The organism is Streptomyces sp. NPDC018610 (assembly GCF_044391765.1).
Lineage (GTDB): Bacteria > Actinomycetota > Actinomycetes > Streptomycetales > Streptomycetaceae > Streptomyces.
The window spans coordinates 1-57,356 of the sequence record NZ_JBISAL010000004.1 but is presented as its reverse complement, the minus strand read 5'-3'; the positions used below and the strand labels follow the sequence as shown (position 1 = coordinate 57,356).

General features: G+C 73.9%; 47 protein-coding genes, 1 tRNA gene and 3 pseudogenes (1 of these 51 running past the window's edge). 28 read left to right on the top strand and 23 right to left on the bottom strand.

What is annotated here, in order from left to right; all coding sequences use genetic code 11:
* Window positions 1-6: the 5' end (the start) of an SRPBCC family protein gene (locus ACH5A8_RS12110; RefSeq protein ID WP_399000761.1), read on the bottom strand. It extends 504 nt beyond the left edge of the window; the window shows 6 of its 510 coding nt (coding positions 1-6); its start codon is at window positions 4-6; its stop codon lies beyond the left edge, outside the window.
* 214 nt (window positions 7-220) lie between these two features.
* On the bottom strand, window positions 221-634 hold the full coding sequence (locus tag ACH5A8_RS12105; protein ID WP_399000760.1) for a cytidine deaminase: 414 nt from the start codon (window positions 632-634) through the stop codon (window positions 221-223).
* Between the two features lie 224 nt (window positions 635-858).
* Between ACH5A8_RS12105 and ACH5A8_RS12100 the strand changes: the two genes are divergently transcribed.
* The 9 genes and pseudogenes from ACH5A8_RS12100 to ACH5A8_RS12060 all read left to right on the top strand — a co-directional run bounded on the left by ACH5A8_RS12100 (window position 859) and on the right by ACH5A8_RS12060 (window position 12,103).
* The gene (locus tag ACH5A8_RS12100; protein ID WP_399000758.1) at window positions 859-2,667 is read left to right on the top strand and encodes a methylmalonyl-CoA mutase family protein; all 1,809 of its coding nucleotides are present in this window, start codon (window positions 859-861) and stop codon (window positions 2,665-2,667) included.
* Entirely contained in the window at window positions 2,667-4,841 is a 2,175-nt protein-coding gene (gene scpA / locus ACH5A8_RS12095; protein WP_399000756.1) for a methylmalonyl-CoA mutase, read from the top strand. Before ACH5A8_RS12100 ends, scpA begins: the two co-directional genes overlap by 1 nt.
* Window positions 4,838-5,842, top strand: coding sequence for a methylmalonyl Co-A mutase-associated GTPase MeaB (gene meaB, locus ACH5A8_RS12090; protein WP_399000754.1), 1,005 nt, complete (start codon window positions 4,838-4,840; stop codon window positions 5,840-5,842). Before scpA ends, meaB begins: the two co-directional genes overlap by 4 nt.
* Window positions 5,843-5,873: 31 nt before the next feature.
* Window positions 5,874-6,174 (top strand): annotated as a pseudogene (locus ACH5A8_RS12085) (iron chelate uptake ABC transporter family permease subunit); the annotation flags it as partial.
* Window positions 6,175-6,339: 165 nt separating this feature from the next.
* Window positions 6,340-7,857, top strand: coding sequence for an SDR family oxidoreductase (locus ACH5A8_RS12080; RefSeq protein WP_399001472.1), 1,518 nt, complete (start codon window positions 6,340-6,342; stop codon window positions 7,855-7,857).
* Window positions 7,858-8,074: 217 nt separating this feature from the next.
* Window positions 8,075-8,311, top strand: a pseudogene (locus tag ACH5A8_RS12075) (FAD-binding domain-containing protein); the annotation flags it as partial.
* Between the two features lie 225 nt (window positions 8,312-8,536).
* A complete protein-coding gene (crtI, locus tag ACH5A8_RS12070; protein WP_399000752.1) occupies window positions 8,537-10,108 on the top strand; it encodes a phytoene desaturase family protein in 1,572 nt (523 codons plus the stop codon).
* A complete protein-coding gene (locus ACH5A8_RS12065) occupies window positions 10,095-11,093 on the top strand; it encodes a phytoene/squalene synthase family protein (protein WP_399000750.1) in 999 nt (332 codons plus the stop codon). The genes crtI and ACH5A8_RS12065 overlap by 14 nt, the downstream gene beginning before the upstream one ends.
* Window positions 11,090-12,103: a DUF5914 domain-containing protein gene (locus tag ACH5A8_RS12060; RefSeq protein ID WP_399000747.1), complete on the top strand. Its 1,014-nt coding sequence runs from the start codon at window positions 11,090-11,092 to the stop codon at window positions 12,101-12,103. The genes ACH5A8_RS12065 and ACH5A8_RS12060 overlap by 4 nt, the downstream gene beginning before the upstream one ends.
* 29 nt (window positions 12,104-12,132) lie before the next feature.
* Here ACH5A8_RS12060 and ACH5A8_RS12055 read toward each other — a convergent pair whose 3' ends face one another.
* The 9 genes from ACH5A8_RS12055 to ACH5A8_RS12015 all read right to left on the bottom strand — a co-directional run bounded on the left by ACH5A8_RS12055 (window position 12,133) and on the right by ACH5A8_RS12015 (window position 25,762).
* Entirely contained in the window at window positions 12,133-13,686 is a 1,554-nt protein-coding gene (locus ACH5A8_RS12055; protein WP_399000745.1) for an FAD-dependent oxidoreductase, read from the bottom strand.
* Window positions 13,683-14,450 (bottom strand): methyltransferase domain-containing protein, encoded by a 768-nt coding sequence (locus ACH5A8_RS12050; protein WP_399000742.1) that lies wholly within the window; start codon window positions 14,448-14,450, stop codon window positions 13,683-13,685. The genes ACH5A8_RS12055 and ACH5A8_RS12050 overlap by 4 nt, the downstream gene beginning before the upstream one ends.
* Window positions 14,447-15,685, bottom strand: a complete 1,239-nt coding sequence (locus ACH5A8_RS12045) for an FAD-dependent oxidoreductase (protein WP_399000740.1) — start codon at window positions 15,683-15,685, stop codon at window positions 14,447-14,449. Before ACH5A8_RS12045 ends, ACH5A8_RS12050 begins: the two co-directional genes overlap by 4 nt.
* A gap of 493 nt (window positions 15,686-16,178) precedes the next feature.
* Window positions 16,179-19,199: an alpha-mannosidase gene (locus tag ACH5A8_RS12040; RefSeq protein WP_399000738.1), complete on the bottom strand. Its 3,021-nt coding sequence runs from the start codon at window positions 19,197-19,199 to the stop codon at window positions 16,179-16,181.
* A 47-nt stretch (window positions 19,200-19,246) separates the two neighbouring features.
* Window positions 19,247-21,262: an endo-beta-N-acetylglucosaminidase gene (locus ACH5A8_RS12035; protein WP_399000737.1), complete on the bottom strand. Its 2,016-nt coding sequence runs from the start codon at window positions 21,260-21,262 to the stop codon at window positions 19,247-19,249.
* Window positions 21,259-22,515 (bottom strand): glycosyl hydrolase, encoded by a 1,257-nt coding sequence (locus tag ACH5A8_RS12030; RefSeq protein WP_399000735.1) that lies wholly within the window; start codon window positions 22,513-22,515, stop codon window positions 21,259-21,261. Before ACH5A8_RS12030 ends, ACH5A8_RS12035 begins: the two co-directional genes overlap by 4 nt.
* An 80-nt stretch (window positions 22,516-22,595) precedes the next feature.
* Window positions 22,596-23,507, bottom strand: coding sequence for a carbohydrate ABC transporter permease (locus ACH5A8_RS12025; protein ID WP_399000733.1), 912 nt, complete (start codon window positions 23,505-23,507; stop codon window positions 22,596-22,598).
* Window positions 23,504-24,463, bottom strand: a complete 960-nt coding sequence (locus ACH5A8_RS12020; protein ID WP_399000731.1) for a carbohydrate ABC transporter permease — start codon at window positions 24,461-24,463, stop codon at window positions 23,504-23,506. The genes ACH5A8_RS12025 and ACH5A8_RS12020 overlap by 4 nt, the downstream gene beginning before the upstream one ends.
* A 6-nt stretch (window positions 24,464-24,469) precedes the next feature.
* On the bottom strand, window positions 24,470-25,762 hold the full coding sequence (locus ACH5A8_RS12015) for an ABC transporter substrate-binding protein (RefSeq protein WP_399000729.1): 1,293 nt from the start codon (window positions 25,760-25,762) through the stop codon (window positions 24,470-24,472).
* 220 nt (window positions 25,763-25,982) lie between these two features.
* On the opposite strand from ACH5A8_RS12015, the gene ACH5A8_RS12010 reads away from it, so the two are divergent.
* From ACH5A8_RS12010 to ACH5A8_RS12000, 3 genes are all read left to right on the top strand, one after another.
* Complete coding sequence (locus ACH5A8_RS12010; protein WP_399000727.1) at window positions 25,983-27,029, top strand: LacI family DNA-binding transcriptional regulator; 1,047 nt, start codon at window positions 25,983-25,985, stop codon at window positions 27,027-27,029.
* Between the two features lie 69 nt (window positions 27,030-27,098).
* Window positions 27,099-28,112, top strand: coding sequence for an amidohydrolase family protein (locus ACH5A8_RS12005; protein ID WP_399000725.1), 1,014 nt, complete (start codon window positions 27,099-27,101; stop codon window positions 28,110-28,112).
* Window positions 28,113-28,372: 260 nt separating this feature from the next.
* A complete protein-coding gene (locus ACH5A8_RS12000; RefSeq protein ID WP_399000723.1) occupies window positions 28,373-29,242 on the top strand; it encodes a 4Fe-4S domain-containing protein in 870 nt (289 codons plus the stop codon).
* Between the two features lie 165 nt (window positions 29,243-29,407).
* Here the strand turns inward: ACH5A8_RS12000 and ACH5A8_RS11995 are convergent, their stop codons facing one another.
* On the bottom strand, window positions 29,408-30,478 hold the full coding sequence (locus ACH5A8_RS11995) for an enoyl-CoA hydratase/isomerase family protein (RefSeq protein ID WP_399000722.1): 1,071 nt from the start codon (window positions 30,476-30,478) through the stop codon (window positions 29,408-29,410).
* A gap of 626 nt (window positions 30,479-31,104) precedes the next feature.
* Between ACH5A8_RS11995 and ACH5A8_RS11990 the strand changes: the two genes are divergently transcribed.
* The 3 genes from ACH5A8_RS11990 (at window position 31,105) to ACH5A8_RS11980 (ending at window position 33,966) form a co-directional block, all read left to right on the top strand.
* Window positions 31,105-32,448, top strand: a complete 1,344-nt coding sequence (locus ACH5A8_RS11990) for a phosphatase PAP2 family protein (protein ID WP_399001470.1) — start codon at window positions 31,105-31,107, stop codon at window positions 32,446-32,448.
* A gap of 407 nt (window positions 32,449-32,855) precedes the next feature.
* On the top strand, window positions 32,856-33,317 hold the full coding sequence (locus ACH5A8_RS11985) for a pyridoxamine 5'-phosphate oxidase family protein (protein WP_399000720.1): 462 nt from the start codon (window positions 32,856-32,858) through the stop codon (window positions 33,315-33,317).
* Between the two features lie 58 nt (window positions 33,318-33,375).
* The gene (locus ACH5A8_RS11980) at window positions 33,376-33,966 is read left to right on the top strand and encodes an NADPH-dependent FMN reductase (protein WP_399000718.1); all 591 of its coding nucleotides are present in this window, start codon (window positions 33,376-33,378) and stop codon (window positions 33,964-33,966) included.
* Here the strand turns inward: ACH5A8_RS11980 and ACH5A8_RS11975 are convergent.
* Genes ACH5A8_RS11975 through ACH5A8_RS11965 form a run of 3 tightly spaced genes read right to left on the bottom strand, consistent with a single transcriptional unit; the run spans window position 33,889 to window position 36,242 of the window.
* The gene (locus ACH5A8_RS11975; RefSeq protein WP_399000717.1) at window positions 33,889-34,692 is read right to left on the bottom strand and encodes a lysoplasmalogenase family protein; all 804 of its coding nucleotides are present in this window, start codon (window positions 34,690-34,692) and stop codon (window positions 33,889-33,891) included. The two genes, ACH5A8_RS11980 and ACH5A8_RS11975, sit on opposite strands and share 78 nt — an antisense overlap.
* Window position 34,693: 1 nt before the next feature.
* A complete protein-coding gene (locus ACH5A8_RS11970) occupies window positions 34,694-35,527 on the bottom strand; it encodes a sterol desaturase family protein (protein WP_399000715.1) in 834 nt (277 codons plus the stop codon).
* Window position 35,528: 1 nt separating this feature from the next.
* Complete coding sequence (locus ACH5A8_RS11965) at window positions 35,529-36,242, bottom strand: FadR/GntR family transcriptional regulator (RefSeq protein ID WP_399000713.1); 714 nt, start codon at window positions 36,240-36,242, stop codon at window positions 35,529-35,531.
* 276 nt (window positions 36,243-36,518) lie between these two features.
* Between ACH5A8_RS11965 and ACH5A8_RS11960 the strand changes: the two genes are divergently transcribed.
* The 4 genes from ACH5A8_RS11960 (at window position 36,519) to ACH5A8_RS11945 (ending at window position 39,766) form a co-directional block, all read left to right on the top strand.
* Entirely contained in the window at window positions 36,519-36,995 is a 477-nt protein-coding gene (locus tag ACH5A8_RS11960; RefSeq protein WP_399000711.1) for a hypothetical protein, read from the top strand.
* A gap of 240 nt (window positions 36,996-37,235) precedes the next feature.
* The gene (locus ACH5A8_RS11955; RefSeq protein ID WP_399001468.1) at window positions 37,236-38,552 is read left to right on the top strand and encodes a Cmx/CmrA family chloramphenicol efflux MFS transporter; all 1,317 of its coding nucleotides are present in this window, start codon (window positions 37,236-37,238) and stop codon (window positions 38,550-38,552) included.
* Window positions 38,553-38,754: 202 nt separating this feature from the next.
* The gene (locus tag ACH5A8_RS11950) at window positions 38,755-39,171 is read left to right on the top strand and encodes a hypothetical protein (protein WP_399000710.1); all 417 of its coding nucleotides are present in this window, start codon (window positions 38,755-38,757) and stop codon (window positions 39,169-39,171) included.
* Between the two features lie 463 nt (window positions 39,172-39,634).
* Window positions 39,635-39,766, top strand: a complete 132-nt coding sequence (locus ACH5A8_RS11945; protein WP_399000708.1) for a hypothetical protein — start codon at window positions 39,635-39,637, stop codon at window positions 39,764-39,766.
* 59 nt (window positions 39,767-39,825) lie between these two features.
* Here ACH5A8_RS11945 and ACH5A8_RS11940 read toward each other — a convergent pair whose 3' ends face one another.
* The gene (locus ACH5A8_RS11940) at window positions 39,826-40,701 is read right to left on the bottom strand and encodes a universal stress protein (protein WP_399000706.1); all 876 of its coding nucleotides are present in this window, start codon (window positions 40,699-40,701) and stop codon (window positions 39,826-39,828) included.
* A 441-nt stretch (window positions 40,702-41,142) separates the two neighbouring features.
* Here ACH5A8_RS11940 and ACH5A8_RS11935 point away from each other — a divergent pair, with 441 nt between their 5' ends.
* Window positions 41,143-41,775 (top strand): CBS domain-containing protein, encoded by a 633-nt coding sequence (locus ACH5A8_RS11935; protein ID WP_399001466.1) that lies wholly within the window; start codon window positions 41,143-41,145, stop codon window positions 41,773-41,775.
* A gap of 256 nt (window positions 41,776-42,031) precedes the next feature.
* On the opposite strand, the pseudogene ACH5A8_RS11930 reads toward ACH5A8_RS11935, so the two are convergent.
* A pseudogene (locus tag ACH5A8_RS11930) lies at window positions 42,032-42,742 on the bottom strand (CBS domain-containing protein); the annotation flags it as partial.
* 94 nt (window positions 42,743-42,836) lie between these two features.
* Window positions 42,837-43,529 (bottom strand): HdeD family acid-resistance protein, encoded by a 693-nt coding sequence (locus ACH5A8_RS11925; protein WP_399000704.1) that lies wholly within the window; start codon window positions 43,527-43,529, stop codon window positions 42,837-42,839.
* Between the two features lie 596 nt (window positions 43,530-44,125).
* On the opposite strand from ACH5A8_RS11925, the gene ACH5A8_RS11920 reads away from it, so the two are divergent.
* The 4 genes from ACH5A8_RS11920 to ACH5A8_RS11905 all read left to right on the top strand — a co-directional run bounded on the left by ACH5A8_RS11920 (window position 44,126) and on the right by ACH5A8_RS11905 (window position 50,147).
* The gene (locus ACH5A8_RS11920; RefSeq protein ID WP_399000702.1) at window positions 44,126-48,388 is read left to right on the top strand and encodes a molybdopterin-dependent oxidoreductase; all 4,263 of its coding nucleotides are present in this window, start codon (window positions 44,126-44,128) and stop codon (window positions 48,386-48,388) included.
* A 166-nt stretch (window positions 48,389-48,554) separates the two neighbouring features.
* Complete coding sequence (locus ACH5A8_RS11915; protein WP_399000700.1) at window positions 48,555-48,779, top strand: helix-turn-helix domain-containing protein; 225 nt, start codon at window positions 48,555-48,557, stop codon at window positions 48,777-48,779.
* 172 nt (window positions 48,780-48,951) lie between these two features.
* Window positions 48,952-49,266, top strand: coding sequence for a hypothetical protein (locus tag ACH5A8_RS11910; RefSeq protein WP_399000698.1), 315 nt, complete (start codon window positions 48,952-48,954; stop codon window positions 49,264-49,266).
* Between the two features lie 161 nt (window positions 49,267-49,427).
* Window positions 49,428-50,147 carry a DUF899 domain-containing protein gene (locus tag ACH5A8_RS11905; protein ID WP_399000696.1) on the top strand — a complete coding sequence of 240 codons (720 nt, stop codon included), beginning with the start codon at window positions 49,428-49,430 and terminating at the stop codon, window positions 50,145-50,147.
* Between the two features lie 230 nt (window positions 50,148-50,377).
* On the opposite strand, the gene ACH5A8_RS11900 is transcribed toward ACH5A8_RS11905, so the two are convergent.
* Both ACH5A8_RS11900 and ACH5A8_RS11895 read right to left on the bottom strand, forming a co-directional pair.
* The gene (locus ACH5A8_RS11900) at window positions 50,378-51,058 is read right to left on the bottom strand and encodes a TetR/AcrR family transcriptional regulator (RefSeq protein ID WP_399000694.1); all 681 of its coding nucleotides are present in this window, start codon (window positions 51,056-51,058) and stop codon (window positions 50,378-50,380) included.
* Window positions 51,059-51,440: 382 nt separating this feature from the next.
* Window positions 51,441-52,076, bottom strand: coding sequence for an ATP-binding protein (locus tag ACH5A8_RS11895; protein WP_399000692.1), 636 nt, complete (start codon window positions 52,074-52,076; stop codon window positions 51,441-51,443).
* Between the two features lie 456 nt (window positions 52,077-52,532).
* Between ACH5A8_RS11895 and ACH5A8_RS11890 the strand changes: the two genes are divergently transcribed.
* Both ACH5A8_RS11890 and ACH5A8_RS11885 read left to right on the top strand, forming a co-directional pair.
* On the top strand, window positions 52,533-53,444 hold the full coding sequence (locus tag ACH5A8_RS11890; RefSeq protein ID WP_399000691.1) for a diiron oxygenase: 912 nt from the start codon (window positions 52,533-52,535) through the stop codon (window positions 53,442-53,444).
* 15 nt (window positions 53,445-53,459) lie between these two features.
* Window positions 53,460-55,115 carry an FAD-dependent oxidoreductase gene (locus ACH5A8_RS11885; protein ID WP_399000689.1) on the top strand — a complete coding sequence of 552 codons (1,656 nt, stop codon included), beginning with the start codon at window positions 53,460-53,462 and terminating at the stop codon, window positions 55,113-55,115.
* A gap of 77 nt (window positions 55,116-55,192) precedes the next feature.
* Here the strand turns inward: ACH5A8_RS11885 and ACH5A8_RS11880 are convergent.
* From ACH5A8_RS11880 to ACH5A8_RS11870, 3 genes are all read right to left on the bottom strand, one after another.
* Window positions 55,193-55,266 (bottom strand) — tRNA-Met (locus ACH5A8_RS11880).
* A gap of 270 nt (window positions 55,267-55,536) precedes the next feature.
* Entirely contained in the window at window positions 55,537-55,665 is a 129-nt protein-coding gene (locus tag ACH5A8_RS11875; protein WP_399000687.1) for a hypothetical protein, read from the bottom strand.
* Window positions 55,666-55,889: 224 nt separating this feature from the next.
* Complete coding sequence (locus ACH5A8_RS11870) at window positions 55,890-56,576, bottom strand: TetR/AcrR family transcriptional regulator (protein ID WP_399000685.1); 687 nt, start codon at window positions 56,574-56,576, stop codon at window positions 55,890-55,892.
* A gap of 101 nt (window positions 56,577-56,677) precedes the next feature.
* Here ACH5A8_RS11870 and ACH5A8_RS11865 point away from each other — a divergent pair, with 101 nt between their 5' ends.
* Together ACH5A8_RS11865 and ACH5A8_RS11860 are read left to right on the top strand one after the other, a co-directional pair.
* A complete protein-coding gene (locus ACH5A8_RS11865) occupies window positions 56,678-56,917 on the top strand; it encodes a hypothetical protein (protein ID WP_399000683.1) in 240 nt (79 codons plus the stop codon).
* A partial coding sequence (locus ACH5A8_RS11860; protein ID WP_399000681.1) for a carboxyl transferase domain-containing protein occupies window positions 56,905-57,356 on the top strand: 452 nt, incomplete at its 3' end. The genes ACH5A8_RS11865 and ACH5A8_RS11860, both read left to right, overlap by 13 nt.

The following is a 57,356-nucleotide window of genomic DNA, read 5'->3' as shown; positions in this document are numbered from 1 at the left end:
GGTCACGGTGGCTCCCTTCCCAAGAGGACGGACAGGAGTGCTACTGACGAGTAGCAATCATGGCACGGGAGAGCCCCGACCGGGGGCCGATGAGGTCGCGGAGGGCTTTGAGCGCGGTGACAGCTCGCGGCTCTGGACGCGGACCACCGGCTGCCCTGGCCGCCGGCCCGTTCCGCACGGCCCGGCCGTCCCGCCGCCGTACGGGGCGGCCGGGTTCCGGTCACCCGGCGTCGAGCTGGTGGTCTGCCCAGACGTAGGTCTCGGGCAGCAGGTCGGCGACGGGGACGGCGCGGAGACGGTCGCCCGTGCCGACGACGACCGACAGGTCGGGGAAGTAGTCGAGGAGGGCCTGACGGCACCGGCCGCACGGAGGAATGACCCCCCGGTCGCGATCCCCCACGGCGACGATGGTCTCCAGGTCGTAGGCGCCCTGGGCGGCCGCCGCGCCGATGACGACCAGCTCGGCGCAGGGGCCGCCGGTGAAGTGGTAGGCGTTCACGGCCGTGACGATGCGGCCGTCGCGGGCGCGGGCCGCGGCCGCCACCGTGTGGTTGTCGCCCCGGCAGCGGGTGCGCGCCACGTCCGCCGCGGCCTGGACGAGTTCGTGGTCGACGGGAGGGGTCTGCGTGCTCATTCCGCCGATCGTGCCACGCGCCCCGCACGCGCGTCGCGGCACCGGACGTCGGCCCGGTGCGGGCGGGGACGACCATCCGGTGCGGGCGGGGACGACCATCCGGGGGCGGACCCGCCCGGGACCTGTAAAAGGGCAGGTGAGGCCGGGGTCACAGTCACGGGGAGGGAAAGGTCACAGCCACGCCCTCTGCTGCGTCTCCCGATCTTTGCCCTAGCATCCCGAGCATGACGGTCCTGCCTGACGACGGGCTTGAACTGGCCGGTGAGTTCCCTGACGTGACCCATGAGCAGTGGCAGCGCCTTGTGGCGGGTGTCCTGCGCAAATCGGGCAAGGACGTCGAGGGCGCCGCGGCCGAGGAAGCCCTGTCCACCGAAGTGGAGGACGGGTTGCGCACCCGGCCTCTCTACACCGCGCGCGACACCGCGCCGGAACCGGGTCTCCCCGGGTTCGCGCCCTTCGTCCGCTCGGGCCGGGCAGAGGGGAACACCGCGGGCGGCTGGGACATCCGGCAACGGCACACGGTGGCCGACCGCGACACGGTGCTCACGGACCTGGAGAACGGCGTCACCTCCCTCTGGCTGGCCGTCGGCGACGGCGGCATCGAGGTGTCTCGACTCGGCACGGTCCTCGACGGCGTCTATCTCGACCTGGCGCCCGTGGTCCTCGACGCGGGCCGGGAGACGGAGCCCGCGGCGCGGGAGCTGCTGCGGCTGTACGAGGAGCGGGGCGTCGCCCGGGACGCGGCGCGCGGCAACCTGGGCGCGGACCCGCTCGGCCACGAGGCACGCACCGGGCACCGAGGCGACTTCTCCGCCGCGGCGGAGCTGGCGCGCACCTGCTCCGCGGAGTACGCCGGGCTGCGGGCGCTGACCGTGGACGCGCTGCCGTACCACGAGGCCGGCGGTTCGGCCGCTCAGGAGCTCGGCGCCTCGCTGGCCACCGCGGTCGCGTATCTGCGGGAGCTCACCGAGGCCGGGCTCGGCGTCGAACAGGCCTGCGCGCAGCTGGAGTTCCGGTACGCGGCGACCGCGGACCAGTTCCTGACCATCGCCAAGCTTCGGGCCGCGCGCCGGCTGTGGGCGAAGGTCGCCGAGGTGTGCGGCGCGCCCCGCGCGGGGGCGCAGCTCCAGCACGTGGTGACCTCGCCGGTGATGATGACGCGCCGCGACCCGTGGGTGAACATGCTGCGCACCACCGTGGCCACCCTGGCCGCCGGGGCGGGCGGCGCCGACTCGGTGACCGTGCTCCCCTTCGACCACGCGCTCGGTCTGCCGGACGCCTTCGCGCGCCGTATCGCCCGCAACACCTCCACCATCCTCATCGAGGAGTCGCACCTGTCCCGGGTGATCGACCCGGCGGGCGGCTCCTGGTACGTGGAGCGGCTCACCGACGAACTCGCGCAGGCCGGCTGGGAGTTCTTCCGCCGGATCGAGCGGGCCGGCGGCCAGGCGGCCGCGCTGCGCTCGGGCGACCTGGAGCGGGAGCTGGCCGAGACCTGGCGGGAGCGCTCGCAGCGGCTGGCGAAGCGGCGCGAACCCATCACCGGCGTCAGCGAGTTCCCGCACCTCGCGGAGAAGCCCGTGGTGCGCGAGAGCGCGCCCGAGACGCGGTCCGGCGGTCTGCCGCGGGTGCGCCGCGACGAGGCGTACGAGGCGCTGCGCGCCCGCTCCGACGCCCATCTGGCCGCGACGGGCGCCCGCCCGCGGGTCTTCCTGGTCCCGATCGGCCCGGCCGCCGCGCACACGGCGCGTCTCACCTTCGCCTCGAACCTCTTCCAGGCGGGCGGCGTCGAGCCGGTCACCGAGGGCTCCTTCGAGGACAGCGGAGCGACCGAGGTGTGCCTGTGCTCCAGTGACGCCCTGTACGAGGAGCAGGCGGAGACCGTGGCCGCCGAACTGAGGGCGGCCGGCGCCTCGCATGTGTTCCTCGCCGGGCGGCCCGGGCAGTACAGCGGTGTCGACTCCTACGTCTTCGCGGGCTGCGACGCCGTGGCCGTGCTCTCCGCCACCCTCGACCGCATGGAGGTGTCCTGATGGGAATCCCCGACTTCACCGGGATCGAGCTGGGCAGCCCGTCCGTCGACGGCGACGCCGACCAGTGGCGTGCCGCCGTCGGGAAGGCGGCCGGCGGCGAGGGCGTGGACTGGGAGACCCCGGAGGGCATCCCGGTCAAGCCGCTGTACACAGGGCGGGACCTGGAGGGCCTGGACTTCCTGGACACCCGGCCGGGCATGGCGCCGTATCTGCGCGGCCCCTACCCGACGATGTACGTGAACCAGCCGTGGACGATCCGCCAGTACGCGGGCTTCTCCACGGCCGAGGAGTCCAACGCCTTCTACCGGCGCAACCTGGCGGCCGGCCAGAAGGGCCTGTCGGTCGCCTTCGACCTGCCCACGCACCGCGGCTACGACAGCGACCACCCGCGGGTGACCGGTGACGTCGGCATGGCGGGCGTGGCGATCGACTCGATCTACGACATGCGGCAGCTGTTCGACGGCATCCCGCTGGACCGGATGACGGTGTCGATGACGATGAACGGCGCCGTGCTGCCGGTGCTGGCGCTGTACATCGTGGCGGCGGAGGAGCAGGGCGTACCGCCGGAGAAGCTGGCGGGGACCATCCAGAACGACATCCTCAAGGAGTTCATGGTCCGCAACACCTACATCTATCCGCCGAAGCCGTCGATGCGGATCATCTCCGACATCTTCGCCTTCACCTCGCAGCGGATGCCCCGCTACAACTCCATCTCCATCTCCGGGTACCACATCCAGGAGGCGGGGGCGACGGCCGACCTGGAGCTGGCGTACACGCTCGCGGACGGTGTGGAGTACATCCGCGCGGGCCGCGAGGCCGGCCTGGACGTCGACGCGTTCGCGCCCCGGCTGTCGTTCTTCTGGGCGATCGGCATGAACTTCTTCATGGAGGTCGCCAAGCTGCGCGCCGCGCGCCTGCTGTGGGCGAAGCTGGTCAGGCAGTTCGACCCGAAGAACGCCAAGTCGCTCTCGCTGCGCACCCATTCGCAGACCTCCGGCTGGTCGCTGACCGCGCAGGACGTGTTCAACAACGTGACGCGCACCTGCGTGGAGGCGATGGCGGCGACCCAGGGGCACACCCAGTCGCTGCACACCAACGCCCTGGACGAGGCGCTGGCGCTGCCCACCGACTTCTCGGCGCGCATCGCCCGCAACACCCAGCTGCTGATCCAGCAGGAGTCGGGCACCACCCGGGTCATCGACCCGTGGGGCGGCAGCGCGTACGTGGAGAAGCTGACGTACGACCTCGCGCGCCGGGCCTGGCAGCACATCCAGGAGGTCGAGGCCGCCGGCGGCATGGCGCAGGCCATCGACGCGGGCATCCCGAAGCTGCGGGTGGAGGAGGCGGCGGCGCGCACCCAGGCGCGCATCGACTCCGGCCGCCAGCCGGTCATCGGCGTCAACAAGTACCGCGTGGACAGCGACGAGCAGATCGAGGTCCTCAAGGTCGACAACTCCTCGGTGCGCGCCCAGCAGATCGAGAAGCTGCGGCGGCTGCGCGCGGAGCGCGACGAGGCTGCCTGCCGGGACGCGCTGGACGCGCTGACCCGGGCCGCCGACGGCGAGGGCAACCTGCTGGAGCTGGCGGTGCGCGCGGCCCGCGCGAAGGCGACCGTGGGCGAGATCTCGGACGCCCTGGAGAAGGTGTACGGGCGCCACGCCGGGCAGATCCGTACGATCTCCGGTGTGTACCGCAACGAGACCGGCGAGTCCCCGTCCGTGGACCGCACCCGCACGCTGGTGTCCGCCTTCGAGGAGGCCGAGGGGCGCCGGCCGCGCATCCTGGTCGCCAAGATGGGCCAGGACGGCCACGACCGCGGCCAGAAGGTGATCGCCACCGCCTTCGCCGACCTCGGTTTCGACGTCGACGTCGGCCCGCTGTTCCAGACCCCGGCGGAGGTGGCCCGCCAGGCCGTCGAGGCGGACGTGCACATCGTGGGCGTCTCCTCGCTGGCCGCCGGCCATCTCACCCTGGTGCCGGCGCTGCGCGAGGCGCTGGCCGAGGAGGGCCGGGAGGACATCATGGTCGTGGTCGGCGGGGTGATCCCGCCGCAGGACGTGCCGGAGCTGCTCCGGATGGGCGCGGCGGCGGTCTTCCCGCCCGGCACGGTCATCCCGGACGCCGCCTACGACCTGGTGCGCCGGCTGGCGGACGAGCTGGGGCACGACCTTTGAGGGCCGGGGCGGTCGACGTCGACGCGTATGTGAAGGGTGTCCTCGACGGGAAGCGTGCCGTCATCGCGCGCGCCATCACGCTCGTCGAGTCCACCCGCCCCCAGCACCGGGCGCAGGCGCAGGAGTTGCTGACGGCGCTGCTGCCGCACGGCGGGCGGGCGCGGCGGATCGGGGTCAGCGGGGTCCCGGGGGTCGGCAAGTCGACGTTCATCGACGCGTTCGGCACGATGCTGACCTCGCTGGGGCACCGGGTCGCGGTGCTCGCCGTCGACCCGTCCTCCAGCCGGACCGGCGGGTCGATCCTGGGCGACAAGACCCGGATGGAGCGCCTCGCGGTGGACCCGGCGGCGTTCGTGCGCCCGTCGCCCACCGCGGGCACGCTGGGCGGGGTGGCCAAGGCGACGCGTGAGTCGATCGTGGTCATGGAGGCGGCCGGCTACGACGTGATCCTGGTGGAGACGGTCGGTGTCGGCCAGTCGGAGACCGCGGTCGCGAACATGGTCGACTCCTTCCTGCTGCTCACCCTCGCCCGTACCGGCGACCAGTTGCAGGGCATCAAGAAGGGCGTGCTGGAGCTGGCCGACGTGATCGCGGTCAACAAGGCGGACGGCCCGCACGAGCGCGACGCCCGGTCGGCGGCGCGTGAACTGGCGGGCGCGCTGCGCCTGATGCACGGCAAGGACGCCTTCTGGACGCCGCCGGTGCTCAGTTGCAGCGCGCGGGAGTCGGCCGGTCTGGACACCGTCTGGGAGCGGCTGGAGCAGCACCGCACCCTGCTGGACTCCACCGGGCGGCTCGCCGCCAAGCGCCGCGACCAGCAGGTGGACTGGACGTGGGACATGGTCCGCGACGAGATCCTGGGCCGGCTCCACGCCGACCCGGCGGTGCGCGCTCTCGCGCCGGCTCTCGAACAGCGGGTCAGGCAGGGCGAGTTGACGCCGACGCTGGCCGCCGAGCGGATACTGGGAGCGCTCGGGAGCGGCGGGGACGGGGCGGTCTGAGAAGGGCCCCGCAGGGCCGGTGCGTCGGCCGGCGCGCGGGCGGCTCGGTTTGCCCGCGCCGAGCGTGCCGGTCAGGACCCCCGCCGTGGCCGCCGGCACGATCGGCTTCGTCGGCCGCGTAGCACCGCACGCGGCCGCGCCCTGGTGGGCCGCCGGCGTGTGCGGGTGGTGCCGGTCGCTGTGCTCCTCGGCGCGGTCCTCGGCGCGTTCCTCGTGCGCACGGCGGACGTGTGGGCCGTACCGTCATCGCGCCGGCCCGGCTCGGCGCCGGCCTGATGACCGCGGTGATCGGGACGCCGCACTTCCCGCATCCGCCGGTGTGCGGCAGGCGGTGGCCCCCGGTGCGGGGCCCGGCCGCCCGCGCCGGGGTCCGTTCGGGTGATCTCGCGCGTCCGCCGGGTCTCCGCCCCCGCCGAGTGGGTACGTGGACAGTCCGTGCCGTGCGGTCGAGCACGGCGCGGCGCACGGCATCGGACCCACCGGTTGGAGACACGCTCGTGGACACGGACGGACAGCCGGACGCCGAGCCCCTGCACTGCCTGGTCACCGGGGCGTCCGGGTACGTCGGGGGCCGTCTGGTGCCCGAGCTGCTGGAGGCGGGCCACCGGGTGCGCTGCCTGGCGCGCTCCCCCGGCAAGCTGCGGGACCATCCCTGGGCGCGGGACGTCGAGACCGTGTCCGGCGACGTCACGGACGCCGCCTCCGTGGCCGAGGCCATGCGCGGCATCGACGTCGCCTACTACCTGGTGCACGCCCTCGGCACCGGCGCGGGTTTCGAGGACACCGACCGCCGCGCCGCCCGCGTCTTCGCCGAGCGGGCGCACGCCGCCGGGGTGCGGCGGATCGTCTACCTCGGCGGACTGACCCCGTACGGCGTGCCGGAGGACGAGCTGTCCCCGCACCTGAGGTCCCGCGCCGAGGTCGGGCGGATCTTCCTGGACGGACCCGTGCCCGCGACCGTGCTGCGGGCGGCGGTCGTCATCGGCTCGGGATCGGCGTCGTTCGAGATGTTGCGCTATCTCACCGAGCGGCTGCCGATCATGGTGACCCCCAGCTGGGTGCACACCCGCATCCAGCCCATCGGCATCCGGGACGTGCTGCGCTACCTCGTCGGCTCCGCCCGCATGCCGCGGGACGTCGACCGGGCCTTCGACATCGGCGGGCCCGACGTCCTCACCTACCGCGAGATGATGTGCCGCTACGCCGCCGTCGCCGGCCTGCGCCGCCGGCTCATCGTGCCGGTGCCCGTCCTCACGCCCGGCCTGTCCAGCCACTGGGTCGGCCTCGTCACCCCGGTGCCCGCCGCCATCGCCCGGCCGCTGACCGAGTCGCTGCGCCATGAGGTCGTCTGCCGGGAGCACGACATCGCCCACTACGTGCCCGACCCGCCGGGCCGTCCGATGCCGTTCGACGAGGCGCTGTCCGTGGCCCTGCGCAAGGTGCGCGAGGCCCAGGTCGCCACCCGGTGGTCGTCCGCCGCCGTGCCCGGCGCGCCCAGCGATCCGCTGCCCACCGACCCGGACTGGGCCGGCGGCAGCCTCTACGAGGACCAGCGGCAGTCACTGGTCGACGCGCCCCGGGAATCGCTGTGGAAGGTGATCGAGGGCATCGGCGGTGACAACGGCTGGTACTCCTTCCCCCTGGCCTGGGCGGTCCGCGGCTGGCTGGACCGCTTCGTCGGCGGGGTCGGCCTGCGCCGCGGCCGCCGCGACGCCGAGCGGCTGCGGGTAGGTGACTCGCTGGACTTCTGGCGGGTGGAGGAGATCGAACCCGGCCGTCTGCTGCGGCTGCGCGCCGAGATGCGGCTGCCGGGCCTCGCGTGGCTGGAGATGTACGCCGAGACCGACGACACCGGGCGCACCCGTTACCGGCAGCGCGCCCTGTTCCACCCGCGCGGCCTGCTGGGACACGCCTACTGGTGGTCCGTGGCCCCGTTCCACGCCGTCGTCTTCGGCGGCATGGCCCGCAACATCACCCAGGCGGCGGCCAAGGGCATGTCCGCCCGCCGGAAGTGACGCCGTGAGCGTCGCCGTCCTCCTGCCGAGCGCGCGCCGGAAGTGACGCCATGACCGTCGCCGTCGTCGCGTTCACCGAGGACCTGTCCGGCCTCTCTCCCGCGCTGCCCGCCGGAGGCGAGCGGGCCGGGCGCGAGCGCCTGTCCCGGTGGGTGTGGGCGGGCCCGGCCGCACACGCCGACCGGCACGACGACCTCGGCGGCGACGCGACCTCCCGGGCGCCGACACCCGCCCCCACCGCGTCCTCGACCGGGTCGTCCAGGGCAAGCGCTACGACCCGGACGGCACGTACGTACGCCGATGGGTGCCCGAGCTGCGCGAGGTGGAGGCCCGGTTCGCGCACGAGCCGTGGCGTCTGCCCGCAAAGGAACGCGCCGCGCTCGGCCACCCGCAGCCGCTGGTGGACCTCGGCGAGGGCCTGGCGCGCTTCCGGCACGCCCGGGGCCGCGGCTGAGGGCGGCGCGGGGCCGGTCGGCCGTCCGGGCGGTACGCCGGTGGAGTGACGGGTGCGCCGGGGGCGTGCCCTGACGGTGGGCCACGGGGCAGGGATCAGCGCATCCGCGCGGCGACCGCGCGGCTCACGCACCGGTGTGCGGGTGAGCGAGAGTGGGAGAGCGTTGTCCATGCTGCGACCGCGGCCCCCGGGGGCCGCACCGACCGGCCGCGCCCGGGAGGACGGGTGAGGACGGTGCCCGGGGCGACCGGGCACGTCGTCGTCGTGGGGGCCGGCCTGTCCGGCCTCGCCTGCGCCCTGCACCTGCTCGGCGCCGGCCGGCGGGTGACGGTCGTCGAGCGCGACGCCGGGCCGGGCGGCCGGGCCGGGCGGGTGCGGCTCGGCGGCTACGAGTTGGACACCGGTCCCACGGTGCTGACCATGCCGCACCTGGCCGACGAGGCCTTCGCCGCCGTCGGGGACCGTCTCGACCGCCATGTCGCGCTCACCCCCCTGCACCCGGCCTACCGGGCCGCCTTCGCCGACGGCACCTCGCTCGACGTGCACACCGACGGCGAGGCGATGGAGGCGGAGGTGCGGCGCTTCGCCGGTCCGGCGGAGGCCGCCGGCTACCGCGCCCTGCGCGACTGGCTGACCCGGCTGTACCGGGCGCAGATGCGGCGCTTCATCGACGCCAACTTCGACTCGCCCCTCCAGCTCCTCACCCCGGACCTGGCCCGGCTGGCGGCGCTCGGCGGCTTCGGACGTCTGGACCGGCGCGTCGGCCGCTTCCTGCGCGACCCCCGGCTGCGCCGGGTCTTCACCTTCCAGTCCCTGTACGCCGGAGTCGCCCCCGCCCGGGCGCTCGCGGCGTACGCGGTGATCGCGTACATGGACACGGTGGCCGGCGTCTGGTTCCCCGCGGGCGGCATGCACGCGCTGCCCCGCGGTATGGCGGCCGCCGCGGCCGGTGCGGGCGCGGAGCTGCGCTGGTCGGCCGAGGTGAGCGGGCTGGAATGCGCGGCCGGCCGGGTGCGGGCCGTACGGCTGGTCTCGGGCGAGCGGATCGCCTGCGACGCGGTGGTGCTGAGCTGCGAGCTCGCCACCGCGCACCGACTGCTGGGCCGCGCACCGCGCCGCCCGGTGCGGCTGCGGCACGCGCCGTCCGCCGTGGTGCTGCACGCGGGCTGCGACCGTACCTGGCCGGGCCTGGCCCACCACACCCTGTCCTTCGGCGCGGCCTGGGAACGCACCTTCGACGAACTCACCCGCACCGGGCGGCTGATGAGCGATCCGTCGCTGCTGATCACCCGTCCGACAACGCACGATCCGGCGCTCGCGCCCCCCGGCGGCCACCTCCACTACGTCCTCGCGCCCTGCCCCAACACCGACGTCGGTCCCGGCGCCGCCGCCTGGCGGGACCTCGGCCCGCGCTACCGCGACAGCCTCGTCGCCGAGCTGGAACGCCGCGGCCTGACCGGATTCGCGGCCGGGGTGCGGGAGGAGCTGCTGGTGACACCGCTGGACTGGACGGCCCGGGGCCACACGGCGGGCACCCCGTTCTCGGTCGCGCACACCTTCGCCCAGACCGGCCCGTTCCGGCCGCGCAATCTGGTGCGCGGGCTGGAGAACGCCGTCCTCGCCGGCTGCGGCACCACCCCGGGAGTGGGAGTGCCGACCGTGCTCGTCAGCGGCAAGCTCGCCGCCGCCCGGATCACCGGCGGCTCGCGTCCCCGGCGCGTCCCCCACCGCCCCGCTTCGCGCCTCGCGCGGACCGCGGCCGTGCCCACCGCGGCAGGCGCCCATGACCCGGCGTGAACTGGACGCGGCCGGGATCACCGATCCCGCGCTGCGCGCCGCCTACGCCCGCTGCCGCCGGCTCAACGCCCGCCACGGCCGGACCTACTTCCTGGCCACCCGGCTGCTCCCGGTCGAGCGCCGCTCGGCCGTGCACGCGCTGTACGGCTTCGCCCGCTGGGCCGACGACATCGTGGACGACCTCCAGCGGGACCGGGCGCCCGCGGAACGCGACCGGCTGCTGCGCGCGCTGGAGAGCGACCTCGCGCACGCCCTGCGCACCGGCGGCGGGTCCGAGCCGGTGGTGCGCGCGGTGGCCGACACCGCCGGGCGCTACGGCATCGAGCACACGCTGTTCGCCGACTTCCTGGCCTCCATGCGGGCCGACCTGGACGTCACGGACTACCCGACCTACGCCGACCTCAGGGCGTACATGCACGGCTCGGCGGCGGTGATCGGGCTGCAGATGCTGCCGGTGCTGGGCACGGTGGCGCCCCGCGCCGAGGCCGCGCCGCACGCCGCCGCCCTCGGCGTGGCGTTCCAGCTCACCAACTTCCTGCGGGACGTGGGCGAGGACCTGGACCGGGGCCGCGTCTACCTGCCCGCGGACCTGCTCGCCGCGCACGGGGTGGACCGGCCGCTGCTGGAGTGGAGCCGCCGTACCGGACGGCAGGACGCGCGGATCCGGGCGGCGCTGGTGGCCGTGGAAGCCCTGACGCGCGGGGTGTACCGGGACGCGGAGCCGGGCATCGCCATGCTCGATCCGCGGGTGCGGCCCTGCATCCGCACGGCGTTCACGCTCTACGGCGGCATCCTCGACGCCATCGCCGAACGGCGGTACACGGTGCTGCACCAGCGCGCGACGGTCTCCCGCAGCCGCCGCGCGGCCGTCGCCGCCGTAGGGGTCGCGCGGATCGCCCAGGCGCGGTGGCGGGCCCACGGTGCGCGGCCGGCGCCGGCGCCCGCCGACGCCGTGGCGCCGGCGCGGAAGGGAGCCGTGCCGTGACGGACCCCACGGCCCGGACCGGCTGGCGACCGCCGCTGTGCCGGCGGCGGGGCGGCCGGGCGGCCTGGGCCGCGCAGCGGCCGACGTGGCGTGCGGCCCGCCCGGCGCTGATCGCCGACGCGCTGAAGCGGGCGTCGGCCCGGCCGTCCGGCAACTGGTTCGTCGTCGCCGCCGCCCGGGAGGTGCGGGCCGGCGGGCCGCCGTACGGCAGGACGGTCGGCGGGGTCGAGGTCGTGCTGTGGCGTTCGCCCGGCGGCACGCCGCACGCGGGCCCGGGCGTGTGCCCGCACCTCGGGGCGCCGCTGCGGGAGAGTCGGGTGGTGTGCGGCACGCTGGTGTGCCACTGGCACGGCCTGGCCCTGGACGGCGGACCGTTCGCCGGCTGGGAGCCGTACCCGGTGTACGACGACGGGGTGCTGGTGTGGGTCCGGCTGGACGCGGTCGGCGGCGAGGAGCCGACCCGACGGCCCGTGGTGCCCGAGCGGCCGGCGGCGGCCGGCGCACTGGACGCGGTGTACACGGCGGTGGGGCGGTGCGAGCCGCAGGACGTCGTCGCCAACCGGCTCGATCCGTGGCACGGCGCGTGGTTCCACCCGTACTCGTTCGTGGACCTGACGGTGGCCCGGCCGCCGCGGGGCGAGGAGGACGACGTCTTCGTCGTCGACGTCTCCTTCCGGGTGACGGGGCGGTTCGTCGTGCCGGTCCGGGCGGAGTTCAGCGCCCCGGAGCCGCGTACGGTCGTCATGCGGATCACCGACGGCGAGGGCGCCGGGTCCGTGGTGGAGACCCATGCCACACCGCTGACGGGCGAGGCGGACGCCAAGCCGCGGACCGCTGTGATCGAGGCGGTCGTCGCCGCCTCGGACCGCCGCGGTTTCGCCCTGGCCCGCGCCGTCGCCCCCGCCCTGCGCCCCCTGGTCCGCCGCACGGCGGGCCGCCTGTGGCGCGACGACCTCGCCTACGCGGAACGCCGCTGGGAGCTGCGCAGCACGGGACGCTTCCCGGGCTGAGGGACGGCGCCCTCGCCGGGTGGCGCCGGTCAGCGGCGGGCGGCCGCGCCCAGGGCGCGCAGGACCGGGGAGCGGCCCCTGCGGGGCACGGTCCACAGGGTCTGGCCGCGCACGTCCCACGCCCGTAGGAGCGCGCCCGCCGCCAGGAAGCCGGTGGTGGCGGCGCGTTCCATCAGGGCCACGGGCAGATCGCAGCGGATCGCGTCGCCGGCCAGCACCACCCGCGGGTGGGGGGTCGCCACGCCGGGCCGCCGGGCGTGGGAGCCGACGGTGAACAGCGGGCAGTCGGCGTGCCATGCGTGCCGGGCGTCGACGATCCGGGCCGGGCGCGTCTCGGGGTAGACCCGGTGCAGGCTGCCGAGGAGGCGGTCCTGCACCGTGCGCCGGTCTGCCGGTCCGGTGACGGCGTAGGCGTGCAGTTCCACCACCGAGCCGCCGGTGCGGGCGGCCCAGCGGGCCGCCTCGCCCTCGTAGCGGTCGAGGACGCTGACGTTGTCGAGTCCGCCGTACCCGCTGGTGCCGAGGAAGCCGGGCCGGTCGGCGCGGACGGGCCGGTCGAGCCAGAGCCGGGAGACGAGGAAGGGCGGGGCGGTGCGCAGGGCGGCGACGTCGGCGCGCCAGGCGGGCGTGCCCAGGCCGGGCGAGGCGGCGACGAGCGCGCGCAGCGCCCCGGGGTCGCAGGCGAGGACCGCCGCGTCGTGGCGGTGGGCGGCGGTGTCGGTCCGCACCGTCACCCGCCCGTCGTCCTCCGGGTGCAGCGCGCGTACGGCCGTGCCGGTGCGCAGGCGCACGCCCAGGCGCTGGAGGTAGTCGCCGAGCGGTTCCCACAGCGCCTGCGGGAACGGCTCGTCGGGCACGTCGAAGAGCAGGCCCTCGGCCGAGCCGAGGAAGTAGATGTGGAACATGAGCATGAGTTCCGCGGCGGACAGTTCGCGGGGGTCGGCGAAGAAGCTGCGGGAGAACACCTCGAACGCCAGGTGGTGCGCGGCCGCGGGGAAGCGGACGCTCTGCAGGAAGCGGGTGGCGCTGAGCGAGTCGAAACGTTCGTAGACCTCGGGCACGCGGACGTCGAGGAGCGGCAGCGCGGCCCGGGGGTCCATGGCGGCGAGGTCGCGCCAGCCGAAGGTGGGGCTCAGGGCGACGAAGCCGAGGGCGCTGAGGGGCGGGGTGCGCGGGACGCGGGCGAAGCTGTCGGTGAGGCCGCCGCTGTGCCGCAGCGGGTAGTCGCGCAAGGGACGCAGCCGGTCGAGGCCGGGGTCGGTACGGCGCAACAGGCCGCGCAGGTTGTAGTACTGGCGAAAGAAGGCGTGGAAGCCGCGGCTCAGGGTGGCCCGGGTGCCGTCGGCGAGGCGGGTGCGTGCGCCGGAGAGCCGTCCGCCGAGCGCGTCGTGCTGTTCGTAGAGGGTGACGCGGGCGCCGCGTTCGGCGAGCAGGGTGGCCGCGGCGAGGCCCGCGATGCCGCCGCCGGCCACGGCGACGGCCGGCGCGTCGGTGCGGTGGAAGCGGTCCCGGCCGGGCGCCGGGAGCAGGACCTCGGCCTTGCGGTCGCGGCCCCGCCGGGCCGCTCGGTGCCGGGCGCTCACCGGGCGCTCCGCGTGTCGGCGGGGCCGTCGGCGGTGGCGTCGGTGGGGCCGTCGGCGGAGGCGTCGGTTCGGGCGAGGAAGGTGTGGACGATGCCGGTCTGCCACCCGGCGACCGGGACCGCGCGTGCGCCGGTGAAGCCCGCGTCCGTCAGCCGGGCGGCGAACTCGGGCGCGGTGTCGAAGGCGAGGACGCTGCGCCACAGGTGGCGGTAGAGGGCGCGGTCGCCGCCGAGCGTGCCCGCCGGGATGATCAGCCCTCGGCACACGGCCGTCCACAGGGCACGGTGGGCGGCCGAGCCGCTGAGGCTGTACTCGTGGACGGCGAGGCGGCCGCCCGGCCGCAGCAGGGCGCGTACGGCGGCGAGGACGCGGTCGGGGTCGGTGACGTTGCGGAACAGGTACGCGGCGAACACCGCGTCGAACGGTCCTTCTTCGACGGTGCTCAGCTCCTCGGCGGTCAGGTGCAGGAAGCGCACCCGGTCCGGCCAGGTCTTGGCGAGGGCGCGCCGCAGCATGCCCGCCGAGGCGTCCACGGCGGTGATCCGGGCGTGCGGCGCCGTCCGCAGCAGGGCGCGGGTGGAGGCGCCGGTGCCGCAGCCGAGGTCGAGGAGGTGCAGCCCGGCGCCGCCGTGGGGCAGCCGGAGCCGGCGTGCCGAGCGAGCGAGGTCGGTGCGGTAGCCGGGGTTGAGGGCGGTGAGGCGGTCGTAGCTGTGGGACGCGTGGTCGAAGGCGCGTGCCAGGTCGTGGTCGCGCAGCAGGGTCATCGGCGGCTCTCTTCGGCTCGGGGCGCGAGGGGGCGGCGGGGCCGTAGGGGGAGTTCGAGTGCGGTGCGGAGCAGGGGGCCGACGGGGCAGCGCAGACCGATGCCCCAGTCCTCCAAAGGGGTGGTGGCGCCGTCGAGGAAGCGGAACAGGCGGTGCGGCGGGATGTCGCGGAACAGGCCGGTGAAGAAGGCGGGACCGTCGATCCGCCCGGTGTCCAGGGCGCGCAGCAGCACGGCGTCCATGGCCAGGGTCCGGCGCCGGTACGGCCGGGGCGCGACGGCGCGTCCGGTGCGCAGGGCGGCCGCGATGGCGCGGCTCTGCCGCTGGACGGCGGCGAAGGTGTAGCCGGTCGCGGGGCGAGTGGCGCCGCCCGCGGCGCCGATGCGGACGGCCGCTCCGTGCCGGCGCGGGAAGCGGGCGTCCGTCATCGGGATGACGCCCTGCTCCGAGGCCTGGACGGTGAAGGCCCCGAGCCGGAGCACGTCGCGGCTGTAGCGGGCGAGCGCGGCCTCGTAGGCGGGGGTGGTGAGCGGGGCGCGGGAGAACTCGGTGTACTCCACGAGCGCCCGGTCGGGGGCGAGCGGCAGTACGTATCCGAAGGCGAGGCCGTGGGGTGGCTGCGGCACCCGGAAGTCCATCAGGTCGGCGACGCCGGGATCGAAGCGGGCCGTGTCGGTGTGCACGAACCAACCGCGGAAGTGCTGGAGCAGGAGGGTCCGGGCGGGCAGTGGGGCGGGCAGCGGCCGGGAGTCGAAGACGTGGCGGGCGCGCAGCCTCAGCGTCCGGCCGTCGGGCGTCGTGCAGCCGACCTCCGCGCCGTCGGCGGTGGCGCGCACGGTGTCCGCGGTGGCGCGCAGAAGGCGCCCGCCGGGGGTGCGGGCGAGCCGGGTGTGCACCAGCCGTTCCAGCGCCGAGGACCGGATCATGCGGTAGGTGAACGGCCACGGCCGCACGGTGAGGGGAGCGCCGTCGGCGCCGTGCACCCTCAGCCGGGACCAGGAGGCGCCGACCGCCTCGTCGAGGTCGCCGGTGCCCTGGTCCCAGTGGCACCAGGTCCGTTCGGCCGGTCTCCGCGGCCCGTCCGGCGCCTCCACCAGGGTCACGGTGGGTGGGCCTTCGGCCGCCAGCCGGTACGCGAGCGAGAGGCCGGCCGCCCCGCCGCCGACGATGACGACGTCCGACACCTCCTCGCCGCCGGCGGCGGTCGTCGGCTCGTGCGTGGCGTAGGCGTCCACGTCGTCACTCCGGGGGCGCGGGTGCGGGCGGGGGTCTCTTCGGATGGGGAGGGTGCGGGCAGGGGGCTCTCGCGTGGAGGGTTCCCTCTTACCGCGCCGCCGGTGGTGCCACCCGGCCGCCCGGGGCGCGGCGGGCCTCCTGTCACCCGTGCGGAGCACCCCCGCGGGCCGTGGCGGCGCCTCCCGTACGCCGGTCACCGCGCCGGGCGAGCGGCGTACCGCGCCTCGGCCGACCGGCGGCGGCGGGGTCGGGCCAGGGTTCCCGGGTGCCGACGTACAGCATTGGCCAGGCCGCGCGCCCGCTGAGGGTGAGTCCGGTGACCGTGCGCCGGTCGGCGGACGCGGGGGGACTGCCGTTGCGGCGGGACGGCTCCGGGGACCGGGTGATCGACGGGGCGGGGCTCGCGCGGTTCGCGCGGGGGGCACGGTGAGCGTTCACCGTGCCCCCCGTGCGGCGCGTACGGACCTCGGCGCGCCGCCCGGTCCGCTTCCCTCAGCCGCGCCGAAAGCGCAGCGTCACCAGTTCGAACGGCCTCAGGCGCACGGCGATCCGCTCGCCGTCCCGCTCGGGCGCCGGGGCGTCGGCGAGGGGCCGTTCCAGCAGGTCCGTCGCCGTGACCCCGGCGAACTCGAAGCCGGCCGTCAGCGTGGCCCGGGCCCGGCCGCCGTGCGCCTCGTGGAAGCGGACCACCACGTCACCGCTGCCGTCGTCGGCGAGTTTGACCGCCGTGACGACCACCGCGTCGTCGTCGACCGTCACCAGCGGCGCCACCTCGCCGGCCCCGGTCAGCCGCCGCTCGGGCACGTTGATCCGCCAGCCCTCGCGCACCGCGTCGGCGATGTCCGCGCCGGGCACCAGGGCGTGCCGGAAGCGGTGGACGCCCTGGTCGGTCTCCGGGTCGGGGAAGCGCGGGGCGCGCAGCAGCGAGACCCGGACCGTGGTGGTGGTGCCCCGGTCGCCGTCGGCGCGGACGGTACGGGTCACATCGTGGCCGTACGTCGAGTCGTTGACGAGGGCGACGCCCCAGCCGGGCTCGGCCACGTGCACGAAGCGGTGGTTGCAGGCCTCGAACTTGGCCGCCTCCCAGGAGGTGTTGGTGTGGGTGGGCCGGTGGAAGTGCCCGAACTGGGTCTCGGACGCGTACCGTTCGGCGTGCACGTCGAGCGGGAAGGCGAGCTTGAGGAACTTCTCCGTCTCGTGCCAGTCCACTTCGGTGTCCAGCACCAGCCGCCGCTGTCCGGCGGCGAGCGAGAGCACCTGGGTGACGCGGGAGGAGCCGAAGGACCGTACGATCCGCACCGAGGCGCCGTCCTCGCCGGGCGTGACGGAGTCGGCGTCGGTGAGGTCGGTGACCGTGTTGCGGTAGAACTCGTCCACGTCCCAGGCGTCCCACATGTTCGGGAAGTCGGGGTGGAGCTGGAGGAGGTTGGCGGCCCGGCCGGGGGCGACCGCCTCCCGCTCGGCCTCGATGTCGTACGCCGAGACGACGAGGCCGCGGGCGTCGATCCCGATGCGCAGCAGGCCGTTGTCCAGGACGTGTCCGCCGCCCTCGCGGGGCGTCAGCCGGGTGCGACCCCCGACGGCCGGAGCGCCGGCACCGCCCGCCGGGACGCCGGCGCGGGGGTGCGGGGCCGCGTTGAAGACCATTTCCGTCGTGCCCTCGCCGGCCAGCGCCCGCTGCGCGGCCTCGATGATCACGCCCAGTTCGGCGGCGACGCGGTCGTAGGTGGCGCGGGCCTCGCGGTGCACCCAGGCGATGGACGAGCCGGGCAGGATGTCGTGGAACTGGTGCAGCAGCACCGTCTTCCAGATCCGGTCCAACTCCTCGTAGGGGTACGGGAATCCGCCGCGGACGGCGGCGGTCGCCGCCCACAGCTCCGCCTCGCGCAGGAGGTGCTCGCTGCGCCGGTTGCCCTGCTTGGTCCTCGCCTGGCTGGTGAGGGTGGCGCGGTGCAGTTCGAGGTACAGCTCACCGACCCAGACGGGCGGTTCGGCATACTCGGCCTCGGCCTTGTCGAAGAAGGCGGCCGGGGTCTCCCACACCACCCGCGCCGAGCCCTCCAGGTCGCGCAGCCGGGCCGCCTTGGCGACCATCTCCCGGGTCGTGCCGCCGCCCCCGTCGCCCCAGCCGGTGGGTGCGAGGGAGTGCCTGGCGACGCCCTTGTCCTTGAAGTTGCGGGCGGCGTGGGCGATCTCGGCGCCCTTCATGGAGCAGTTGTAGGTGTCGACGGGCGGGAAGTGGGTGAAGATCCGGGTGCCGTCGATGCCCTCCCACTGGAAGGTGTGGTGCGGGAACTTGTTCGTCTGCGACCAGGAGATCTTCTGCGTCAGCAGCCGCTTGGAGCCCGCCGCCCTGATGATCTGCGGGAGTCCGGCGGCGAAGCCGAAGGTGTCGGGCAGCCAGGCCTCGTCGTTCTCGATGCCGAACTCGTCGAGGAAGAACCGCTTGCCGTGCACGAACTGCCGGGCCATCGCCTCGGAACCGGGCATGTTGGTGTCGGACTCCACCCACATGCCGCCGGCCGGCACGAACCGTCCGTCCGCGACCGCCTTCTTCACCCGCGCCCACACCTCGGGCCGGTGCTCCTTGATCCACGCCCACTGCTGGGCCTGGGACATGGCGAAGACGAAGTCGGGCTCGTCCTCCAGCAGGGCGGTCATGTTGGAGGTCGTGCGGGCCACCTTGCGCACGGTCTCGCGCAGCGGCCACAGCCAGGCCGAGTCGATGTGCGCGTGCCCGACCGCGCTGATCCGGTGCGCGGAGGGCACGGCGGGCGCGGCGAGGACGCCGGCGAGCGTGCCTCGGGCGCGCTCGGCCGTGCCGCCCACGTCCTGGAGGTCCACCAGGTCCAGGGCCCGGTCCACGGCGCGCAGGATCTCGTGGCGGCGCTGGGAGTCGGCGGGCAGCTCGGCCATCAGCTCGCCGAGCACCTCCAGGTCGACGACGAGCTGCCACACGGTCTCGTCGAAGACGGCGAGGTCCATGCGGGTGAGCGTGTACTGCGGCTCGCTGCCCGCGGTGTCCTTGTCGCCGAGCCGGGTGGGCAGGAAGGGGTGGTAGTCGAGGATGACCGGGTTGGAGGCGGCCTCGATGTGCAGGCGCACCTCCTCGCCGCCCGCGACGGGCGCGCCGATCCTGACCCACTGGTTGCGCGGGTTGAGGCCCTTCACGGGGGTGCCGTCGGGCCGGTGGACCAGGCCCTCGCACTGGAAGCCGGGCATGTTCTCGTCGAAGCCGAGGTCGAGCAGGGCCTCCACGGTCTTGCCGGCCCACCGCTCGGGGACGGTCCCGGTGACCCGGAACCAGCTGGTGCCCCACGGAGCACCCCAGCGGGCGCCCGCCTCGATCGGCTCGGGCTCGGCGGCCAGTCCTTCGGCCACCGGCACGGGCTCTCCGGGCGCGTGCCACACGGCCACGTCCAGGGGGACGGACTCGGGGTACACGGCGGGGCGGATGCGCTCGTCGAGGACGCGCTTGAGGCGGGCTTCGACCAGGCTGCGGTCGTCATGCATGCGGGGTGCTCCGTAGGTCGTGCGTCAGCGGGCGGATCGGCGGTCGGTCACCAGGGGTGGGTGAGGGAGGCGGGGGCCGACGAGGTGTACAGCTCCCCCACCGCGCGCACTTCCAACCGTGCGGCGCGCTCGCCGGGCGCGGGGGTGAGGCCGCCGGTGAAGTACGCCCGCTGGCAGGTGCCGCCGAGGAAGCGGCGGGTGCCGTCGGGCAGGACGCGGTGCAGGGTGTAGTGGCGTACCGTGCCGGGCGCCGGGTGGTTCCACGCCAGGCGCAGGTCGCCGCCGGAGGCGGCGGTGATCCGCGCGCCGGTGGGGGCGGCCGGGGTGGTGCGGCGGTCGCGGACGGCGAGGCCGCCGAGCCGCCAGCGCACGGGGCCGCCGCCGGTGGCGGTGAGCCGGACGCCGAGCGCGTGCACGGTCCCGGACAGACCGGTGAGCCGCACGGCCGAGGTCCGCCAGCCGTCGCCGCCGGCGGCGGGCGGTGGGAGGTATACGTACGGCGGTTCGGTCCCGGCCTCCTCCGGTTCGGCGGTCGCCACGGCCAGCTCGACCCGTACGCCGCCCGCGTCCGTGCGGTGGGTCAGTTCGACGACGGTGTCCCGGCCGATCGGCAGCCGGGTGGCGTACAGGTCGAGCACGGCGGGCCGGTCGAGAGCGCCGTCGACGAGCACGCTGCTGCCGCCGCGCCAGGCGTCGGCGAAGTCGAAGGAGACCGCGGGGCGTCGGCCTTCCGTCCGCACGACCCAGCGGCGGGAGGGCAGCCGGTCCTGGAGACCGAGGTGGTTCCAGGGGGTGTCGGAGGCGACCCGGCCGGACTCGTACCAGCGCAGTCCGTGCCCGGTGTTGAAGACGCTGGCGAACGGCAGGGAGGTCACGGTGGAGCGGTCGGCGACGCAGAGGGCGGGCGCGCGCCAGCGGTCGGCGGTGTCGGGGCGGGCCGGGTCGAGGGAGCGGCCGGTCCAGAAGCGGTCGTCGGCGGCGTGGAAGTCCGCCGGGGTGTGCCCGGCGGGCAGGTGGCCGTGGGTCCACTCCGGCCGGTAGAGGCCGAGGGAGGTGGTGTGCGGGGCGTCGGCGGGCACGATCGCGTCCCAGTCGACGAAGGTGTCCGGGCCGTTGGACTCCACGTCGACGCCGGCCCACAACGCGTAGCGGTCGCGGCCGAGTCGTTCGGCCTTCTGCCCGGAGGAGGCGAGCGAGCCAGCGCTCCAGCGGAAGTCGAGGAACATGTCGTCGGCGGCCTGGAACAGGGCCTGGTTCTCGGCGTCGAGCGCGCCCTGCCAGTTGACCGAACCGTTCACGGTCATCGCGTCGTACCAGGTCACCCGCTGTCCCTCGGCCGCGGCGAGGGCCTTGAGTTCCTGGACGAAGCCGAGCATGGCGGCGCCGAGGGCGCTGTCGCCGCCGCCGGTCTCGGCGTTGAGGAACCAGCCGTCGAAGCCGTACGCCGCCGCGACCGCGACAAGTCGCTCGGCGAGCGGGTGGCGCCCCGCGGCGTCCCGCTGCACGAGGTCGCGGGTCCACTGGAGTTGTCCGCCGTAGGCGACGGGCGGCAGGAAGACGTTGCCGAGGACGGGTACGCCGTGCCGGTGGGCGGCGTCCACGATCGGGGCGTTGGGGGCGAGGATCAGGCCCTCGCCCGCCGAGCCGCCCCAGAAGACCAGCTCGTCCAGGTAGGCCCAGTGGGTGAGCGCGTAGTAGTCGGCGGTGGCCGAGCCCTGGGAGGGGTTGCCCGAGGTGGGTCCGAAGGACACCAGGGACTGGACGCGTGCCTGGTCCGTGCGGGCGGTGGCGTTGGCCGGGACCGGGGTGAAGCGGGGGGCGAGCGGGACGGTGGCGGCGTTGAGGGCGAGGTCGGTGTCGGCGGCGGCGCGCCAGCTCTTCAGGCTGCGCCAGGTGATGCCGGCGTCCGGGCTGCCGGCGGGCAGGGAGTCGGGGTACCAGTAGGAGGCGTACGGCTGGAGGGCGGCCGCGGCCTTCGGGGCGGCCGTGGCGGTCGCGGGCAGGGCCGGCAGGAGCGCGGTGGTGGCGGCGGCGAGCAGCACGGTGCGTCTGGTGGGGTTCACGAGCGGGTGCCTCCTTGTGGACGGTGGAGTACCTGGTCGGACGTGACGACCTCGGTGATGCCGCGGGCCGTCAGATGGGCCGGGTCGGCCGCGCGGGTGTCGAGGACGGTGGTGGGGCGGGCGCCGTCGGCGGTCAGCCGGAAGAACGCCTCGAAGACGTCGCCGCCGGGCGCGCAGCGGGAGCGCGCGGCCGGGTCGGAGGGGACGGCGAGGGCGGTGGTGCGCGGGGGCGGGGTGCGGGCGGGGCCGCCGAGGGCGCGGGACAGGGCGTGGGCGATGTCCTTGGGGCGGCGGTCGTTGGTGAGCAGGCCGAGGGTGTATTCCAGTTCGGGGAAGTCGGCCAGTTCGCGGGAGACGTCGTGGGAGCACCACCAGGTGACGCCCCACAGGCCGGGGCAGTCCAGGGCGGCCGCGACGGTGGCCTCGGCGAAGGCGGCCGCGTGCTCGGCGGGGACGAGGGGGGCGGGGGCGCCGACCTCCTGGAGCCAGACCGGGCGGTGCGGGTCGTCGGCCCACGCCTTGCTCAGCTCGATCAGGTAGGCGGCGTGGTGCTCGGCGGCCACGGAGGTGCGGCCGTAGCGCTGGGCGGTGCCGTTGAACACCCAGGAGTGGACGGCGGTGAGCGCGCCGTGCCGGGCGGCCTGGGCCGGGGTGAAGGGCATGTCGTCCTGGTACCAGGTGGCGTCGTACTCGGCGTGCAGGTGCAGCCGGCCGGGGGCGCCGTTCTCGCAGGCGGTGAGCATGCGCTCCAGCCAGGCGTCGACCTGGTCGCAGGTGGCCGGGTCGGGGTCGGGATGGGGGGCGGCGGAGAACTGGTTGATCTCGTTGCCGAGGGTCATGCCGAGGAAGTTGGGCCGGTCGGCGAGGGCGGCGGCCAGGGTGCGCAGGTAGGCGGCCTGGCCGTCGAGGACCGCGGGGTCGGTGAACAGGTTGCGGCGGTGCCAGGTGCGGGTCCAGGCGGGCAGGAAGTCGAAGCTGGACAGGTGGCCCTGGAGGCCGTCCACGTTGACGTCGAGGCCGCGTTCGCCGGCCGCGTCGACGAGTCGCACCAGTTGTTCCACGGCGCTCGGGCGGATGAGCGCGCGGTCGGGCTGGAAGTAGGGCCACAGCGGGAAGACGCGGACGTGGTCGGCTCCGAGTGCGGCGATGGAGTCGAGGTCGGCGCGTACGGCGTCGAGGTCGAAGTCGAGCCAGTGGTGGAACCAGCCCTGGCTCGGGGTGTAGTTGACGCCGAAGCGCACGGCAGAAGGCATGCGGGGGTCCTTGCGGGGTCGGGTACGGGGTTCGGCCCTTGGGCCGCTCGCGCCCGCGGCCCGGGGCGGCGGCCTGCGGGTCATCCCTTGACGGCGCCCTCGCCGACCCCGCGGAAGAAGAAGCGCTGGAGGCAGGCGAAGAGGGCGATCAGCGGCGCCACGGCGATGACGGTGCCCGCGGCGACGAGCCGTTCGTCGTCGGCGAAGGTGCCGTGCAGGTAGTTGAGGCCGATGGTCAGGGTGAACCGGGAGGGGTCGCTGAGCACGATGAGCGGCCACAGGAAGTCGTCCCAGGCGCCCATGAAGGCGAAGATCGCCACCACGGCGAGGGTGCCCTTGACCGAGGGCAGCGCGATGCGCAGGAACCGCTGCCAGACGTCCGCGCCGTCGACGTAGGCGGCCTCCTCGATCTCGTAGGGCAGGTTGAGGAAGGCGTTGCGCATCAGCAGGACGTTCAGGGAGGCGACGGCGCCGGGCAGGAGGACGCCGACGAGCGTGTTGTTCAGGCCCAGTTCCCGCATGGTGGTGAACTGGGCGATGATGATGCCCTCGGCGGGCACCAGCATCGCCAGCACGAAGACCAGGGTGGCGGCCCGGCGGCCCCGGTAGCGCAGCCGGGCCAGGGCGTAGCCGGCGAGGGCGGCGCCGACGCAGTTGGTGACGACGTTGGCGGCGGCGACCTTCAGGGAGTTGAGGGCGTAGTCCCACACCGGGATGGTGTCGGCGACCCGCTCGTAGTTGTGCAGCGTGGGGTGGGCGGGCAGGAACGACGGCGGGGAGTTGAAGATGTCCTCGGTGGGGCCCTTGAGCGAGGTGGACAACTGCCACAGGAACGGGCCGACGGTCAGGGCGAGGACGGCGAGCAGCAGCACGTAGCGCAGGACCAGCTCCCACACCCGGATGCGGCGGCCGTTCTCGTCGGTGAGGCGGGGTCCGCGGGCCGGGGCCGGGGTCGCCGGCGGCTTCGCGGCCTGGGTGTCGACGGTGCTCACGACTCCTCCTTCCGGTCGGCGCGCAGCACGAGCAGCATCAGGATCACGGTGATGACGAAGACGACGAGGGAGAGTGCGGAGGCGTAGCCGACCCGGCCGGACAGGCCGGTGCCGGTGCGCTGGATGAGCATGACCAGGGTGGTGTCCTCGCCGGCCGGGCCGCCGCTGGGGCCCGCCATCAGGTAGACCTCGGAGAACACCTTGAAGGCGGCGACCGAGGAGAGCGCGGCGACCAGGACCATGGTGGAGCGGACGGCGGGCACGGTGACGGTCAGGAAGCGGCGCACCGCGCCCGCGCCGTCCACGGCGGCGGCCTCGTGCAGCTCGCGCGGCACGTTGGCGAGGGCCGCCAGGTAGACGATCATGTAGTAGCCGAGGCCCTTCCAGACCGTGACGGCCATGGCGCTGAGCAGCAGCAGCCACTGGTCGCTGAGGAAGCCGACCTTGCCCACCCCGACCATGTCCAGGAGCGAGTTCACCAGGCCGCGTTCGTCCAGCAGCCACACCCAGATCAGGCCGACCACGACGATCGAGGCGACGACCGGCGTGTAGAAGGCGGACCGGAAGAAGGTGATGCCGGGGATGTTCTTCTGCACCAGAAGGGCGAGCAGCAGCGGCAGGACCACCAGGGCCGGGACGACGCCGGCCATGTAGAGCACGCTGTTGCGCAGGCCGGTCCAGAACGCGTCGTCGTGCAGCAGTTCGCGGAAGTTGGCGAGCCCGACGAAGTGGCCCGGGAGCAGGGTGCGGCGGTCGGTGAAGGCGTTGATCACCGTGGAGACGAACGGGTACAGGACGAAGGCGCCGGTCACCAGCAGTCCGGGGGCGGCGAACAGCCATGGGCTGGTGGGCAGTTGGCGCCGTATCCGGGTTGCCGGCCGCCGTCCGGCCGGGCGGCGGCCGGGCTGCCGGGCCGGACGCGCAGGGCGCGTCCGGGAGACGGTCGAGGTGGGCACGGTGCGTTATCCCTGCTGCTTCAGAAGCTGGTCACAGGCCTTGACAGCGTTGTCGAGGGCGTCCTTGGGGCTCTGCTTGCCCTGCAGCGCCTTGGCGACCTCGTTGCGCAGCGCGGTCTTCATCTGCTCGCTGAACAGCACGGGCGTGTAGTTGACCGCGTTCTTCAGTGACTTGGCGGAGGCGATGCGGACCCGGGCGACGTCGGTGCCGTCCTCCTTGGTGAAGTACGGGTCGTCCAGCGAGCCGGCGGTGCTCGGGAAGATGGCGACCTTCTTGGCGAAGGACATCTGGTGCTCGGCGTCGGTGACGTAGTGCGCGAAGGCGACGGCGGCGGGGGTGCGCTTGGTCTTCGCGTTCACCATCAGGCCCATCACGTACATGTTGACGTGACCGGTGCTCGTGATCTGGTCGGTGATGCCGATGTTCCTGTACAGGTTCGGCGCCTGCTTCTTGAAGTTGTCCAGGTCCAGGGCGCTGCCGGGGTTCATGGCGACGGCGCCGGTGAGGAACTTCTTGCCCGTCGACTCGGGGGTGGCGGTGAGCGCCTGCGGGTCGAGGGCCTTGGCGTCGTACAACTGCTTGTACTTGGTGAGGAGTTCGACGCCCTTGGCGTCGTTGAAGGCGAAGCCGGTGCCGTCCTGGTCCATCAGGGTGGAGCCGTAGCGGCCGAAGTCCTCGATGGTGGGCACGTTGGCGAGGGTGGCGACCTTGCCGCCGGACTTCCGTGCCATCCGGAGGGCGTCGGTGAAGAGTTCGTCGTACGTCTTCGGCGGCTTCGAGGCGTCGAGGCCGGCCTGCTCGAAGAGGGTCTTGTTGTAGAACAGCGGGCCGGTGTTGAGGTACCAGGGGAAGGCGAATGTGCCGCTCATGCCGGGGACCTGGTGGCTGGCCCAGGCGCCGGGCAGGTATTCGCCCTTGTACGGGGCGGCGGCCTTGTCGAGGTCCATCGCCAGACCCGCCTGGGCGAGCGGAGCGACCAGGTCCGGGGAGACGTTGACGACGTCGGGCAGGGTGCCGCCGGCCGCGTCCGCGCTGATCTTGTCGGCGTAGCCCTCGGCGGGCTGGTCGACCCACTTGACGTGGGCGCCCGGGTACTTCTTCTCGAAGTCCGCGATCAGGCCCTCGAAGTAGTCCTTGAAGTTGGCGCGCAGGTTCCAGGTCTCGAAGGTGATGTCGCCCTCGACCTTGCCGGAGGCGTCCGTCGAGCCCCCGCCGTCGTCGGAGGAGCCGCAGGCGCTCAGCGGCAGGACGAGGGCGGTGACGGCGGCTGCGGCAAGCGCTCTGCGGGACATGGGCACGGTGACACGGCTCCCTTGCGGCGTCGGCTGAGGGGTTTCGGCAGTGACGATGCACGCCGGATTCAGGGAAAGTCAACGGATGGAGCGCAGCTAAAGCGATTAGTAGAGCGAAGTGGCAGGTCAGGGCGGTTCGTGAGGGGGCTTGCCAGACTGACTAATGCGCTTTAGCCTTCTTCTACTCAAGCGCTTTAGCGATCACCGCGGGGAAATGAGGGCGACCATGCCGGCCAAGCGGTCACCGGCGCGCCGGCCGACCATGAAGGACATCGCGCGCCGCGCCGGTGTCTCCGAGAGCGCGGTCTCCTTCGCGCTCAACGGCCGGCCGGGTGTCTCCGAGGTCACCCGCGACCGGGTGCGCCGGGTCGCCGAGCAGCTCGGCTGGCGGCCCAGCACGGCGGCCCGCGCGCTGTCCGGGGAGGGTGCGGCCACGATCGGTCTCGTGCTGGCCCGGCCCGCGGACACGCTCGGCGTGGACTCCTTCTTCCTCCAACTGGTCTCCGGCATCCAGCAGGTGCTGGCGGAGCGTCATCTCGGGCTGCTGTTCCAGGTGGTGGAGGACCTCGCCGACGAGTGCGCGGTCTACCGCAGGTGGTGGGCCGAGCACCGGGTGGACGGCGTCCTCGTGGTGGACCCGCGCACCGACGACCCGCGCCCTGACCTGCTCGACGAACTCGGCCTGCCCGCCGTGGTGATCGGCGGCGCGCCGGACGAGCGGCACCCGGGCCTTTCCACGGTGTGGGCCGACGACGCGGCCGCGATGGCGTCCGTGGTGGACGGTCTGCACGCGCTCGGCCACCGGCGGATCGTGCACATCGCGGGGCTGTCCGGCCTCGCCCACACCCAGCGCCGGATCCGGACGCTGCGCGCCGAGGCCGCCCGCCGCGGGCTGACCGGCGTGGAGTCGGTGACCACCGACTACTCCGACGCGGAGGGAGCCGCCGTCACCCGCCGTGTCCTCTCCTCCGCCGCTCCCCCGACGGCCCTCATCTACGACAACGACGTGATGGCCCTCGCGGGCGTCGCCACCGCCGCCGAACTCGGCTTCCGCGTCCCGGCGGACGTGTCGGTGGTGGCCTGGGAGGACTCCGCCCTGTGCCGCATGGTCAGGCCGTGGCTGTCCGCCCTGTCCCGTGACAGTGTCGAGTTCGGCCGCACCGCGGCACGGGAGCTGACCGCGCTCCTCGACGGCGGCCCGGCCCGGACCGTACGGGTGCCGGTGCCCCGGCTGATCGAACGGGAGAGCACCGGGGCGGCACGGGGCGCGTGACACATCCCTCACCGGTCCGCCGCCGAAAGGGGTGGACCCGCCGCCTCGTGCGAGATGATCGTGGACGCCATGGACCATCGACACCTGCCGCCGGGTGAGCCCGCCGGCCCGGCCGGACCCGGCACCGACGACCGTTCGCGCGAGGGCGGGCCGCCGGGGCCGGGCGCGGGCGCGCGTGCGCGGCAGGAGACGAGGGGGGCGAGCACGGGCGGGGAGAGCGCCGAGGTCCGTCGTTTCCGGGACGAGCTCGGGCTTCCCGGCCTGATCGACGTCCACACCCACTTCATGCCCGAACGCGTCCTGCACAAGGTCTGGGACTACTTCGACGCGCGGGGCCCGCTGACCGGCGGGCTGGCGTGGCCCATCAGGTACCGGCGGCAGGAAGCCGAACGGGCCGCGCTGCTGCGGGAATTCGGCGTACGGGCCTTCACCTCGATGCTCTACCCCCACAAGCCGCAGATGGCCCGGTGGCTGAACGAGTGGGCCGCCGACTTCGCCCGCCGGACCCCCGACTGCCTGCACACGGCCACCCTCTATCCGGAGCCGGGCGTCGAGACGTACGTCCGCGAGGCCGTCGAGGCGGGCGCGCGCGTGTTCAAGGCCCATGTGCAGGTGGGGGCGTACGACCCGGCCGACGAGCTGCTCCAGCCGGCGTGGGGCCTGCTGGCCGAGGCGCGGATCCCCGTGGTGATGCACTGCGGCTCCGGGCCCGCGCCCGGCGAGCACACCGGCCCCGAGCCGGTCGCCCGCGTGCTGGCCCGGCACCCGCGACTGCGGCTGATCGTCGCCCACATGGGCATGCCCGAGTACGAGGACTTCCTCGGCCTCGCCGAGAGGCACGGGAGCGTACGGCTGGACACCACGATGGCGTTCACCGACTTCACCGAGGGTTTCATGCCGTTCCCCCGCCGGGCCCTGCCCCGGCTCGCCGCCCTCGGTGACCGCGTCCTGCTCGGCTCCGACTTCCCCAACCTGCCCTACCCCTACGCGCACCAGCTCCACGCCCTGGAGCGGCTGGACCTCGGGCCGCAGTGGCTGCGATCGGTGTGCCACGACAACGCGGCCGAGCTGTTCGGGGTGTGAGGGCGGGCGCCGGACGGCGGACGTCCGGCGAGCGGACATGCGGTCGGGCCGCCTGGCCGGATCTCCGCGGGCGCCGGACCTCCGGCGCGGGCGAGCCCGGCGCTCGCGGGACGGCCGCGCGGGGAGGAGCCTGGGGCGTGAGAGCGGCACGGCTCCCGGAAGACGAGATCGGCGGGGTCCACCGGTTCCGGGCGCGGGGGCGGGGTATGCCTGGGCGGACGGCCCCGACCGGGGTCGTCCCCGCCGGAAGGGACCGGGTCATGGATGGTTGGTACGTGGACGACCGGTGCGTCAACTGCGACGTCGCGCGGCAGTTCGCACCTGGGCTGATCGACGAGTCGCACGGCAGGTCGCGCGTGTCGAGGCAGCCGGTCGACGAGGCGGAGACGAGACGCCTGCACGCCGCCGCCTTCGCCTGCCCCACCCGCTCGGTGCGCACAGACTCCGGAGAGCCGGACCCCGCGCTGGACCCCTTCCCGCTGGCCCTGGACGACGACGTGCTGATCTGCGGGCACAACTCCCGGCACACCGCCGGAGCCAATTCCTACCTGCTGACGCGGCCGACCGGCACGGCCATGATGATCGACACACCCCGCTGGAGCCCCGCCCTGGCCGAGCGGTACGCGGCCCCGGCGCCCGTCACCGACGTGCTCCTCACCCACCGTGACCACGCCGCGCACGGCCGCCGTTACGCGGACCACTTCGGCGCCCGGCTGTGGATCCACGAGGGGGACCTCGACGCCGCACCGGACGCGGACCGGGTGATCCACGGCCCGGAGGCCATGGAGGTCGGCGAGGGCGTCACCGCCCATCCGGTGCCCGGTCACACCCTGGGCAGTGTGCTCTACGTCGCGGACGACCGGTACTGCTTCAGCGGCGACAGCTTCTACTGGTCCCGCGCGAGCGGCGATCTGGAGGTCGTGCAGAGCGTGACGTGGTACTCCATCGAGGAACTGGCCGCGTCCCTCGCCAGGGTGGCCGGACGGCTGCGCTTCGAGTGGGTCCTGCCGGGCCACGGCGACCGCCGCCGGCTGCCCGCCGAGGAGATGTCCCGGCGGCTGCGGGACCTGGCGCGCCGCACCGGGCTGCTGCGGCCCCGGCCGGTCGACTTCACCGCCGTCCGCTGGTGACCGACACGGTCGGTGTCCGGCGGCATGGCCGGTGCTCGACCGCTGGGGCCGTCCCACGGCTCGGCGGTCACGGCTCGGCGGTCACGGCTCGGCGGTCACGGCTCGGCGGTCACGCGGCTCGCTCGGCGGTCACGGGGCGCGCCCGCCGTGCCGTGGGCCGGTGGCCTACCGCCCGGTGCCGACCGGCTCCGCGAGGCCGAGTTCACGCTCGCCGAGAGGCGCGAAGAAGCGCTCGACGTCCGTGTCGGTCACCTCCTCCGGCGTCGACGGCGACCAGCGCGGCCTGCGGTCCTTGTCGACGACCTGGGCGCGGATGCCCTCCACCAGGTCACGGGTGGCCAGGGCCGCGCAGGAGACGCGGTACTCCTGGTCGAGGACCCGCTCCAGCGAGCCGAGCCGACGGGCGCGGCGCAGGGCGGCGAGGGTGACCTTCAGCGCGGTCGGCGACCGGGTGAGCAGGGTCTCGGCCGCCTCCTTGGCCGCCGGGTCACCGTGGGCGAACAGCCGGCGCACGATCTCCTCGACCGTGCCGGCCGCGTAGCAGGCGTCGATCCACTCGCGCCGCTCGGCCGTCTCCCCCGGCGGCGCCTTCCGCGCGTGCCGGCCGACCGCCTCCGGCACCGGCAGTATGGAGAGGTCGTCGACGAACGGCCCGAGTGCGGCGGACGGGACGTAGTGGTCGGCCAGGGAGCAGAGCAGGGCGTCCGCGGCGCCGATCTGTTCGCCCGTCAGGGCGAGGTGGGTGCCCAGTTCGCCGGGGATCCGGGAGAGCAGGTGGGTGCCGCCGACGTCGGGGACGAAGCCGATCCCGGTCTCGGGCATGGCGATCCTGGAGCGTTCGGTGACGACGCGGACGCTGCCGTGCGCGGAGAGGCCGACGCCGCCGCCCATCACGATGCCGTCCATGACGGCCACGTACGGCTTGGGATAGCGGGCGATGCGGGCGTTGAGGCGGTACTCGTCACGCCAGAAGGCCGCCGAGGCGGTGCCGTCGCCGTCGCGGGCGTCGTCGTGGATGGCGCGGATGTCACCGCCCGCGCACAGACCGCGCTCCCCCGCGCCGGTGACGACGACGACCTCGACGGCCGGGTCGTGCTCCCATGCGGTGAGCGCCTCCTCGATGCGGAGCACCATCGCGTGGTCGAGGGCGTTGAGCGCCTTGGGGCGGTTCAGGACGACATGGGCGGCCCGTCCGCTCGTGTGCAGCAGGACCCGGTCCTCGGCGTCGCCGGTCATCCGGACACCTCCGTCATGCCGCGGGCCGCGATGACGCGCATCATCTCGTCGGTTCCTTCCAGGATCCGGTGAACGCGCAGGTCCTTGGGGTACACAGCGGCTTCCCTCACCGTGGATCTCTCACTGGATCTTGGACGCGACTATATAGTCGGACGTCCTAGTAATCCAGGGCCGAAGATCGCGCGAGAGTGGCGCCACCGCCGCCACGCGCCGTCGGCGCCCGGGACCGCGCCGGTCGCGCTCAGCCGCCCACAAGGACCGGCCCGCCTCACACCCGCCGAGCCGATGCGCTGCGGCCCCCTGCGCCCGCGGAGCCGGCGCGCTCCGGTCTCCGCACCCCTCGAGCCGGCGCGCGCCTCAGACCCCTGCACCCACCGAGCCGGTGCGCCCCAGGCCCTCCCGCCCCCGGGCCGGCGCTCTCCCGGACACTCCACCCCGCCGGTTCCACGGCCACCTCTCACTACGAGCGAAACCCGCCCACACCACCCCGTTAGCATGTTCGAACCCATGACGACCGACCTGAACACCCGTCCTTCGCCGGAAAACACGCCATCCAGCGCCATAAGTGACCTATTTGTCCAACATCTACCAAATGGGCCAGTCAATTGAAAAACATACCGACACGAATAGCGTCCAGACCTGACGCCGGCCCTCCGAGCTCCCCGTGGCGTCAGCCGCGAACGGTTCTGTGGGGCGCGGTGGGTGTGGCGACGCTCGGATTCCTCATCGCGCTGGAATGCGCCGCGCGCCACTACGGCCTGCCGGGGCCGATCACCAACCAGGCACGAGAGGTGATCTTCGTTCCGGCTTCCGGGCCGCTGCTGTACGCCGGTCTGGCGCTGACGATGGTGGTGCTCACCTGGCGGCAACGGCTGATCGCGGCCTGCGCCGCGGTCGGCATCGACGTCGTCTTCTTCCTGGTGCGCTGGGCGGCCGGCTCTGAACTCGAATTCGGCAACGGCGCGCTGTGGGTGATCCTGGGCTGTGCGGTCATCGCCGTCACCCGCCGTACCGGCGCGGAGCGCGCGCTGCTGCTCAAGGGCGTCGGGCTGGGCCTGCTGCTGGTGGCCGGGCACAAGACGGGCGACACCTGGCTGCTGATCACGTCCAAGACCCGCCCCGAGGTGCTCGACCCGTACGTGGCGACCACCGATCACGCGCTGGGCAATCCGTCGTGGCTGGTCGGCCAGTTCGTGGAGGCCACCGGGTCGTTCGGCTCCACCTTCCTCCACCTCGTCTACGGCCAGCTCCCGCTGGCGGCCGCCATCGTCGGGCTGTACCAGCTGCGGCACGTGGCGGACGAGCGCCGCTTCCCGGCCCATCACCTGGTGCGCACCTTCCTGGTCGTGGGTCTGGTCGGGCCGGCCATCTACATGATCTTCCCGGTCGTCGGCCCGGTCTTCGCCTACGGCGCCGAGGGCGGCCACTGGGCGACGGCGAACGTGTGGCCGGACACGCTGCCGTCGGTCGGCGGCCCGCACCCGATCCTGTTCGACGGGGTCACCCCGCGCAACTGCATGCCGAGCCTTCACACGGCGTGGGCCACCACGCTCTTCATCCACTCCCGCAAGGGCTCCCGGGCGATGCGGTTCGCCGGCGCGTTCTGGCTGGTCGCCACCCTCACCGCGACGCTGGGCTTCGGCTACCACTACGGCGCCGACCTCCTCGCCGGCGTGGTGTTCGCGCTCACCATCGAGGCGGCGATGCGCTCGTTCGCGCGCGGCTGGGACCGGTCGGCCGTCCAGCTGGTCGCCTACGGCACGGCGGTCTTCACCCTGCTCCTGGTGTCGTACCGCTTCCTGTCGGAGCCGATGGCCGGGCACCCGTGGGCGTTCGGACCGCTGCTCGTCCTGGTGACGGCGTCGGTGGTGCTCGGCTACCTCCGGACCACCAGGCAGTGGGACCCCAAGGCCGACCCGGCGCCGCGACCGGAACCGCAGTCCACCGAGCCGCAGCCCGAGCTCGCCTGAGGCGTCGCGCGCCGGGCCGTGGACGAGGGTTCGCGGCGGGGCCGGAACCGCCGGGCACGGGCCGGCGCCGGCCTCCGGCGAGGCCGCGCGAACGGGACGGCGGCGCGCCCCGCGGGCCCGCCGGGTCATGGCGCGGGCACTCCGCGGCCGGTCCGCCCGTCCGCACGCGGTGGTGCCGGACAAGGCATGCGGGGTGGCGTGGGGGGCGCGGAGGCCGTGCGACGACGGCTCCCCGGCCCACGGCGTCCGGAGGCTGTTCGCGCTGCGCGGTCGACGGCCGTCGGTCGGCCTCGGTCGGCGCGCCTCGGTCGGCGGCCTTCGGGCCGCGGGTCGAGGGAGCGTCGGTCGCCGGCAGTAGGTCTGTCGCCCGATGCGGGCCTCCGGCCCGCTCGTTAGGGTCGGTGCTCATGACGACCACGGGAATCGTCCGTCGCCGGGCGGCGGAGCGCAGGCGCGACACTCTTGAACGGCTCTCCTCCGAGCGGGACGTGTGGGTGTCCACGGCGCATCCCGAACACGGACCGCACCAGGTGCCGTTGTGGTTCCTGTGGGACGGACACGCGGTGTGGATGTGCACCGGCGCCGCCTCGGCGACGGTACGGAACCTCCGCGCGGAGCCGCGTGTGCGCCTGGCGCTGCCGGACGCCCTCGACGTGGTGCTCCTCCAGGGGGAGGCGGAGTGCTTCGCCGACCGGGAGGTGCCCGACGACGCGGCGAAGGCGTACACCGCCAAGTTCGGGTGGGACCCGCGCACGGAGGAGGACCCCTTCGTGTACGTCCGCGTGACGCCGAGGACCGTACGTGCCTGGCGCGGCGAGCCGGAGCTGCGCGGCAGGGTCGTCATGCGCGACGGCAGCTGGGTCCGGTAGCGGGCGTACGCCCTGGCCGTACACGGCAACGACGGTGCGGGGAAGGTAGGTTGGCGGAATGACCCCTGTGCCGGTGATTCTGCTGCTGTCGGGAAGCCTGCGAACCGGTTCCGCCAACGAGGCCGTTCTGCGGACCGCGCGGGACGTGGCCCCCTCCGTGCCGGCGCGCGCCGTGCTGTACGACGGCCTGGCGGGGCTCCCGCACTTCAACCCCGACGACGACACCGCCCCGTTGCCGCCTCCGGTGGCAGAACTGCGGGCGGCCGTCGACGAGGCGGCGGGGATCCTCGTCTGCGCGCCGGAGTACGCGGGCACCCTCCCCGGCGCGTTCAAGAACCTGCTCGACTGGACGGTCGGCGGGACCGAGATCTGCGACAAGCCGGTCGCCTGGGTCAACGCGGCGGCTCCGGGCCGGGGCCTGGGCGCGCAGGCGACGCTGCGGACGGTGCTGGGCTACACCGGAGCCCACATCGTGGAGGCCGCGTGCGCGGCGATCCCGGTGGACCGCGGGTCGATCGGCGGTGACGGTCTCGTCGACGACCCGGAGATCCGTCGGCGACTGGTCGAGGTGCTAAGGCTGCTGGCGGCGGCGTCCGGGGCCCGGGACGCCGGTGCGGGCGTGAGTGCGGGTCCCGCCGACGGACGGTGAGGGCGTGGCGCGGGCGGGCCCGGCCGACGCGCGACCCCACCGTGTCGCGGAGGCCCCGGACTCGGCCCCGCGGCCGGCGTCCGGCTGGGCCCCGCGTCGATCGTCCGGCCCGGCCCCTTCCGCGAACGCGGTGACGAGCAGGGCCAGGGCGGCCGTGTACGTCACCATGACCGTGACGTCCCGTCCCGTGAAGTCGAGCCCCGCGGCGCCGAGTCCGACGAGCAGGTCGGAGACGACGAACACCGCCCCTCCCCAGGCCGCCCCGGTCCCCAGCACCCGGGCGCTCAACGCCATCGTGAGCAGTGCGAGGCCGTAGCAGGCCACCGCGACGCCCGTCACCGGCCCGAGCGCGGGGGCCATGGCCGCGACGGCGGCCGCCCACACGGCGAGGTGCACGGCGCACAGCACCCGGCGCCCGCGCAGATACGGCCACGCTCCGGCCCGCGAGAACGCCGCCGTCCAGCACAGCTGCGCACCCAGGAAGAACGCGAGACCGGCGGCGAACGCCGCGGGGCCGGGCAGCAGCAGCGCCACGTCCCCGGCGGCGGCGAGAGCGAGTCCGGCCAGGACCGGCACGTGTGCCGTGCCGGTCCGCCGCCACAGGTGCACGGCGAGGACCGGTGCCAGCAGCGGCTTGGTGAGCCACTCCAGGACCGGCCATCCCGCCGTGACGCCGGCGATGTCGAGGGCGGCCGGCGCGGCGAAGACCGCGATCAGAGGCGGCACTTCAGCCCTCCGCCCTGGGCTGCCAGCCGGGCGGCCCGAACAGGTGCCCGACGCGGTCGCGCCAGCGCCGGGCCGCGCGGACGTCGCGCCAGGCGGCCGCGTACTCGTGGAAGGCGACCCGCAGCGGGTTGTAGGTGGCGATGTTCTTCGTCAGGCCGTACACCACCCGCTCGCCCTCCGGTTCGAAGGTGCCGAGGAGCCGGTCCCAGACGATGAGGATGCCGCCGTAGTTGCGGTCCAGGTACACGTTGTTGGAGCCGTGGTGGACACGGTGGTGGGAGGGGGTGTTGAAGACCCACTCCACCGGCCGCCACAGCCTGTCCACCCGCTCGGTGTGCAGGAGGAACTGGTAGACGAGGCTGACGGCCTGCTCCAGCAGGATCATCCACGGCGGTACGCCGAGCAGCGCCAGCGGCAGCCAGAACGGCAGGGTCGTCATCGGCGTCCAGCTCTGCCGCAGGGCGGTGGAGAGGTTGAAGCGGACGCTGGAGTGGTGGACCACATGGCTCGCCCACAACACCCGTACCCGGTGGTGGGCGCGATGGAAGACGTAGTACGCCAGGTCGTCGGCGAAGAACAGCAGCACCCACGTCCATCCGGAGGAGGGCGACAGGCGCCAGGGAGCGACGGTGAACAGGGCCGCGTACAGCAGGACCGTCACCGCCTTCCAGGGGACCGCGACGACCTGGCTGCCGGCGCCCATGGACATGCTCGTCACGGTGTCGCGCAGTTCGTAGCCGCGTTCGTCGTCGTCCGGCAGGAAGCGGTAGGACAGCGCCTCGACGACGACCAGGAGCACGAACGCGGGTATCGCGTAGACCACGGCCGGTATCACGTCAGCGCACCGCCTTCCGGAGTGTGAAGGGCACGCTGCGCGAGAGCAGTTCGCGCGCCAGGTCCTCGGCCGCCCGCGCCTCGCGGGCCGCGATGTGCTCGGCGAGCCGCAGATGGGCCTCGACGTCGAGGAGTTCGGCGGCCCGCAGGTCCTCGGGCACGTCGGCGACCGGGAGGGCGCCGCCCACCAGGCTGTTGAACGCCAGCAGATAGGCCAGGTTCCCCGCCCCCTCCACGATCAGCCGCCACCAGGCGATGTCCGCCGCGCCCAGTTCGGCCAGGTCGGGGCCGCTGTCCGCATACCGGTCCGCGGCCCTGACGATCTCCGCCGCGTCCTGGTCGGAGCACCGGATCGCGCACAGCCGGGCGGCGTCCGCGCCGATGCACGCCCGCATCTCCAGGGCGTCCCGGGCGAGGTCCCGCGTCGAGGGGCCCTCACCCGCCGCCGCGATGCCCATCGCCAGGTCGAGCCCGGCCGTGCGCCGCCAGTCCAGGACCAGGGTCCGGCCGCCGTGGCTGACGTCGACGAGCCGGGCCTGCTGGAGGCGTTTGACGGCCTCCCTGACGGCATGTCGGTTCACCCCGAACTCGGCCGCCAGGTCCCGTTCGGCGGTGAGCGGGGAGCCCGGCGGCAGTCGGCCGCCGAGGATCCTGTCCCGCAGCAGGGCGTAGAGCTGGTCGGAGACCGCCTCCCGCCGGATGGTTCGCGCAGTCATGGCGGACAGAGTCCGCCACACCGCCCCACTGGTCAACTGGTTGGACCAGATCGCCGGAAGGAAGCCGCGGGGCCGTCCGCAGGACCCCACCGGTGGGCCTGTGACGGCCCGGCTCACCGGCGGCCAGGTGGCGGCCGGCTCCGGCCGCCTCACGGCGTACCGGTGCGGGCGATCTTCACGCCGCTAAAGTTGTCATGTACCGTCCAGTGCTCGTACGTCGCACGCGCACCGCGCTCCGGTCCGAACGCCGGGGCGTCCTTCACCACCGGAGGAAGCATGCACGGTCGTAGAGTCCTCGTCCCCGCCGCCCTCGCCCTCGCCTCGCTGGCCTTCCTCGCGCCCGCGGCCGAAGCCAGCGGCTCCAAGATGTCCCAGTCCGCCGCGGCGAGCAAGCTCAGCGCCGCCGGCATCACCTGGAGTTCCAGCGGCAACTGCACCACACGTTCCAACTCGACGTGCACGTCGTTCGACCAGATCAACTCCGGCACCGTCGACGCCATGATCACCCTCAAAAGGGCCAGCGGCTGCGCCGTCAACATCACCGGCGGCACGGAGGTGGGCCACGCCTCGGGCACCTACAGCCACTACAACGGCTACAAGGTGGACACCTCGCACAACTCCTGTCTGGACTCCTACGTGAAGAACAGCTTCACCTACATCGGACTGCGCGGGGACGGCTACCCGCAGTGGAAGGCGGCCTCCGGCAACCTCTACTGCGACGAGGGCAACCACTGGGACATCACCGTCTACTGACGGAACCCGGGACGGACCACCGGTTTCACCAGGACCTCGGGGCCACCGGGACCAGCGGGACCTCGGGGCCGCCAGGACCACCGGGTCCTCGGGCCACCGGGACCTCGGTCCGGCGCCGAGCTGTGCCGTGCCGTGCCGTGCCGTGCCGTCCGGAGGGCGGACAGGCGGGGAATGACGGGAGTGAGATCCTGGTTGGCACCTGTCATGCTCGCATCCTCCGCACGGCCGGCCGCTCCCCGCATGCCGCTCGCCGTCTACATCCTCGGCCTGTCCGTGTTCGCCCTCGGCACGAGCGAGTTCATGCTCTCCGGGCTGCTGCCGCCCATCGCCGAGGACATGAACGTGTCCATCCCGAAGGCCGGCCTGCTGATATCGGCGTTCGCGATCGGCATGGTGGTCGGTGCGCCGCTGCTCGCGGCGGCGACCCTGCGGCTGCCGCGCAAGGTCACTCTCGTCGCCCTGATCACGGTGTTCGGCCTCGGCCAGGTCGGGGGCGCACTGGCGCCGACGTACGAGGTCCTCTTCGTCTCGCGGGTCGTGAGCGCCCTGGCGTGCGCCGGCTTCTGGGCGGTGGGCGCGGCCGTCGCCATCGCGATGGTGCCGGTGACCTCCCGGGCCCGTGCGATGGCCGTGATGATCGGCGGACTGTCGATCGCCAACGTCCTGGGCGTGCCGGCCGGTGCCTTCCTCGGCGAGCACCTGGGATGGCGGTCCGCCTTCTGGGCGGTGGGCGCGGCGTCCGCGATCGCGCTCGTCGGCGTGCTGGCCCGGATCCCGCGCATCCCGGTGCCCGAGCGGCACTCCGGGCTCAGGGGCGAGCTCACGATCTACCGGGACCGCCAGGTCTGGCTGTCCATCGCGGTGACCGCGCTCGCGGCGGGCGGCGTGTTCTGCGCCTTCTCGTACCTGGCGCCGCTGCTCACCGACGTGGCCGGGCTGGCGGACGGCTGGGTGCCCACGGTGCTGGCGCTCTTCGGCGTCGGGGCGCTGGTCGGTACGACGATCGGCGGACGGGTCGCCGACGCGCACCTGTTCGGCGTGCTGCTGTCCGGCATCACCGCCTCGACCGTACTGCTGACCGCCCTGGCGCTGCTCGCGTCGAGCCCCGTGGCCGCGATCGCCCTGTCGTTCCTCCTCGGCGTCTCCGCGTTCTACACGGCCCCGGCGCTCAACGCACGTATGTTCAACGTCGCGGGCGCCGCGCCCACGCTCGCCGGGGCGACGACGACGGCCGCCTTCAACCTGGGCAACACCGGCGGCCCCTGGCTCGGTGGCACGGTGATCGACGCGGGGCTCGGCTTCGCCTCCACCGCCTGGGCGGGCGCGGCCATGACCGCCGTCGCCATCGCCCTGGTCGCCGTCTCGCTCCGGCTGCACAGCCGCTCCCGCGTGGTGAGGACGGCCGCGCCGCGCGCTCCCGGGGCGCGGATCGCCCCGGAGGGACCGGACGAGCACGGCGCCCCCACGGCGGCCACGCCGGCCGGACCGGGCACCCCGGCCGCCGGCCTCGCCGGCTGCAGCGGCGACGCACGGTCATCGGTCCGCGGCCGCGACTGACGGGACACGAGGACTCCTCTCCTCCGGTCCGGTGACGGAGTCACGGCGCGCGCCCCGAGGAACATGGCGCGAAAGTGCCTCGCCCCGCCGGTGCCCTCTGTTCATCGTGGTGTGGTCCGGGGTGTGCTTCTGTGTGGTCCTGGGACAGCGGACAGCCCCGGCCGACCGGAACCGCGACGAACGCGACAGAGGGGGTCCTCGCGTGATGATTCGGAGAGTCGAGCAGATCCGCACGCCCGGAACACGTCGGCGCGCAGGCAAGTCCCTGGCCCTGCTCGGGGCGGCAGCCGCCCTGACCCTGGCCGGCGCCCTGGTCGAGGCGCCCGCGGCCAGTGCCGACAGCAGTCTGTGCAACCCGGGTTGCTCCGGCGCCGCCGACTTCAAGTCGCTGGGCGAGAAACTGGTGGTGCACGACTACGACTCGGACGGCAAGGGCGTGATCGCCTTCCTGTACAACGACTACTTGTCCTACACCTGCAAGAACACCAAGGGCTACGACGCCCCGCCGGTGACCTGTGACTACGAGTTCAAGGAAGGCTCCGCGGTCTCGTACCAGGTGTGCAATCTGGTCGACGGCGTCGCCGTCAACTGCAGCGGCTGGCGCGACGACAAGGCCTGACACCTCGTCGTCACCTCGTCAACTCGGCGTCGCACCCGGCAGGTGCTCCGGACGGAGCGTTCGCCGGGTGCGGAGCGTTCGCCGGGTGCGGCGCGTTCGCCGGGTGCGGAGCGTTCGCCGGGTGCGGCGCGTCGGCTCGGTCGGTCCGTGGCGAGCAGGGGCCTTCGGCGACACCGGGCCGGCCGCCGGGTCGTCCGCGTCCCCCGCCCCGGCACGACGGCGGCGCCCGGCCGGTCGAGACCGTGCGGGCCGATCTGCCCGCGCACCTGGACCCCGCTCCCACGTGTGGGTAGCCTCCGACACGGCGACCCCCGGAGGCTCGCCGCCTTCGTGCGCCGACAACTCGGCGTGCCCAAGGAGCGGTTGCACGCGCCGGCGGCACTGGCGGGAGTCACGAGGCCACGAGGGCTGTCATCACCACGGCGCCGGCGACCGCCCGCGCCCCGGAGGGATCGGAGCGGTCGTGCCGACGCGAGGCCCCGGCAGGACGGCCACGTGGGCGAAGGTCCTTGCGGTATTCGTCCTCCTCGTCCTCTTCCCCCTGGTGATCTGGTTCATGGTCTCGTTCCCCGGGTCGGGCGCGTTCCCCTGGTGAAGGCGTCCGCCGTCGCGCGCGGCACGTAGGGGGTACGAGGCCGCGGCAGCGGCCTGGCCTCAGTGGCGCTGCGGCACGACCGCCACCGGGCACTGCGCGTGGTGCAGCAGGGCGTGGGCCGTACGACCCAGTTGGAGCCCGAACTGGCCCGCCCGGCGGCGCGCCCCGACGATCACCAGGTCGGCGGCGGCCGAGCGGTCCACCAGCACCCTGTGTGCCGGCCCCTCGACCGTGGCTCGGCGCACCCGGGCCGCCGGCCCGCCGGCCGACGCCTCGCTCAGCAGCTCCTCGAGGAAGGCGGCGGCCCGCTCCTCGTGCCCGAGGGCCGTGTTCCCGGGCGGCGCCGACGGGCCGCCCCTCTCGTGCGCGGAGCTGCGCCAGGCCCGTACGACGTCGAGCACGCAACCGCGCGCCTCGGCCTCGCGGAACGCGAACCGCACCGCCTCGCCGCCGCTGTCCGGCCCGCCGGCGCCGAGCAGGATCCGCCCGTGCGTACCGGCCAGGCCGGCCGTGTCGCCGCGTACGACGATCACCGGGCACCGCGCGTGGGCCGCCACGGCCAGGCCGACCGAGCCCAGCAGCAGTCCTTTCAGCTCGCCGCGCCCGCGGGAACCGGTGACCAGGGCGAAGGCGCCGTCGCCCGCGCCCAGCAGGGCGGAGACCGCGTCCTCGGGAAGGATCTCCGTGGACACCTTCACATCCGCGTCGCGCCGCTGGGCCCGCTCCAGCGCCGAGCCGACCACGTACTCGGCCATCACCTGCTCCGAGGGCCGCTCCGTGCTGCCCGAGGGCGCGACGCCCTCGTAGCGCTCCCAGAGGGAGGCGTACATCAGGCGCAGCGGCACGCCGTGCAGGGTGGCCTCGTCCACCGCCCAGTCGACCGCCGTCAGACTCGGGCCCGATCCGTCCACACCCACGATCAGGGGCGCCTCCATCCCGATCACCGCCTTTCGCCGGACCGCCGCGTCTTTGCGGCGGGGGATCCACTTGTCACCGTCGCACCGGGGAGGGACCGGCGCGAGGGCAGAACGGCCCCTTCCGGGGACGTACGGCCCAGGCGTCGGCCGGGCCCCGCGGCCGGCCGGCCGCGTGGCCCTTCCACCCCGGCGGACCCGCCCGGTCGCCGTCCGGCCCCGGCGTCCGGCTCGCGTCCCGCCAACGCCCGCGACACGTATCCGCGGCCGCCCGGGCCGAAGGACCCCCGGCAGGGGACCGGGCGGCCCGCGACGCCCCGCACACCCGGGCCCACCCTGGAGGTGTGTCGCCCGCACGGGACACCCGCGGTCCCCGCTTCCGCTCCTCGCCCGACCGCCGACCGCATCCGAGTCGCGTAGGAGGACATCGTGCACGGCAGCCCGCACAACGTCAGTGACGTCATGACGCACACCGTCGTGGCCGTGGGGCGTGACGCCCCGTTCAAGGACATCGTCGACCTCATGGGGCAGTGGAAGGTCAGCGCGCTTCCCGTCCTGGAGGGCGAGGGCCGGGTGATCGGCGTCGTCTCCGAGGCCGATCTGCTGCCCAAGGAGGAGTTCCGCGACAGCGACCCGGACCGGTTCACCCAGCTGCGCCGGCTCCGCGACCTGGCCAAGGCGGGAGCGCTGACCGCCGGGGAGCTGATGAGCAGCCCGGCCGTCACCGTCCACCCGGACGCCACGCTCGCCGAGGCGGCCCGGATCATGGCCCAGCGCAGGGTCAAGCGGCTGCCCGTCGTCGACGACGACGGCCTGCTCGAAGGGGTGGTCAGCCGCGGGGACCTGCTGAAGGTGTTCCTCCGTTCGGACGACGACATCGCCGAGGAGGTGCGCCGGGAGATCGTGTCGTACCTCTTCCCCGCTCCGGTCGAGCCGGTCGGCGTCGAGGTGTCCGACGGGGTGGTGACCCTCCGGGGCCGGGTCCGGGACACCGCCCTGGTTCCCGTCGCCGCCCGTCTCGTACGCGCCGTGGAGGGCGTCGTCGACGTCGAGTTCGAGCTCATGAGCGGGGCGGCGGTGGAGACGAGGGCCTGAGAGGTCGGAGGCCGCCACCCAGGGTTCCTTACCGGGGCCTCCTCTTCGGGGCCTCCTCTTCGGGGGTTCCTCTTCGGCTTCCTCTCCGGGGGTTCCTCTTCGGCTGTGGCGAGGCTTCTCACTCCTGCCGCGGCGCGGGCCCCGCTTCCGGCTGCGAGGCGGGTACGGCTTGCGGCTGGGCGGGTCCCGTCTGAGGCTGCGAGCCGGAGCCCGGCTGCGGCGGCGGGACGGATTCCGGCTGTGGCTGTGGTGCGGGCGCCGTCCCTGCCCTCTGCGCCGGGTCCCCGTCGTGGGCCAGGTCCGGTTCCAGGACGGGGCGGCGGCGCGGGCCGGTGACCTCGGAGCGTACGTCCACGACGCCCTCCACCGAGCGGACCAGACGTTCGGCGAGCGGCACCAGCGAGGTGTCGGGCACCTGGCCGGTGAGGGTGACCACCCCTTCGCGCACCTCCACGTCCACCGACGCGAACGGAAGCGGGAACCGGCCGGTGACGACGTGCCGCCGTATCTCCTCGGCGATGTCCTCGTCGTCACGGAGGAAGACCTTGAGCAGGTCGGAACGGCTCACGATGCCCGAGAGCACCCCGTCGTCGTCGACGACGGGCAGCCGTTTGACTCCGTGCCGGGCCATGAGCCGGGCGGCCCGGGCCAGCGTGGCGTCGGCGCGGACGGTGACCGGCGGAACGGTCGCCAGCTCCCCGGCGGTCACGGCCACCGCCTTGGCCGCGCCCGGGGGGCGGTCCGGCCGGCCGGGCGGGTCCGCGTCACGGTCGCGGAACTCCTCCTTGCGCAGCAGATCGGCCTCGGAGACCACACCGATCACCCGGCGGCGGTCGTCCAGCACGGGCAACGCGCTGACCCCCCACTGCCGCATCGTGCGCACGATCTCCTTGAACGTCGCGCCGCCGGCCAGGGCGACGACGGTGCCGGTCATCACGTCGCTCACGGTGTACTGGGAACCCTGCATGGCCTACTCGCGGATCGGGACCCGCCACCGTTCTCGCCCGCCCCCGGCTCCCGGCGGGGGCGAGGGCGGGCGGTCGGTGGAGCGGGTCGGACGGTCAGTGCTGCGGGTGGGGGTGTGCGTGGAAGGGGGAGCGCCGCTGCTTGTCGGCGGTGCCCCTGCTCAGACGCCCCGCCGCGACGCGCAGTTGGACGGCGTGGACCATCTCGACGGCGCCCAGGACGATGGCCATGACACCCGTCACCAGGGTGAGCGCGGCGATCGAGCCGAAGGGCGAGACCACCAGCACGATGCCGGCCAGCAGCGTGATGATGCCCAGGAACAGCTGCCAGCCCCGTGCCGGCATGCCGGGCGAGGCGCCCGCGGCGGCCGTCATCATGATGCCGCGCAGCAGCCAGCCGAAGCCGAGCCAGAGGGCGAGCAGCAGGATCGACTCCAGGGTGCCGCGGAAGCAGACGAGTCCGAGCAGGACGCAGAGCGCACCTGTGATGAAGTGCAGGGCCCGCAGGTGCCCGGGAACATGCGTGCCGAAGGCGGAGGCCAGCTGGAAGACCCCGCTGACCAGCAGGAAGACGCCGAAGAGTATGCCGACGACCCGTAGGGTCTCGCCCGGCCACACCAGGACGATCACGCCGAGGGCCACCGAGGCGAGACCGATGGTGAACAGGGCCTGCCAGCCGAGGTTCGCCAGGGACTCCAGGGACTCCAGGGTGTCGTCGCCGGGCGGGGCGCTCTTGGCGGGGGTTTCGCGCGGAGGGTCGGGGTCCGGGGATCCGGAGGGGATTGTCATGCCGTCCACCTCTTTCGTGGCACAACACAGCAGTGTCGGGACATCTTCATCGTCACCCATATGGCCCTGGCCCGCCCGAGGAGGGAGAGCGGCCGGTGCGTCGGGCGCCGGTCGTTCTGCGGGTGCCTGTCGTGGTCGGGATCCTCGGCGTGGCCGGGGGGGGCCGCATATGAGTCGTCGGTCGTGGCCGGGGGGCGGCCGTGGATGGGTCGTCGGTCGATCGGCTCCAGGTCCGGGTCACTCGCGCCACCACGGGCTCAGTGCCTTGGACAGGGCGGCGACCGAAGCGATCCTCAGGGAACGCACATGCGGCGAGCTATACACATCATGCATCGCATATACGGCTACTTTCATCCAGCAGCCGTCGCAGGTGCGCGCACCCGCCGAGCTGACGGCGGGCGCGCCCCTGGCGCCGCCGGACGGCCGTGGCCGCCTCACATGCCCGCGCCGGGGTGTGTGCGGGGGGCGTAACCGTGCGCGCTCCCCCGGTGTGACGGGCCGGAAATCCGGTCTTCCTACCGTGCCGGTGGTGGGGCCGGCCGCCGCGGGCGGCGCGCCCCGGGTCCGGTACGGCACACACCACGGAGTGGGGTTCGGTGGCATCTGGTGCGAAGGGCGGCGGCGTCCGCACGGTCTGCTCGTACTGCGGGGTCGGCTGCGGGATCGTCCTGGACCTGGAGCGGGACCCCGCCGACGGCCGCAGCCGTGCCGGGAAGGCGTCCGGGGACAAGAGGCATCCCGCCAACTTCGGCCGCCTGTGCACCAAGGGAGCCACGAGCGCGGACATGATGGCCGCGCCCGGGCGCCTGGACCGGGCCCTGGTGCGCGCCGAGCGGGGCGCCGCGCCCACCGGGACGGACGTGGACGAGGCCATCGCCTCGGTCGCCGCCCGGCTGCGGGCGATCCTGGACGAGCACGGGCCGGACGCCCTGTCTTTCTACGTCTCCGGGCAGATGTCCCTGGAGGCGCAGTACCTGGCGAACAAGCTGGCCAAGGGCTTCGTGCGCACCGGCCAGATCGAGTCGAACTCCCGGCTGTGCATGGCGAGCGCCGGCACCGGCTACAAGCTGTCGCTGGGCGCGGACGGTCCGCCCGGCTCCTACGAGGACTTCGACCACGCGGACGTGTTCCTCGTGATCGGCGCCAACATGGCCGACTGCCACCCGATCCTGTTCCTGCGCATGATGGACCGGGTCAGGTCCGCGGGGGCCAGGCTGATCGTCGTCGACCCCCGCCGCACCGCCACCGCCGACCGGGCGGACCTGTTCCTGCGGATCAGGCCGGGCACCGATCTGGCGCTGCTGAACGGCCTGTTGCACCTGCTGGTCGCGAACGGGCACATCGACGAGGAGTTCATCGCCGAGCACACCGAGGGCTGGGAGGAGATGCCCGCCTTCCTCGCGGACTACCCGCCGGACCGGGTCGCGGAGATCACCGGTGTCCCGGAGGCCGACCTCCGCGAGGCCGCGCGGTGGATCGGCGAGGCCGGCGAGTGGATGAGCTGCTGGACCATGGGGCTGAACCAATCGACCCACGGCACCTGGAACACCAATGCGCTGATCGACCTGCACCTCGCCACCGGCGCCGTCTGCCGCCCCGGATCGGGCCCGTTCTCCTTGACCGGACAGCCCAACGCCATGGGCGGGCGCGAGATGGGCTACATGGGCCCCGGGCTGCCGGGCCAGCGTTCCGTCCTGGTCGACGACGAACGTGCCTTCGTCGAGGAATTGTGGGGCATCCCCGCCGGTTCCCTGCGCGCCGAGGCCGGTCGCGGCACCGTCGACATGTTCGAGCGGCTGGCCGCCGGCGACATCAAGGCGTGCTGGATCATCTGCACCAACCCGGTCGCCTCGGTCGCCAACCGCAGGACCGTGATCGCCGGCCTGGAGGCCGCCGAACTCGTCGTCACGCAGGACGTGTTCGCCGAGACCGAGACCAACGCGTACGCCGACGTCGTGCTGCCGGCGACGCTGTGGGCGGAGTCCGACGGCGTCATGGTCAACTCCGAACGCGACCTCGCCCTCGTCCAGGGGGTGGTGGACCCGCCCGGACAGGCTTTGCCCGACTGGCAGTTGATCGCCCGGGTGGCCCGCGCGATGGGTTTCGCCGACGGCTTCACGTACGCCTGCGCCGAGGAGGTCTTCGAGGAGCTCAAGCGGGCGTGGAACCCGAGGACGGGATGGGACCTGCGCGGTGTGACCTACGACCGGCTGCGCACGGGCCCCGTCCAGTGGCCGGCCGCGTCCGCCGACGGCCCGGACCGCAACCCGATCCGCTACCTCAACGACGGGGTCAGCCAGGCCCTCCTGGAGCGCGCGGACGGCACCCGCCCCCGCCTGGCCTTCCCCACCGAGAGCGGGCGCGCCCGCTTCTTCGCGCGCCCGCACCTGCCCGCGGCCGAACTCCCCGACGACGACTACCCGTTCGTCCTCAACACAGGCCGTCTGCAGCACCAGTGGCACACGATGACCAAGACCGGGAAGGTCGCCAAGCTCGCGAAGCTGGCTCCCGGTCCGTTCGTCGAGGTCCACCCGGAGGACGCCCGGGCACTGGGCGTCGCCGGCGGCGACCACGTGGAGGTCGTCTCCCGCCGGGGCCGCGCCGTGCTGCCCGCCGTCGTCACCGACCGCGTCCGGCCGGGCACCTGCTTCGCCCCCTTCCACTGGAACGACCTGTTCGGCGAGTACCTCAGCGTCAACGCCGTCACCAACGACGCCGTCGACCCGCTCTCGCTCCAGCCCGAGTTCAAGGTCTGCGCCGTCGCCCTCGCCAGGACCGCGGCGCCCGTCCCCGCGGCCCGCCCGAGCATCCAGCCGGAGCCCACCCCCGTGCCCCACACCGCTCCCGAGATCCCGCCCCCCGCCGAGGCCGCGTCCGCCGCCTCGACCGCGCCGGCCACCGCTGCGGCCGGCTCTCCCGTCGACGCGCTCACCGGTCTGTTCGGCCTCGCCGGCCTCGCGCCCGCGCCACTGGCCGACCGCGAGCGCCGCTACCTCTCGGGGTTCGTCTCCGGTCTCGCGTTGGCCCCCTCCGACGGGCGCGTCCCCGTCCTGCCGCCGAACGCGCCCTTCGCGCCGGGCCACGCCCTGTGGGTCGACGGCGTCCTCGCCGGCCTGTACTCCAGGACCGCCGTCCCCGAAGCGCCCGCAGAAGCGCCCGCGCGGTCCGGCGCGCCCGCCGGCTCCGAGGCACCGACGCGCCGCCTGGTCGTGCTGTGGGCCTCGCAGACCGGCACCGCCGAGGAGTTCGCCGCCGGCGCCGCCACCCGCCTCGCCGGGGCGGGCCGCGCCCCCGAACTGCTCGCCATGGCCGACACCGCCCCGGACCGTCTCACCGCCGACACCGACGTCCTCCTGATCACGAGCACCTTCGGCGACGGCGACGCCCCCGACAACGGCGCCGGCTTCTGGCGGGCGCTGTCCTCTTCGGACGCCCCCCGGCTGGAGGGCGTCCGGTACGCGGTCCTCGCCTTCGGCGACTCCGCCTACGACGACTTCTGCGGTCACGGCCGCCGGCTCGACGAACGTCTCGACGCCCTCGGCGCCACCCGCCTGGTCCCCCGCGCCGACTGCGAACCCGACTTCGAGGAGAGGGCCGAGCAGTGGCTGCGCCGGGTGAGCGCCGCCCTGGCCGCGGGCGACGACCGGCGGCCCGTCACCGTGGGCGCGGCCGCCTCGCACCCGTCCTCGTCCGCCGCGGCCCCGGCCGCCCCCGCCGCGCCGCCCGCCGTCGCCGGCTTCACCAGGCAGTCGCCGTTCGCGACCCTCCTCGTCGGCAACAGGCTGCTGAGCCTGCCCGGTTCCGCGAAGGAGGTACGGGAGTTCGCCTTCGACACCCGCGACGGCGAACTCGCCTACGACGCCGGTGACGCCCTCGGCGTCTGGCCGGCCAACGGCACCGGACTCGTCGCCGAATGGCTCGCCCTCACCGGATGCGACCCCGACGAACCCGTCGACCTGGGTGACGGCGCGCCCCTGCCCCTCGAAGAGGCGCTGCGCACCCGGCTCGACATCTCCCGCATCACCACCGACCTGCTCAGGTTCGTCACGGAGCGCACCGGCGGCGGCCACGACCTGAGGCGGCTGCTGCGGCCGGACAACAAGGACGCCCTCAGGAAGTGGAGTTGGGGGCGTCAGGCCGCCGACGTGATCGCCGAGTTCCCCGTGCGTGCCCGGGCCGCCGACTGGGCCGGCGTCCTCAAACCCCTCCAGCCGCGCCTGTACTCGATCTCCTCCAGCCCGCTCGTCCACCCCGGCGAGGTCCGCCTCACCGTCTCCGTCGTCCGCTACACCAACGACCTCGGCCGCGAGCGCAAGGGCGTGTGCTCGACGTACCTCGCCGACTGCGCCGACGACGGCCCGGTCCAGGTCTTCGTCCAGCGCTCACCGCACTTCCGCCCGCCCGCCGACCCCACGACCCCCATGATCATGGTGGGGCCCGGCACCGGTGTCGCCCCCTTCGTCGGCTTCCTCGAGGACCGCCGGGCCCGCGGGCACACCGGCCCCAACTGGCTCTTCTTCGGCGAGCAGCGCCGGGCCACCGACTTCTACCACCGCGAGGACCTGGAGGCGTACCGGTCCTCCGGCCACCTCGACCGGCTCGATCTCGCCTTCTCCCGCGACCAGCGCAACAAGGTCTACGTCCAGGACCGGATGCGCGAGAACGGCTCCCGCCTGTGGCAGTGGCTCCGGGACGGCGCCCACTTCTACGTCTGCGGCGACGCGGGACGCATGGCCAAGGACGTCGACCGGGCGCTCTCGGACATCGTCGCCGCCCATGGCGGGATGGACGCCGACGAGGCCGCCGCGTACGTCAGGCGCCTGTCCGCGGACCGGCGTTACGTCCGCGACGTCTACTGAGACCGAGCCGGACGCCCACGAAACACGGACGGCCGCCGACGCGGACGCCCGCCGACACGTCGTGACCGGCCCCGCCGCCAAAGCGCCCGCGCCCGCTGGTGCACGGCTCCCCGTCCGGGGTACACGACGATCACACCCGGACGACGATCACCGAAGGGGACGAGTCGTGGACAAGGGCAAGCAGATCACCGGTACGGCCCGCGAGAAGCTCGCGCAGGAGATGAAGAGGCAGTACGAACAGGGCATGTCCATACGGGCCGTCGCCGAGGCGCACGGCCGGTCGTACGGGTTCGTGCACCGCGTGCTCAGCGAGACGGACGTCCCGTTGCGCGCCCGGGGCGGGAACCATCCTCAGCAGCGGCTCGAGGACGCCGGCCCTTCACGGCGGTGACGGCCGGGGCGCCCGCCTGAGCCGACAACTGCCAGCCGTCAGCGCAATTAATAGGACTTTTCACGATATTTTTATGTAGTGGGTGTTTATCCCGTTAAAAGTCGTGAATATGCCTACGCTGCTCACTGTTGGTTAGCAGCCATCGGGCTGCGGTGATCCAAAGGGAGAGGTAATGCGCAAGTTCCAGAAGGCCGCCGTCGTCGTGGCCATGCTCGGCAGTGTCGGCTTCATCGGCGCCGGAGCGGCCCAGGCCCACGGCGGCGACGGCGGCGGGTCGAAGGCGGAGAGCAGGCACAGCGAGTCCCACGACGGCGGGGCGGCCGTCGACAGCCGGCAGAGCCAGATCTGCACCGGCCAGGTCGACGCCCAGCAGGGCCTCGTCAACGTGCAGGACCTGGGTGTCGCCGCCAACGCCATCGTCGGCATCGGCAACCCCGTCGGCAAGGTGACCTCGGTGGCCTGCCCCTCCGCCCTCACCTTCGGCTGACGCGCGCCAGGCGGACCGAACGGGCTCGGGGCCCGGACCAGGAGGTCCGGGCCCCGAGCCCGTGTCGCCGGGAGATCCGGGGACGGCGAGCGATGAGTTCCGGCCGCCGGCGGGGTCTGCCCCGTATCAGCGAAAGCCGCGCACGAGCTCTGTGAGGGATCATGACCGTCCACGCGCTACCACCCGTCGTCGACGCCGCTGTCTGGGAGCGCCGGCTGGAGGCCCTGCGAACCAGGGAGAAGGCCGCGACGCGGGAGCTCGACGCCATCGCCGCCGAACGCCGGCGCCTGCCGATGGTGAGGATGCCCGACTACACCCTGGAGGGCGAGGACGGCCCGGTCCGGCTGGTGGACGTCTTCGAGGGCAGGAGTCAGCTGATCACCTACCACCACATGTGGTTCGCCGGAAAAGAGTGGCAGTGCCCGGGCTGCACGGGCTTCACCTCGCAGTACACCCGGTTGGAGTTCCTGGACGCCTACGACGCGCGCTTCGTCGTCGTCACCCAGGGCCCGATCGACGAGGCACTCGCCTACAAGCGGCGGGTCGGGAACCGGATGACGTGGTACTCGACCGCGGGCAGCTCCTTCGGGGCCGACGTCGGCTCCCCGCCCGACGGGGGGTTCGCGGTGAACGTGTTCCTGCGCGACGGGGACACCGTGTACCGCACCTGGCACACCGACGGCCGGGGCACCGAGCAGCTGACCCACACCTTCGCTCTCATCGACCTCCTGCCGTACGGACGGCAGGAGCAGTGGCAGGACTCGCCCGAGGGCTGGCCCCAGTCCCCGACCTACAGCAGGTGGGCGAGGTCCGAGGACATCGCCGCGCTCTACGGGCCCGGCGCGGACGACGTCGGACGCCCTCCTCACGACGGCCGCTGATCCTCCGCGCGGGGCGCTCACCGAGAGGCGGAGGACGTACGCCGTCCGGGCGCCGCGGGCCGGTGACCCGCGCTGTCGAAGGTGGGCGGGACCTCCGGACCGACGCTCATGACGCCGCGCCTGCCCGCGAGCCGGACTCGTCGCCGGTCCCGTCCGCCCCCGACAGCGCCGCCGGTGCGAGATCATCCCGAGGGGGAGGCGGCGAACCGGCTGAGGCCGGCGGGCGGGTGTCAGAGGACGGGAGCGCCTTCGACGACCCGCCGCAGTGACGGCAGTAGTACGTCGAGGTCCTGTCCGGTGCGGAAGGCGATCACGGTCGTGCCGCCGCTCCTCCCCCGAGCGGTGGGCGCCGGGAACAGCGCCAGCACCTCGCCCATCGCCTCGTCCAGCTCGGCCACCGGGTCCGCGCACTCCCCGCGCAGCCAACGGCGCAGTACGTGGTTGTGGGCGGCGGCGACGGAGGCGGCCATCAGCTCGGCGCGCAGCGAGGCCGACTTCGTCGGGTCGCCCATCCACTCCGCGATGAACTCGCGGAACAGCCGCTGGTAGCGCGCCACGCTCGCGATCTCCCGGTCGCGCAGCGCGGACACCTTGCTGGTCAGGGCGTACCGCCGACGCGCCAGATCGCCTTCCTCTATGTAGTGCAGCAACACCAGCCGGACCGCGTCCGAGACCGCGACGAGGGCCGTCCGATGGCTCGAGGTCGCCAACCGGTCCCGGATCAGCTCCAGCAACCGGTCGTGATCCGGGAAGATCACCGCTTCCTTCGACCGGTAGTGCCGGAAGAACGTCGTCCGCCCCACACCCGCCCGCTCGGCGATGTCGTCGACGGTCGTCTGCTCATAACCACGCTCGTCGAACAGGGCGAAGGCGGCGTCCGCGAGCCGGATCCGGGTGGGTGACTTGCTCATGATCACCCATCCTCCCCTGTCCGGCCCCCGGACACCACCCGCCCCACGCCCGGGGACGCTGTACCCCGTACGTGCTGGAGGTGCGGCACGGGCCGCTCGCCCGGCGTCACGCGCCGGGCGGGGCTGTTCGCCGCGACCACGGCCGGCCACGTCGACCACATGGGCGACGAGTCGCCACAGATCGCCGCGGCCGCCGACGTCGTCGCCGCCGTCACCGAGACGCTGTCGCGCCCGCTCGCCGCGCTGCCTCGCCGTGGAGACGAGCCTGTGCGCCGACCGCCACTCCATGGGCGCCGGGTTCTCGGCCGCCGACGATCCACGGACAGCCTTCACCGTCCCGGTGCCACCGGAGTCGACGACGCGCCGTGCGCCCGACCGCGGGTCACGGCCTCCGGGCGCCGCGGCGGTCGTCCACCCGGACCTCCAGGTGGGGCCACGCCCTGGTCGAGGGCCCCAGGTCGGGGTCCTGCGGCAGGTCCCGGGGGTGCAGTGATGCGTCCGGTCGGAAGTGGACGCGGGTCCCCGTGGCGCCGTCGGACTCGACGGGGATCAGGCCGGTGGCCGGGACGCCGTGCTCGTAGCGCTGGGTCCAGGCGCCATCGGCGCGGCGGTTGGTGTGGACGAGCCATTCGCTGAGGGCCGCCACCACGGACATGCCGCGACGCGGGTGGCCGTCCGGCAGCGCTTCGGCGTCCGGGTGGTCGAAGAACCGGAGGTCCTTCGTCGCCATGACCGGCTTGCGCACGGTCCGGCCGTGCTCGTCCGTGCGGGTGTCGGTGCCCCGCCCGTCGTCCGCCACGGACACCGAGCCGTCCGGATGCGCAGTGACCACACAGCGTCCCCCGCCCCTGCCCGACGCCTCGTCGGCGGCGTAGGCGAGCACTTCGAGGACGAGGTGCCAGGTGCCGCCGGGCGCGAACTCCCGCGGGCCGCGCCGGATCAGCGCCAGGTGCTCCGGATCGACGGCGCTGGACCAATCATGCGTGGTGTTGACCCACGAACCCTTCGAGACGTCCATCGGGCAAGTATCCGACGCCCGCGGGAGTACGGGCCCGGCCGCCGGCCTCGCCCGTACGGGAGCGGGCGGCGGGAGGGCGTGCGGGGCGGCGCGGAAGGCGGCCGTACGGCGTGCTACTGGGGGGTAGGCGCGCGCCGCCCCTTGTTATACAGTCCGTCTAACAAGCGGTGCGCCGCAGTCGTGTCCCGGTGACCCCGGGACCGTGGCCGGGCCGGCACCGCTCAGAAGGAGCGATACGCGGATACGTGCCCCGGCACACCGTCGTGCCCGCAACGCGACAGGCCAGGAGGGAAGGGCCGCGAGGCGCCCTGCCCGCGGGCCTCTTGCCCGTCGGGGGCGTGGGCCCGTGCGCGCCCGAGCCGTCGCCGACCGGCGCCGCGCGCCGGGAGCGGGATGCACGAGCGGTGTCCGTCGTCGGCGCCCCAGGCGCCGCACCCGTCGACCCAAGGAGCTCAGATGGCAAGCAGTACCGTCCGACCGGAAGCCCGGCCGTCGCGCGCCTCCGCAGTCGCGCGGCGTCTGCTCGACTCCTCGGCGACGCTCTCCTACGACCCGCAGGTGGAGGTCGACTGGGAGACGCCGCTCGACAAGAACTACCACGGCGCCAGCCCGGAGTGGAGCACGCTCTACGGCACCGCGTACTGGGACGAGATGACCGACGCCCAGCGCAAGGAGCTGACCCGGCAGGAGGCCGCCTCGGTGGCCAGCACCGGCATCTGGTTCGAGATGATCCTCCAGCAGATGGTGCTGCGGGACATCTACGCCAAGGACCCCACCGACGCCGAGTTCCAGTGGGCTCTGACCGAGGTCGCCGACGAGTGCCGGCACTCCATCATGTTCGCCCGCGGCGCCGAGAAGCTGGGCGCGCCCGCGTACCGGCCGCACCGGATCGCCGTCGAACTGGGCCGCGCCTTCAAGACGGTCGCCTTCGGCGAGGCCGCCTACGCCGCCATCCTGGTGGCCGAGGAGGTCCTCGACGTCATGCAGCGCGACTGGATGCGCGACGAACGGGTGGTGCCGTTCGTGCGCACCATCAACAACATCCATGTCGTCGAGGAATCACGGCACATGAAGTTCGCCCGCGAGGAGACGATGGAGCGCCTGGAGAAGGCGGGCTGGCTGCGCCGCCAGATCCACGCCTTCGTGATCGCCGTCGCCTCCTACGTCATCGTCACCAGCATGGTGAACAAGAAGGTGTACGCCAACGCCGGGCTCGACAGCGCCCGCGCCATCGCCGAGGCGAAGGCCAACCAGCACCACAAGTCGATGATGCGGTCGAGCTGTTCGGGGCTGATGAGCTTCCTCGCCTCCGCCCGGCTGCTCACCCGGCCCGCCCTCGCGTTCTACAAGCGCGCCCACCTGATCTGAACCGGACCGGCCGCCATGACCTACGTCATCACCCAGACCTGCTGCTCGGACGCCACCTGTGTCGCCGTCTGCCCGGTCAACTGCATCCACCCGACGCCGGAGGAACGCGCCTTCGGCAGCACGGAGATGCTGTACATCGATCCCAAGTCCTGCATCGACTGCGGCGCCTGCGCGGATGCCTGCCCGGTGGACGCGATCTCGCCCGCCGACCGGCTCACCGGCGCGCAGGCGCGGTACGCCGAGGTCAACGCGGCGTACTACGCGGACGCCGAGCCGGCGCGGGTCGCCGACGACAGCCCCAACTTCCACCCCTGGGGCGCCCCGGCGTTCGCGCGCACGCTGCCCGCCGACTTCCGCCGGCTCCGGGTCGCCGTCGTGGGCACCGGCCCCGCCGGCATGTACGCCGCCGAGGACCTGCTGCTGCACACCGACGCCGAGGTGACGCTGATCGACCGGCTCCCGGTGGCCGGAGGTCTCGTACGGTACGGCGTGGCGCCGGACCACCCGGCGACCAAGCGGATCGGCGACTCCTTCGCCCGCTTCCACACCCATCCGCGGGTACGGATGCTGCTCGGCCTCACGGTCGGCCAGGACGTCGCCGTCGACGAGCTCGCCGCCCACCACGACGCCGTCGTCTACGCCGTGGGCGCCTCCGGGGACCGTCGACTGGGCGTCCCCGGCGAGGAGTTCACCGGCAGCGTCTCGGCCACGGCCTTCGTCGCCTGGTACAACGGCCACCCGGACGGCGCCCCCGACGGGATCGACCTGTCCGCCGAGCGCGTCGTCGTGGTCGGCAACGGCAACGTCGCCCTGGACGTCGCCCGCATCCTGGTCTCGGACCCGAAGGAGCTGGCCGGCACCGACATCGCCGACCACGCCCTCGCCGCGCTGCGCGCCGGTGGCGTACGGGAGGTCGTGCTGCTGGGCCGGCGTGGTCCCGAGGACGCCGCCTGCACCCGCCCGGAGTTGCTGGCCCTGAGCCATCTGCCCGGTGTGGAACTGGTCGTCGACGACCACGATCCGCGCGTCGGCGAGGCCCTGGCCGCGGCCGGCCCGCACGGCAAGGCCGCCCTGCTGCGCGACGCCGCCCGCGAGCGGGTCGACTGGTCGCGCCCGCCGGCCGCCGACGGTGACCGCCGGATCGTGTTCCGCTTCCACTCCGCGCCCGAGGAGGTGTGCGGGGACGGCACGGTGCGGGGCATACGTGTCACCGGGGGCGACGGCGGGGCGGAGATCGGCGCGGGCATGGTGCTGCGGGCGATCGGCTACCGGGGCGTGCCGGTGCCGGGGCTGCCGTTCGACGAGGACACGGGCACCGTGCCGCACGAGGCCGGCCGGGTGACCGGACGGCCGGGAACGTATGTCGTGGGATGGATCAAGCGCGGCCCCTCCGGCGGCATCGGCGCCAACCGGGCGTGCGCCGCCGAGACCGTCGGCACGCTCCTCGCCGACGCCGTCGCCGGGGAGCTGCCCGCGCCGGAGCACTCGGCCAAGGCCTTCCAGAAGCTGGCGCGGCGGCGTGGCCGTCACATCGTGGACGCGCGCGGGCTGGCCGCCATCGAACGGGCCGAGCGGGCCCTCGGCAGCCGGGGCGGCAGGCCGCGCGTCAAGCTGGTCACGGTGCCCGAGCTGCTCGCCGCGTCCAGAGGTCGCCTCGCCGCACCGCGCTGAGGCGGCCGGGCCCGAGACGCCCGCACGCCTCGGGGCATGAGAAAGGGCCCGGATCTCTCCGGGCCCTTTCCCTCTCGTAGCGGGGACAGGATTTGAACCTGCGACCTCTGGGTTATGAGCCCAGCGAGCTACCGAGCTGCTCCACCCCGCGGCGTTGACACCACTCTACACGTGTCCCGAGGCAGCTGAGCACCACCGGACGCCGGACGCCACCCGCGGGCCCCGGTGCGCCCACGGCCGTGAGCTACCCGAGCGCGATCCGGCGAGCGCCCGCCCCGCGGGACGGTCGCCGTGCGCCGGGCGATCGGCGTGGGCCGGGGTGGTCGGCGTGGGCCGGGACGGTCGCCGTGCGCCGGGGTGGTCGGCGTGCGCCGGAGTGGTCGGCGTGCGCCGGAGTGGTCGCTCTGCGCCCGGGTCCGGCTCAGGTCTCGGCCTCGGTGGACGCCGCGCCCGCCCCGGCGGTCCGGTCGGCGCCGACGCTCCAGCAGGAGAGGATGCGCAGCGCGTCGGCCGGCGTGCCGCCGAGCGCGAGAGCGAGGCGCAGGACCACTACCGCACCCGTCGTGGACCACCTACCGCACCCGTCATGGCGGACCTCCCCGCTCCACCGACGAGTGGCCGCTCCGCAGCATCGACCACATCGAACGCCCGCCGTCGCCGAGCTCACCGATTTCTTCGGCCGGCACCCGGCCGGCTGACCCGTCCCCGTCCGGCTCGGCACACCGGCGCCGGGCTCCAGGACCCGTTCGCGGTCCCGTGGCCGGCGCCGTCGGTTCAGCGCCCCGGGCCGTCCTCGACCAGGCGCCGCAGCGAGGGCAGCAGCGCGTCGAGGTCCTGGGCGGTGCGGAAGGCGACGACGGTGGTGCCGCCGTCCGCGCCGTCCGTCCGGGCGCCCGGCGCCGGGAACAGCGCCAGCACCTCACCCATCGCCTCGTCCAGCTCGGCCACCGGGTCCGCGCACTCCCCGCGCAGCCAACGGCGCAGTACGTGGTTGTGGGCGGCGGCGACGGAGGCGGCCATCAGCTCGGCGCGCAGCGAGGCCGACTTCGTCGGGTCGCCCATCCACTCCGCGATGAACTCGCGGAACAGCCGCTGGTAGCGCGCCACGCTCGCGATCTCCCGGTCGCGCAGCGCGGACACCTTGCTGGTCAGGGCGTACCGCCGACGCGCCAGATCGCCTTCCTCTATGTAGTGCAGCAACACCAGCCGGACCGCGTCCGAGACCGCGACGAGGGCCGTCCGATGGCTAGAGGTCGCCAACCGGTCCCGGATCAGCTCCAGCAACCGGTCGTGATCCGGGAAGATCACCGCTTCCTTCGACCGGTAGTGCCGGAAGAACGTCGTCCGCCCCACACCCGCCCGCTCGGCGATGTCGTCGACGGTCGTCTGCTCGTAACCACGCTCGTCGAACAGGGCGAAGGCGGCGTCCGCGAGCCGGATCCGCGCCGGTGACTTGCTCATGACCGCCCATCCTCTCCCGCCGTGGCCCCTGGTGACCACTTGCCCGACACAACGGTACTGAGTACCGTATCGCAGAGATTAAGTACCAGAGGAGGCACCGGGTGGATCGCGCGGCGCACGGCGAGTCCGGCCCGTCCGGCCGACCGGTCGGTGAGGGGCGGTTCCAGGTCGGCCTCGGCCCGGACGCCGAGCCGGCCGACGGCGTCCCGCCGACGGCGCACGGGGCCCAGCGCCCGCGCGCCGCGGTCGCCGTGGCCTCCCTCGCCCCGCGCGACACCCGGGGCGTCCGCGCCCCGCTCGACACCTTCCGACCGACCAGATCCCGGTGGTGCAACCAGTGACCGACATCGACATCCACACCACCGCGGGGAAACTCGCGGATCTTCAGCGGCGCATCCAGGAAGCGACGCACGCCGGCTCGGAACGCGCCGTCGACAAGCAGCACGCCAAGGGCAAGCTGACGGCCCGTGAACGCATCGAACTCCTCCTCGACGAGGACTCCTTCGTCGAACTCGACGAGTTCGCCCGCCACCGCTCCACCAACTTCGGCCTCGACGCCAACCGCCCCTACGGCGACGGCGTCGTCACCGGCTACGGCACCGTCGAAGGCCGCCCCGTCGCCGTCTTCTCCCAGGACTTCACCGTCTTCGGCGGCGCCCTCGGCGAGGTCTACGGCCAGAAGATCGCCAAAGTCATGGACTTCGCCCTCAAGACCGGCTGCCCGATCATCGGCATCAACGACTCCGGCGGCGCCCGCATCCAGGAAGGCGTCGCCTCCCT

Bases quoted from the DNA above. Each gene is read 5' to 3' on its own strand.
- ACH5A8_RS12105 (WP_399000760.1), bottom strand. From the start codon at position 634: ATGAGCACGCAGACCCCTCCCGTCGACCACGAACTCGTCCAGGCCGCG.
- ACH5A8_RS12100 (WP_399000758.1), top strand. From the start codon at position 859: ATGACGGTCCTGCCTGACGACGGGCTTGAACTGGCCGGTGAGTTCCCT.
- scpA (WP_399000756.1), top strand. From the start codon at position 2,667: ATGGGAATCCCCGACTTCACCGGGATCGAGCTGGGCAGCCCGTCCGTC.
- ACH5A8_RS12065 (WP_399000750.1), top strand. From the start codon at position 10,095: ATGACCCGGCGTGAACTGGACGCGGCCGGGATCACCGATCCCGCGCTG.
- ACH5A8_RS12050 (WP_399000742.1), bottom strand. From the start codon at position 14,450: ATGACCCTGCTGCGCGACCACGACCTGGCACGCGCCTTCGACCACGCG.
- ACH5A8_RS12040 (WP_399000738.1), bottom strand. From the start codon at position 19,199: ATGCATGACGACCGCAGCCTGGTCGAAGCCCGCCTCAAGCGCGTCCTC.
- ACH5A8_RS12030 (WP_399000735.1), bottom strand. From the start codon at position 22,515: ATGCCTTCTGCCGTGCGCTTCGGCGTCAACTACACCCCGAGCCAGGGC.
- ACH5A8_RS12010 (WP_399000727.1), top strand. From the start codon at position 25,983: ATGCCGGCCAAGCGGTCACCGGCGCGCCGGCCGACCATGAAGGACATC.
- ACH5A8_RS12005 (WP_399000725.1), top strand. From the start codon at position 27,099: ATGGACCATCGACACCTGCCGCCGGGTGAGCCCGCCGGCCCGGCCGGA.
- ACH5A8_RS12000 (WP_399000723.1), top strand. From the start codon at position 28,373: ATGGATGGTTGGTACGTGGACGACCGGTGCGTCAACTGCGACGTCGCG.
- ACH5A8_RS11995 (WP_399000722.1), bottom strand. From the start codon at position 30,478: ATGACCGGCGACGCCGAGGACCGGGTCCTGCTGCACACGAGCGGACGG.
- ACH5A8_RS11985 (WP_399000720.1), top strand. From the start codon at position 32,856: ATGACGACCACGGGAATCGTCCGTCGCCGGGCGGCGGAGCGCAGGCGC.
- ACH5A8_RS11980 (WP_399000718.1), top strand. From the start codon at position 33,376: ATGACCCCTGTGCCGGTGATTCTGCTGCTGTCGGGAAGCCTGCGAACC.
- ACH5A8_RS11965 (WP_399000713.1), bottom strand. From the start codon at position 36,242: ATGACTGCGCGAACCATCCGGCGGGAGGCGGTCTCCGACCAGCTCTAC.
- ACH5A8_RS11960 (WP_399000711.1), top strand. From the start codon at position 36,519: ATGCACGGTCGTAGAGTCCTCGTCCCCGCCGCCCTCGCCCTCGCCTCG.
- ACH5A8_RS11955 (WP_399001468.1), top strand. From the start codon at position 37,236: ATGCCGCTCGCCGTCTACATCCTCGGCCTGTCCGTGTTCGCCCTCGGC.
- ACH5A8_RS11940 (WP_399000706.1), bottom strand. From the start codon at position 40,701: ATGGAGGCGCCCCTGATCGTGGGTGTGGACGGATCGGGCCCGAGTCTG.
- ACH5A8_RS11935 (WP_399001466.1), top strand. From the start codon at position 41,143: ATGACGCACACCGTCGTGGCCGTGGGGCGTGACGCCCCGTTCAAGGAC.
- ACH5A8_RS11925 (WP_399000704.1), bottom strand. From the start codon at position 43,529: ATGACAATCCCCTCCGGATCCCCGGACCCCGACCCTCCGCGCGAAACC.
- ACH5A8_RS11910 (WP_399000698.1), top strand. From the start codon at position 48,952: ATGCGCAAGTTCCAGAAGGCCGCCGTCGTCGTGGCCATGCTCGGCAGT.
- ACH5A8_RS11905 (WP_399000696.1), top strand. From the start codon at position 49,428: ATGACCGTCCACGCGCTACCACCCGTCGTCGACGCCGCTGTCTGGGAG.
- ACH5A8_RS11900 (WP_399000694.1), bottom strand. From the start codon at position 51,058: ATGAGCAAGTCACCCACCCGGATCCGGCTCGCGGACGCCGCCTTCGCC.
- ACH5A8_RS11895 (WP_399000692.1), bottom strand. From the start codon at position 52,076: ATGGACGTCTCGAAGGGTTCGTGGGTCAACACCACGCATGATTGGTCC.
- ACH5A8_RS11890 (WP_399000691.1), top strand. From the start codon at position 52,533: ATGGCAAGCAGTACCGTCCGACCGGAAGCCCGGCCGTCGCGCGCCTCC.
- ACH5A8_RS11885 (WP_399000689.1), top strand. From the start codon at position 53,460: ATGACCTACGTCATCACCCAGACCTGCTGCTCGGACGCCACCTGTGTC.
- ACH5A8_RS11870 (WP_399000685.1), bottom strand. From the start codon at position 56,576: ATGAGCAAGTCACCGGCGCGGATCCGGCTCGCGGACGCCGCCTTCGCC.